Source organism: Rhodococcus sp. MS16, assembly GCF_013277795.1.
Classification (GTDB): domain Bacteria; phylum Actinomycetota; class Actinomycetes; order Mycobacteriales; family Mycobacteriaceae; genus Rhodococcus_F; species Rhodococcus_F globerula.
Window position 1 is genome coordinate 19,721 of record NZ_VBTM01000011.1, and the last position, 57,671, is coordinate 77,391.

Annotated in this window: 56 protein-coding genes (2 of these 56 running past the window's edge); 28 read left to right on the top strand and 28 right to left on the bottom strand. The window is 61.5% G+C overall.

All coding sequences use genetic code 11. From position 1 onward, the window contains the following. Positions 1 to 43, bottom strand: partial view of a 2OG-Fe(II) oxygenase gene (locus FEZ60_RS22685; protein ID WP_172937229.1) — the start only. 668 nt of this gene lie to the left of the window's left edge; the window shows 43 of its 711 coding nt (coding positions 1–43); the start codon lies at positions 41 to 43; the stop codon falls past the left edge of the window. Between the two features lie 134 nt (positions 44 to 177). Between FEZ60_RS22685 and FEZ60_RS22690 the strand changes: the two genes are divergently transcribed. The 3 genes from FEZ60_RS22690 (at position 178) to FEZ60_RS22700 (ending at position 4,600) form a co-directional block, all read left to right on the top strand. Further along, complete coding sequence (locus tag FEZ60_RS22690) at positions 178 to 1,587, top strand: AarF/UbiB family protein (RefSeq protein WP_116102595.1); 1,410 nt, start codon at positions 178 to 180, stop codon at positions 1,585 to 1,587. Between the two features lie 77 nt (positions 1,588 to 1,664). Then, complete coding sequence (locus FEZ60_RS22695; RefSeq protein ID WP_336880880.1) at positions 1,665 to 3,380, top strand: helix-turn-helix domain-containing protein; 1,716 nt, start codon at positions 1,665 to 1,667, stop codon at positions 3,378 to 3,380. Between the two features lie 104 nt (positions 3,381 to 3,484). Next, entirely contained in the window at positions 3,485 to 4,600 is a 1,116-nt protein-coding gene (locus FEZ60_RS22700; protein ID WP_172937050.1) for an NDMA-dependent alcohol dehydrogenase, read from the top strand. Between the two features lie 59 nt (positions 4,601 to 4,659). On the opposite strand, the gene catC is transcribed toward FEZ60_RS22700, so the two are convergent. From catC to catA, 3 genes are read right to left on the bottom strand one after another with little or no spacing between them, the layout of a single operon-like run. After that, positions 4,660 to 4,941, bottom strand: a complete 282-nt coding sequence (gene catC / locus FEZ60_RS22705) for a muconolactone Delta-isomerase (RefSeq protein WP_045065374.1) — start codon at positions 4,939 to 4,941, stop codon at positions 4,660 to 4,662. Between the two features lie 14 nt (positions 4,942 to 4,955). After that, positions 4,956 to 6,077, bottom strand: a complete 1,122-nt coding sequence (locus FEZ60_RS22710; protein ID WP_045065377.1) for a muconate/chloromuconate family cycloisomerase — start codon at positions 6,075 to 6,077, stop codon at positions 4,956 to 4,958. Between the two features lie 29 nt (positions 6,078 to 6,106). Then, entirely contained in the window at positions 6,107 to 6,946 is an 840-nt protein-coding gene (gene catA / locus FEZ60_RS22715; protein WP_033233580.1) for a catechol 1,2-dioxygenase, read from the bottom strand. Positions 6,947 to 7,145: 199 nt separating this feature from the next. On the opposite strand from catA, the gene FEZ60_RS22720 reads away from it, so the two are divergent. Next, entirely contained in the window at positions 7,146 to 7,916 is a 771-nt protein-coding gene (locus tag FEZ60_RS22720) for an IclR family transcriptional regulator C-terminal domain-containing protein (protein WP_172937051.1), read from the top strand. Here FEZ60_RS22720 and FEZ60_RS22725 read toward each other — a convergent pair. Next, a complete protein-coding gene (locus tag FEZ60_RS22725; RefSeq protein WP_172937052.1) occupies positions 7,913 to 8,851 on the bottom strand; it encodes an AraC family transcriptional regulator in 939 nt (312 codons plus the stop codon). The genes FEZ60_RS22720 and FEZ60_RS22725 overlap by 4 nt on opposite strands. 272 nt (positions 8,852 to 9,123) lie before the next feature. On the opposite strand from FEZ60_RS22725, the gene FEZ60_RS22730 reads away from it, so the two are divergent. The 11 genes from FEZ60_RS22730 (at position 9,124) to FEZ60_RS22780 (ending at position 23,328) form a co-directional block, all read left to right on the top strand. Continuing rightward, on the top strand, positions 9,124 to 9,693 hold the full coding sequence (locus tag FEZ60_RS22730) for a flavin reductase family protein (RefSeq protein ID WP_033233583.1): 570 nt from the start codon (positions 9,124 to 9,126) through the stop codon (positions 9,691 to 9,693). An 11-nt stretch (positions 9,694 to 9,704) separates the two neighbouring features. After that, positions 9,705 to 11,333, top strand: a complete 1,629-nt coding sequence (locus tag FEZ60_RS22735; protein ID WP_172937053.1) for a 4-hydroxyphenylacetate 3-hydroxylase N-terminal domain-containing protein — start codon at positions 9,705 to 9,707, stop codon at positions 11,331 to 11,333. Positions 11,334 to 11,567: 234 nt separating this feature from the next. Continuing rightward, complete coding sequence (gene benA / locus FEZ60_RS22740) at positions 11,568 to 12,965, top strand: benzoate 1,2-dioxygenase large subunit (protein ID WP_095887312.1); 1,398 nt, start codon at positions 11,568 to 11,570, stop codon at positions 12,963 to 12,965. 14 nt (positions 12,966 to 12,979) lie between these two features. After that, positions 12,980 to 13,489, top strand: coding sequence for a benzoate 1,2-dioxygenase small subunit (gene benB / locus FEZ60_RS22745; RefSeq protein ID WP_116102591.1), 510 nt, complete (start codon positions 12,980 to 12,982; stop codon positions 13,487 to 13,489). Positions 13,490 to 13,517: 28 nt separating this feature from the next. After that, complete coding sequence (benC, locus tag FEZ60_RS22750) at positions 13,518 to 15,053, top strand: benzoate 1,2-dioxygenase electron transfer component BenC (RefSeq protein WP_172937054.1); 1,536 nt, start codon at positions 13,518 to 13,520, stop codon at positions 15,051 to 15,053. After that, entirely contained in the window at positions 15,050 to 15,832 is a 783-nt protein-coding gene (locus FEZ60_RS22755) for a 1,6-dihydroxycyclohexa-2,4-diene-1-carboxylate dehydrogenase (RefSeq protein ID WP_172937055.1), read from the top strand. The genes benC and FEZ60_RS22755 overlap by 4 nt, the downstream gene beginning before the upstream one ends. Before the next feature lie 42 nt (positions 15,833 to 15,874). Beyond that, on the top strand, positions 15,875 to 17,260 hold the full coding sequence (locus tag FEZ60_RS22760) for an aromatic acid/H+ symport family MFS transporter (protein WP_172937056.1): 1,386 nt from the start codon (positions 15,875 to 15,877) through the stop codon (positions 17,258 to 17,260). Beyond that, complete coding sequence (locus FEZ60_RS22765) at positions 17,257 to 19,959, top strand: LuxR C-terminal-related transcriptional regulator (protein WP_172937057.1); 2,703 nt, start codon at positions 17,257 to 17,259, stop codon at positions 19,957 to 19,959. Before FEZ60_RS22760 ends, FEZ60_RS22765 begins: the two co-directional genes overlap by 4 nt. Positions 19,960 to 19,962: 3 nt before the next feature. Further along, on the top strand, positions 19,963 to 21,207 hold the full coding sequence (locus FEZ60_RS22770) for a benzoate/H(+) symporter BenE family transporter (protein WP_172937058.1): 1,245 nt from the start codon (positions 19,963 to 19,965) through the stop codon (positions 21,205 to 21,207). 74 nt (positions 21,208 to 21,281) lie between these two features. Next, the gene (gene aztD / locus FEZ60_RS22775; protein WP_172937059.1) at positions 21,282 to 22,526 is read left to right on the top strand and encodes a zinc metallochaperone AztD; all 1,245 of its coding nucleotides are present in this window, start codon (positions 21,282 to 21,284) and stop codon (positions 22,524 to 22,526) included. A 262-nt stretch (positions 22,527 to 22,788) separates the two neighbouring features. Then, positions 22,789 to 23,328, top strand: coding sequence for a hypothetical protein (locus tag FEZ60_RS22780; RefSeq protein ID WP_033233855.1), 540 nt, complete (start codon positions 22,789 to 22,791; stop codon positions 23,326 to 23,328). A 14-nt stretch (positions 23,329 to 23,342) separates the two neighbouring features. Here the strand turns inward: FEZ60_RS22780 and FEZ60_RS22785 are convergent, their stop codons facing one another. After that, positions 23,343 to 23,810 (bottom strand): VOC family protein, encoded by a 468-nt coding sequence (locus tag FEZ60_RS22785; protein ID WP_033233592.1) that lies wholly within the window; start codon positions 23,808 to 23,810, stop codon positions 23,343 to 23,345. A 103-nt stretch (positions 23,811 to 23,913) separates the two neighbouring features. Between FEZ60_RS22785 and FEZ60_RS22790 the strand changes: the two genes are divergently transcribed. Beyond that, positions 23,914 to 24,906, top strand: coding sequence for a WYL domain-containing protein (locus FEZ60_RS22790; protein ID WP_172937060.1), 993 nt, complete (start codon positions 23,914 to 23,916; stop codon positions 24,904 to 24,906). Positions 24,907 to 24,931: 25 nt separating this feature from the next. Here FEZ60_RS22790 and FEZ60_RS32615 read toward each other — a convergent pair whose 3' ends face one another. Then, positions 24,932 to 25,537 (bottom strand): pentapeptide repeat-containing protein, encoded by a 606-nt coding sequence (locus FEZ60_RS32615; RefSeq protein ID WP_317818955.1) that lies wholly within the window; start codon positions 25,535 to 25,537, stop codon positions 24,932 to 24,934. A 496-nt stretch (positions 25,538 to 26,033) separates the two neighbouring features. On the opposite strand from FEZ60_RS32615, the gene FEZ60_RS22800 reads away from it, so the two are divergent. Continuing rightward, positions 26,034 to 26,738, top strand: coding sequence for a TetR/AcrR family transcriptional regulator (locus FEZ60_RS22800; protein ID WP_172937062.1), 705 nt, complete (start codon positions 26,034 to 26,036; stop codon positions 26,736 to 26,738). After that, positions 26,735 to 27,472, top strand: coding sequence for an SDR family oxidoreductase (locus tag FEZ60_RS22805; RefSeq protein WP_045065408.1), 738 nt, complete (start codon positions 26,735 to 26,737; stop codon positions 27,470 to 27,472). The genes FEZ60_RS22800 and FEZ60_RS22805 overlap by 4 nt, the downstream gene beginning before the upstream one ends. On the opposite strand, the gene FEZ60_RS22810 is transcribed toward FEZ60_RS22805, so the two are convergent. From FEZ60_RS22810 to FEZ60_RS22820, 3 genes are all read right to left on the bottom strand, one after another. Continuing rightward, a complete protein-coding gene (locus FEZ60_RS22810) occupies positions 27,469 to 28,659 on the bottom strand; it encodes an FAD-binding oxidoreductase (RefSeq protein WP_095887322.1) in 1,191 nt (396 codons plus the stop codon). The genes FEZ60_RS22805 and FEZ60_RS22810 overlap by 4 nt on opposite strands. Before the next feature lie 89 nt (positions 28,660 to 28,748). Then, the gene (locus tag FEZ60_RS22815; protein WP_033233856.1) at positions 28,749 to 29,132 is read right to left on the bottom strand and encodes a hypothetical protein; all 384 of its coding nucleotides are present in this window, start codon (positions 29,130 to 29,132) and stop codon (positions 28,749 to 28,751) included. 29 nt (positions 29,133 to 29,161) lie between these two features. Next, positions 29,162 to 30,139 carry a serine/threonine dehydratase gene (locus FEZ60_RS22820; protein WP_172937063.1) on the bottom strand — a complete coding sequence of 326 codons (978 nt, stop codon included), beginning with the start codon at positions 30,137 to 30,139 and terminating at the stop codon, positions 29,162 to 29,164. Between the two features lie 197 nt (positions 30,140 to 30,336). On the opposite strand from FEZ60_RS22820, the gene FEZ60_RS22825 reads away from it, so the two are divergent. Then, complete coding sequence (locus FEZ60_RS22825) at positions 30,337 to 30,798, top strand: Hsp20 family protein (RefSeq protein WP_172937064.1); 462 nt, start codon at positions 30,337 to 30,339, stop codon at positions 30,796 to 30,798. 281 nt (positions 30,799 to 31,079) lie between these two features. Beyond that, positions 31,080 to 32,441, top strand: coding sequence for an ammonium transporter (locus FEZ60_RS22830; protein WP_033233600.1), 1,362 nt, complete (start codon positions 31,080 to 31,082; stop codon positions 32,439 to 32,441). 62 nt (positions 32,442 to 32,503) lie between these two features. On the opposite strand, the gene FEZ60_RS22835 is transcribed toward FEZ60_RS22830, so the two are convergent. The 5 genes from FEZ60_RS22835 to glnT all read right to left on the bottom strand — a co-directional run bounded on the left by FEZ60_RS22835 (position 32,504) and on the right by glnT (position 37,551). Then, a complete protein-coding gene (locus FEZ60_RS22835; RefSeq protein WP_095887324.1) occupies positions 32,504 to 33,166 on the bottom strand; it encodes an XRE family transcriptional regulator in 663 nt (220 codons plus the stop codon). 70 nt (positions 33,167 to 33,236) lie between these two features. Beyond that, the gene (locus tag FEZ60_RS22840; RefSeq protein ID WP_033233602.1) at positions 33,237 to 34,577 is read right to left on the bottom strand and encodes an FMN-binding glutamate synthase family protein; all 1,341 of its coding nucleotides are present in this window, start codon (positions 34,575 to 34,577) and stop codon (positions 33,237 to 33,239) included. A 25-nt stretch (positions 34,578 to 34,602) separates the two neighbouring features. Next, entirely contained in the window at positions 34,603 to 35,328 is a 726-nt protein-coding gene (locus FEZ60_RS22845) for a protein glxC (protein WP_033233603.1), read from the bottom strand. Continuing rightward, the gene (locus FEZ60_RS22850) at positions 35,316 to 36,212 is read right to left on the bottom strand and encodes a glutamine amidotransferase family protein (RefSeq protein ID WP_172937065.1); all 897 of its coding nucleotides are present in this window, start codon (positions 36,210 to 36,212) and stop codon (positions 35,316 to 35,318) included. The genes FEZ60_RS22845 and FEZ60_RS22850 overlap by 13 nt, the downstream gene beginning before the upstream one ends. Before the next feature lie 37 nt (positions 36,213 to 36,249). After that, the gene (gene glnT / locus FEZ60_RS22855; RefSeq protein WP_239654687.1) at positions 36,250 to 37,551 is read right to left on the bottom strand and encodes a type III glutamate--ammonia ligase; all 1,302 of its coding nucleotides are present in this window, start codon (positions 37,549 to 37,551) and stop codon (positions 36,250 to 36,252) included. 411 nt (positions 37,552 to 37,962) lie between these two features. On the opposite strand from glnT, the gene FEZ60_RS22860 reads away from it, so the two are divergent. From FEZ60_RS22860 to FEZ60_RS22890, 7 genes are all read left to right on the top strand, one after another. After that, the gene (locus FEZ60_RS22860) at positions 37,963 to 38,349 is read left to right on the top strand and encodes an ethanolamine utilization protein (RefSeq protein ID WP_172937066.1); all 387 of its coding nucleotides are present in this window, start codon (positions 37,963 to 37,965) and stop codon (positions 38,347 to 38,349) included. A 10-nt stretch (positions 38,350 to 38,359) separates the two neighbouring features. Then, positions 38,360 to 38,875 carry a dimethylamine monooxygenase subunit DmmA family protein gene (locus tag FEZ60_RS22865; RefSeq protein WP_172937067.1) on the top strand — a complete coding sequence of 172 codons (516 nt, stop codon included), beginning with the start codon at positions 38,360 to 38,362 and terminating at the stop codon, positions 38,873 to 38,875. Then, positions 38,875 to 39,864, top strand: coding sequence for a PDR/VanB family oxidoreductase (locus FEZ60_RS22870; protein WP_172937068.1), 990 nt, complete (start codon positions 38,875 to 38,877; stop codon positions 39,862 to 39,864). Before FEZ60_RS22865 ends, FEZ60_RS22870 begins: the two co-directional genes overlap by 1 nt. Positions 39,865 to 39,926: 62 nt before the next feature. Further along, positions 39,927 to 40,868, top strand: coding sequence for a DUF3445 domain-containing protein (locus tag FEZ60_RS22875; RefSeq protein WP_172937231.1), 942 nt, complete (start codon positions 39,927 to 39,929; stop codon positions 40,866 to 40,868). Further along, on the top strand, positions 40,865 to 41,329 hold the full coding sequence (locus FEZ60_RS22880) for a dimethylamine monooxygenase subunit DmmA family protein (protein WP_172937069.1): 465 nt from the start codon (positions 40,865 to 40,867) through the stop codon (positions 41,327 to 41,329). Before FEZ60_RS22875 ends, FEZ60_RS22880 begins: the two co-directional genes overlap by 4 nt. 29 nt (positions 41,330 to 41,358) lie before the next feature. Beyond that, a complete protein-coding gene (locus FEZ60_RS22885; protein WP_346343400.1) occupies positions 41,359 to 42,348 on the top strand; it encodes a DUF3445 domain-containing protein in 990 nt (329 codons plus the stop codon). Positions 42,349 to 42,369: 21 nt separating this feature from the next. Further along, positions 42,370 to 43,056 carry a dienelactone hydrolase family protein gene (locus FEZ60_RS22890; protein ID WP_172937071.1) on the top strand — a complete coding sequence of 229 codons (687 nt, stop codon included), beginning with the start codon at positions 42,370 to 42,372 and terminating at the stop codon, positions 43,054 to 43,056. A gap of 80 nt (positions 43,057 to 43,136) precedes the next feature. Here the strand turns inward: FEZ60_RS22890 and FEZ60_RS22895 are convergent, their stop codons facing one another. From FEZ60_RS22895 to FEZ60_RS22920, 6 genes are all read right to left on the bottom strand, one after another. Beyond that, positions 43,137 to 43,763: an MBL fold metallo-hydrolase gene (locus tag FEZ60_RS22895; protein WP_092804491.1), complete on the bottom strand. Its 627-nt coding sequence runs from the start codon at positions 43,761 to 43,763 to the stop codon at positions 43,137 to 43,139. Beyond that, positions 43,760 to 44,848: an S-(hydroxymethyl)mycothiol dehydrogenase gene (locus FEZ60_RS22900; protein WP_033233613.1), complete on the bottom strand. Its 1,089-nt coding sequence runs from the start codon at positions 44,846 to 44,848 to the stop codon at positions 43,760 to 43,762. The genes FEZ60_RS22895 and FEZ60_RS22900 overlap by 4 nt, the downstream gene beginning before the upstream one ends. Before the next feature lie 128 nt (positions 44,849 to 44,976). Then, on the bottom strand, positions 44,977 to 46,242 hold the full coding sequence (locus FEZ60_RS22905; RefSeq protein ID WP_172937072.1) for a LuxR C-terminal-related transcriptional regulator: 1,266 nt from the start codon (positions 46,240 to 46,242) through the stop codon (positions 44,977 to 44,979). 23 nt (positions 46,243 to 46,265) lie between these two features. Next, entirely contained in the window at positions 46,266 to 47,426 is a 1,161-nt protein-coding gene (locus FEZ60_RS22910; RefSeq protein ID WP_033233615.1) for a DUF4185 domain-containing protein, read from the bottom strand. A 54-nt stretch (positions 47,427 to 47,480) separates the two neighbouring features. Next, on the bottom strand, positions 47,481 to 48,455 hold the full coding sequence (locus FEZ60_RS22915; protein WP_092804499.1) for a TIGR00341 family protein: 975 nt from the start codon (positions 48,453 to 48,455) through the stop codon (positions 47,481 to 47,483). Positions 48,456 to 48,522: 67 nt separating this feature from the next. Then, positions 48,523 to 49,167: a type 1 glutamine amidotransferase gene (locus FEZ60_RS22920; RefSeq protein WP_239654639.1), complete on the bottom strand. Its 645-nt coding sequence runs from the start codon at positions 49,165 to 49,167 to the stop codon at positions 48,523 to 48,525. A gap of 244 nt (positions 49,168 to 49,411) precedes the next feature. Between FEZ60_RS22920 and FEZ60_RS22925 the strand changes: the two genes are divergently transcribed. Next, positions 49,412 to 51,436: a YhgE/Pip domain-containing protein gene (locus FEZ60_RS22925; protein WP_172937073.1), complete on the top strand. Its 2,025-nt coding sequence runs from the start codon at positions 49,412 to 49,414 to the stop codon at positions 51,434 to 51,436. Between the two features lie 14 nt (positions 51,437 to 51,450). Here the strand turns inward: FEZ60_RS22925 and FEZ60_RS22930 are convergent, their stop codons facing one another. The 7 genes in view from FEZ60_RS22930 to FEZ60_RS22960 are tightly spaced (at most 46 nt apart) and all read right to left on the bottom strand, a layout consistent with a single transcriptional unit that may run on beyond the window. Further along, positions 51,451 to 52,236 carry a RhlG family 3-oxoacyl-ACP reductase gene (locus FEZ60_RS22930; RefSeq protein ID WP_116102564.1) on the bottom strand — a complete coding sequence of 262 codons (786 nt, stop codon included), beginning with the start codon at positions 52,234 to 52,236 and terminating at the stop codon, positions 51,451 to 51,453. Then, positions 52,233 to 53,432, bottom strand: coding sequence for an acetyl-CoA C-acyltransferase (locus FEZ60_RS22935; protein ID WP_045065451.1), 1,200 nt, complete (start codon positions 53,430 to 53,432; stop codon positions 52,233 to 52,235). The genes FEZ60_RS22930 and FEZ60_RS22935 overlap by 4 nt, the downstream gene beginning before the upstream one ends. A 25-nt stretch (positions 53,433 to 53,457) precedes the next feature. Then, a complete protein-coding gene (locus tag FEZ60_RS22940) occupies positions 53,458 to 54,441 on the bottom strand; it encodes an NADPH:quinone oxidoreductase family protein (protein WP_045065454.1) in 984 nt (327 codons plus the stop codon). Positions 54,442 to 54,474: 33 nt separating this feature from the next. Beyond that, complete coding sequence (locus tag FEZ60_RS22945; RefSeq protein WP_045065456.1) at positions 54,475 to 55,572, bottom strand: acyl-CoA dehydrogenase family protein; 1,098 nt, start codon at positions 55,570 to 55,572, stop codon at positions 54,475 to 54,477. Next, on the bottom strand, positions 55,569 to 56,762 hold the full coding sequence (locus tag FEZ60_RS22950) for an acyl-CoA dehydrogenase family protein (RefSeq protein WP_172937074.1): 1,194 nt from the start codon (positions 56,760 to 56,762) through the stop codon (positions 55,569 to 55,571). Before FEZ60_RS22950 ends, FEZ60_RS22945 begins: the two co-directional genes overlap by 4 nt. A gap of 34 nt (positions 56,763 to 56,796) precedes the next feature. Then, on the bottom strand, positions 56,797 to 57,555 hold the full coding sequence (gene fabG, locus FEZ60_RS22955; RefSeq protein WP_033233624.1) for a 3-oxoacyl-ACP reductase FabG: 759 nt from the start codon (positions 57,553 to 57,555) through the stop codon (positions 56,797 to 56,799). Positions 57,556 to 57,601: 46 nt separating this feature from the next. After that, a protein-coding gene (locus FEZ60_RS22960; RefSeq protein WP_172937075.1) for a phosphotransferase crosses the window boundary here: on the bottom strand, positions 57,602 to 57,671 show its 3' portion. It continues 965 nt past the right edge of the window; only the last 70 of its 1,035 coding nucleotides appear in the window; its start codon lies beyond the right edge, outside the window; its stop codon occupies positions 57,602 to 57,604.

Consider the following 57,671-nt stretch of genomic DNA (forward strand, 5'->3'; position numbering starts at 1 on the left):
CGAGGGAATCAACACGAGCGGGCAAATCGGTGAACTGGTCCATACGAAGTAGACGATGCTGCGCGCAGAAACGTGAGAACGGCCCCTGCTGTACGTAGGCTGAGGCATTGCCCGCATTCGACAAGTTAGTGTGACTCGGCATACTGACTAAAGTCGAACGTTGAACAAGGGAGAGCCGTGCCGGACCACACACGACGTCCAGTCGGTCCCTACTCTTCAGGGGTGCCCGTAGGCGCTCTCGACGTACGTATGCCTGACCTGGAACGATTCGGCCTCCCTCAGCTGTGGCGATCGGCAGTCATCGCGGTGGTGCTGTCCACGTCGATCATGCTTGCCCTGATCGTGTGGCCGTTCCGCAGACGCGGGCGCACCATCGCGGACGCGGCTTCCGACGGCTTGGTGGACGGCTTCATCACCCTCGGCCCGACGTTCGTGAAGCTCGGTCAACTGGTTGCGTCGTCGTCGGGTATTTTCCCGGCACCACTGGCCAATGCGTGCCTTCGGTGCCTTGACGACGTGCCACCTTTCCCAGCGCAGCAGGCTCGCAGCGTCGTGGAAGCCGACCTCGGATACTCGATCTCCGAACTGTTCGCGACGTTCGACGATCATCCGCTGGCGGCTGCATCGGTGGCGCAAGTGCATGCGTGCGTCCTGCACGACGGACGTGAAGCCGTCATCAAGATTCAGCGGCCGGGTATTTACGCCCGCATGCTCATCGATCTCCGGGCCGCATATCGAGGCGCGAGAATTCTGGAGAAGTTCGTCGAATTCCTACGGATAGCCAACGCCACGGCCATTATCCGCGACCTGCACAGTGCCACGATGACGGAACTGAACAGTGCCGTCGAAGCCGATCGGCAAACAACGTTCCGGAACAACATCGGCACCTTCGGCGACAACAAGGGCGTGACGACACCCGAGGTGTACTGGGATTACTGCGGGCCGCGGGTGATATGCATGGAGCGAATGCGCGGTGTTCCTCTCGATCGCTTTGTCGCGAGTCCGGACGGCGTCGACGAAGCCCGCATGCTTATTCGACGCGGCGTGAAAGTATGGCTCGAATCCGTCATTGTTCACGGACCATTCCACGGCGATGTTCACGCCGGAAATCTCTGGGTCCTCGATGACGGTCGGATCGCGATGCTCGATTTCGGAATTGTCGGAGTTCTCCCCGAAACGTGGCGAACAATTCTCACCGACATGTTTCGTGCAACATTGATCGACGGAGATTTCGCCCGTGTCGCCCGCGGTATCCGCGCCTTGGGATACGCCACCGACTACGAGGTGGACGACGACCAACTCGGCTTGCAGGTTGCCACCGCTTTGGCGCCGATTCTGGGCCGCGACCTGGGAGAACTCAAATTGAGTGAACTCATCATGGCGTTGATCCAGTTGGGCAGACAGTGGGGTGTGGCCAGCCCCGAGGAATTGGTTCTGTTCGGCAAGCAACTCGGATATTTCGAGCGATATGCCACCGCGCTCGCACCGGGCTGGGTTATCGGTCAGGATCTTTACCTTTTCAAGAATGTCTTTCCCGACGACGTCACGGCCAAGGCGCACAATTTGGGAATCACCCTTCCGGAATAAATCTGTCGAACTTAACTACTACGACAATCCAGGCGTGGGGATTAATCTGTTACAACCCCCTGCGCAAGGAGCACGCCGTGCAAACAGCACCCGCCACCATTGCCGAGAAGAAGTCCGCAGAGAACCGAATCAGCGGATCGACCCCTGCCACCACTATCGGCACGCTCATCTCGTCATTCGACAGTTCCATCATCGAATTACTCGTCAGTCCGGGTGGGCTGGACGTCGAAATTCGATCAATGGCACTCCTCGAAGACTCCGATATCGACGGCACGGAACCCGCGGGCGCACTGTCCGACGTATATCTGCCGGTCGGAGTCCTGATTGATTCGGTGATCGACTGGCTGGTCGCGTCGGAGCACAAGCCGAAGCTGATGCTCGTCAAGAATGCCGTCAACGAAAGCGCATTGCGGGCGGCTGCGGAAAAGTCGGGAATCGCGCTCGCGTCCGTTCACCCGCAAGCCAGCTCCGGTCATATCTACTCGCTGATACAGCAGTTGCTCATCAAGAACACCTACCGCCGTCGTACAACTGCTCAGGGTTCTGGGCTTGACCCCACTGGCGATTCCGATTTGTTCGCGCTCTCCGAGACAGTCGCAGAACTGACCGGCGGCTTGGTCACGATCAACGACAATGCCCAGCACATCCTTGCCCATTCCATCGGACACGAGAATGAGGACGAATTACACCAGCGGTCGGTGCTCGGCCGCGAATGGCCGAGCGGTTACAGCGAATGGCTACAGAAGCGAGGCACATTCGAACATCTACGACGCTCGGACGAGATCATCGACATCCCGGCCGCACCGGAGTTCGGCGCCGCGCACCGGTTGGCCGTCAGCATTCGGCGCCGCGGCACAAGCGTCGCTACCTCCGGCGTGCACCAGCAGCATCTCGGAACCATCTGGGTCCAGACTGCGGGAACACCACTTCACGACGGTTCCGACGAGGTGCTTCGCGGCGCAGCAGAAGTGGCCTCGCGCATCGTGATCCGGATCCTCGACGCGTCCCGCCGAGAGAGCGCCCAGATCCAGCGACTGTTCGGCGCCCTTGGCGGCGGAGTCGATATCACTTCCTTGGCGGATTCACTCTCACTATCCCTCGACGGACCGGCCGCGGTGGTGGGATTTGCGACCACCGAGCAGACGCCGGCCGAGTTGCGGCGGATGACGAACTCACTGCGCCTGCACGCCAGCGCTTTCCGACGTGACGCCGTCACCACGGCGATAGTCGACCGGATATACGTGCTCTTCCCTCTTGCAGAAGGCGAATCGCTGATCAGCGATTGGGCCTCCGACACAGTTCACTACCTGGAGAGTTCGACGGATATCGTCGCGCGGGCTGCGGTCGCAGTGATGATTCCCCGACTGTCCGGGGTGCCAGAGGCCCGCAGAGAAGTCGACCGGGTGCTCGACGCTCCCGGCGACACGCCCTCCCGCGTCACAACGCTGGCTGCCTCCCGCACCGCAGTGCTACTCGGCGAAATCCTCGACCTGATCGGGGATCACGACCGACTGCGTGATCCCCGGGTTGATCGATTGTTGTCTTACGACGACAAGAACTCATCGGACATGCAATTCACACTCACGAGCTACCTCGCTGCGTTCGGTGATGTGAAAAAAGCTGCGGCCCTGCTGAAAGTGCACCCCAACACGTTGCGGTACCGCGTCCGTCGCGCTGAGCAGATCATGGGAATCTCGCTCGACGAACCGGACACACGACTACTGACAGAGCTTCAACTAGCACTTGTCAGCCGGGAACCGTCCGAACCCGAACGGCTGACACCCACCCTCTGACGCCCACCGCTCCGTCCGATCAACGAGACACGTCACGTACCGCGCACCACTTGCGCGGTACATAACACTCGTCAATGAATCGAACGTCTAACTCAGGAGCACCCTTGAGAACTCGCGGAGCCGTCATCCGTCAAGCGCCCGGCAAGTACGAGGTCGTCGACCTCGAACTCGATTCACCTCGCACCAATGAACTGACCGTCAAAATGGTTGCCTCCGGCCTGTGCCATTCCGACGACCACATCGCCAGCGGCGATCACGCAGTGGGCCGCTACCCCATCTGCGGTGGCCACGAAGGTGCAGGCGTTGTGGTGGAGGTCGGCCCGAACACCGAGGGATGGACAGAAGGCGACCACGTCATCTTCTCCTTCCTTGCCGCCTGTGGCCGATGCCGTTGGTGTGCAAGCGGAATTCAGAACCTGTGCGACAACGGCGCAGCCATCATGACGGGTGGTCGTCCCGGCGACGCCGAAAGCTACCGCATGTCGTTGGACGGCGAACCGGTTTCACAGACCTGCGGCCTCTCCACCTTCAGCGAATACACCACGGTCAGCACACTCTCCGCAGTCAAGGTGGACAAGCACCTTCCGCTCGAGACGCTGTGCCTGCTGGGCTGCGGCGTCGGCACCGGTTGGGGTGCAGCCGTCAACTCCGCCCAGGTGTACCCGGGCCAGACCGTGATCGTCATGGGCGTCGGCGGCATCGGAATCAATGCAGTTCAAGGCGCCGCGCACGCCGGCGCCGCGCACATCATTGCGGTGGACCCCGCCGAATTCAAGCGCACGAGCTCCCTGAAATTCGGTGCCACACACGCAGTGTCCACGATGGAAGAAGCAACCGATATCGCTCGGTCCTTCACCAACGGCCAGGGCGCCGACTCCGCGATCGTCACGGTCGGCGTGACCACTGGAGACCATGTGGCACAGGCTTTCTCGTCGATTCGCAAGGCCGGTACCTGCGTGGTCACCGGACTGGGCAAGATGACGGACATCGGAATTCCGGTGAGCCTGATGGAACTCACGCTGTACCAGAAGAGAATTCAGGGATCGCTCTTCGGCGCCTCCAACCCGACTGCCGACATCCCGTGGATGATCGATCTCTACACGAGCGGAAAGCTCAACCTCGACGGGTTGATCACCAACCGCTACTCCCTCGATCAGATCAACGACGGCTTTGCCGACATGCATTCCGGCCGGAACCTCCGCGGCGTTATCAACTTCTAGCACACGCTGTCTGGACTCGACCTCAGGTCGAGTCCAGACAGAACTCGCAGCATGACCGGCTACTTGATCGAGGATCCGTGTTGCGTCAACGGCATGACTTCGATGCTCATGTACGGGAACAAGGGGAGATTCCAGAGAATCTCGTGCAGTTCGTCAGCCGACTCGACGTCGAAGATACTGATGTTGCTGAACTGACCCACGATTCGCCACAAATGCACCCACTTGCCCTGGCGCTGAAGGTCTTGCGAGTACGCCTTCTCCGTGGCTACGGTCTCCGCGCGCACCACCGGGTCCAGATCGCGTGGAATGTCGACGTCCATCCGTACGTGAAACAGTGCCATGTTCTTCTTGTCCTCTAGTTCCTGGTCCAGGTTTTGACGGCGTCCATGTTCAGTTCGACTCCCAGGCCAGGCCCGGAGGGAAGGTGCAACTGACCTTCGGAATACTTCAGGGGTTCCTGGAGCAATTCCTCACTGAAAAGCAACGGTCCGAAAAGCTCTGTTCCGAAGTTGATTCCGGGCTCGGCGCAGGCGAAGTGCAATGAAGCCGCTGTACCGATCGGCCCTTCGATGGACGTCGCACCGTGGCACGCGATACCCGCAGCTTTGGCAATCGCGACGACCTCGCGGCTACGCTGCAACCCACCGCACTTGGTGGTCTTGAGCGCGATGACGTCGGCAGCGCTGCGACGTGCGATTTCCAGAGCGTCGTGCGGCGTCTGCACGCTCTCGTCGGCCATGATCGGAATCGGTAACAACCTACTGAGTTCTGCGAGGACCTCGATTTGGTCTGCTGGAGTGGGCTGTTCGATCAACTCGACGCCGCCCTCGGCGAGTTGCGGCAGGTACCGCAGCGCAGTGAAGCGATCCCACCGCGCGTTGACGTCGACGCGGACACCGGCATGACCGTCGAGCGCCTGCGCGATCTCGACGATGCGCGCAACATCGACGGCAGGATCAAGTGCGCCCATCTTGAGTTTGAAGCTGAAATTGAGTCGGGCTTCGAGCTTTTCGTGAGCTTCCTCGATGATTTCTGCTGCCGGCGCCGCACCCAGTGCCCATGTGACGTCGACGCTTTCGCGGAAGGCCCCGCCGAGCAGCGTGTGCACCGGCACACCCAGGCTGCGAGCCCAGGCATCGTGCAACGCCACGTCGACGGCAGCCTTCGCGAATCGCGCATTGGCAACAACCTTCTCGATGTCGGCCATGATCGCAGTGATCTGATCGACGCGCCGGCCGACAACTACGGGCGCTATGTACTTCTCGATGATGACCTGCATCGTCTCCACCGATTCGCCGCCCCACCACGGACCGCCCGGAACGACACCTTCGCCGTAACCGATCACTCCGTCGGACGTGCGGATCGCGACCAGCAGCAACGGCTGCGCCGTCATCGACGTCGTGGCGAACTTGTGGGGGCGTACGAGGGGAACGTCGAGGATGGTCGTCTCGATGGAGACGATCGACAGGTCTGTCATCAAATCACTTTCTTTCGAACAGTTGTGGATCAGGCCGGGTCGAGCACGAAGTCGTACGTGACCCGGTTGATTCCATCGGCACCCGGCTTCGGATCGAGAATCAGTTCCGGCTTCGTGGCCGTTGCGACATCGTTCTCGATCCACTCACCACCGGAGAAGTAGAGCTGAGTGGTGATCGTGCGCTTGCCGGGAGCCTTCACCATGAGGTGCAGGTGCGCCGGACGCCACGGGTGCCAGCCGGCCTTCTCGATGAACCAGCCGGTGGGTCCGTCGGTCGGAATCTGGTACGGCGCAGGCTGAATCGTGGTGATCTCGAACCGCCCCTCTCCGTCGGTCACGATCGTTCCGCGGAGGTTCCCGTCGGGGATGTGCGGCGCGAAATGGGAGTAGTAGCCCTCGTCGTCCGCATGCCACAGCTCGACAGTGGCCCCGTCCAACCCGTTGCCGTCGAGGTCACGGACCTGCCCCTCGAAGACCAGCTTCGATCCAACCTCGTTGTCACGCATGGGAAGTTCGCACTTAGCCGCCAATGTCTTGGCGTCGGCCACGTAGTACGGCCCCTCGATGCTGCCCTTCGTACCGCTCTGGCCGCGGTACGCAACCTCTTCGACGTTGTGCTCGAGGAAGACGTCCAGCCAGAGCGGCCATTCACCGAACTGGCCGATGTCGATCAGCCACTGCTTGAGAACCCGATACTCGGGGTAGGTGACACCATGCTTGTCGATGACGCCGGCAAGTGCTTCGAGGACGTCCTTGGCGATGGCCGAGACACGCTCGGGCGGGGTGTCCGCACTGACTCGTTCCTGGAGGAACTTGTCGGTGGCGGCGGTGCCCGAACCTACTGCGGTGGGGCTCTCGGAAGTGGTCATGTGGTCCTCCTCGGGGCCGTGTATGGCTGTTACCGGGTGGGCGCCGTACTGCTGGGCTGAGTCGGCTTCCCAAGTCTGGTTGTACGCTCTGCGTACATCTGTTACGCTGTGCGTACGCTTGTACTGTGCGCCCAATCACAGACCTTTGTCAACCTTCGGGCGTACTACGTCGACATAACCGCAGCTGAAGGGCTATCCCGTGACCGAGAACGATCGCGATTACATCCAGAGCATCGAGCGTGGATTTGCGGTACTGACGGCATTCGACGAGAAGAATCCCAATCCGTCGCTCGCCGATCTTGCCGCTGAAACAGGGCTCTCCCGCCCTGCCGTGCGGCGCATCCTCCTCACCCTTCAAAAGCTCGGGTACGTCACCGGCAACAACAGTCGGTGGTCGCTCACCCCTCGCGTTCTGAGCATCGGGCAGCACTATTCGGCGTCACACGCCCTGACGGAGGCGGCACTCCCCCGCCTGCTGGAGATCGCAGAACACACTCACGAGTCGGCGTCACTGGGCGTGCTCGACGGCGTCGACGTGGTCTACGCCGCCCGTGTACCCGTACGCCGGATCATGAGCATCAACGTCAGCGTCGGTACCAGAGTGCCTGCATATGCGACCTCCATGGGCCGCGCCCTGCTAGCTTGGGCGCCAACCGAAATCGTCGACAACGTCATCGCGAACTCCACGTTCGACGCCCTCACACCCACCACGATCACCGACGAAGGCGCATTCCACACCGCACTTCGAGTGGTGCGTGAGCAGGGTTACGCACTCACGTCCGAGGAACTGGAAGACGGCCTGATTTCCCTCGCCGCCCCCGTCCGCGATGCCGGCGGAAGCGTCGTCGGCGTGACAGCGTGTTCAACGTCGGCGGGACGAACTACCCCGGAAGCCTTCCGCACCGACGTCGCACCTTTCCTCGTGGAGAAGGCAAATCAACTCAGCGCAGACATGGGATACCGGAGCTAACTTCTCAATACTTCAGACGGCAACAGACCGTACTTACGCCGGAATGACGACGCAAACCGTCCGGTGTGCGTAAAACCCCATCTCACAGCAACATCGGTGACCGTCGTCGAGTCGTCGGCATCGCGCAGATCTGCGTGGACCCGTTCGAGACGGATGTCGAGCAGGCATTCCGACGGGCTCCGGCCCACGTACTGCCGAAATCCTTCCTGCAATCTCCGTACGCTGACGCCCGCCACCTCGGCCATCTCCGCTGCGGTCCACACTCTGGCCGGGTCGTCGTGCATCTCGTCGAGTACGCGCTTGACGATGCGCGGCCTGGCGTGTCGCACCGCATCCTCACTTTCGGGCATCGCGGCAAGGACAAACGCCGAGATCACAGCGCCGGAGAGCTGGCCTGCCACCAGTTCGTTGTGCAGCACTCCAACCGGGCCGAGTATCTGATCCGACAGTGAGCGAACAAATTTCAGCCACCTGGCTCCGTCGTCCCCGCGGAGATCCACTTGATCGGGTAGGCGCATTCCGGGTCGGCCGAGTACCTTCTCCATCTCGCGGTCGAGGTATTCGCGGTCCATCCGGACTCCGACAATTTCGCAGTCCGCGCTCCACCGCGTGATTCTTGTGGTGATATCGGGTGGACACACCGTCGCCACGCCCTCCGTCGAGAGCACGTGCGATCCCGCGAACACCGACTCGAGCTCGCCTGAGAGCGGGATGTTCACCCCGTAGGCACCGGGATGATCGGATTCGACTGCGACGTCTGCGCCCCATCGAATATGAGCGATCCGCAGCGGACCCAACTCAGCGGTGCACACCCCGACTCCACTGGCCGCGTGCCGTGACAACGGCGTCAGCGTGTGCGGGAAGTAGGCATCCGACACCGCATGACATGCCTCGTCCCAGTCCCGCGGAGCTGTACCGATCATGGAATCGACCATCGTCCTTCACCTTCCCAACCCGTGACCAGCCACATTGCCGAGCATGGGCGCTGAACATCATTGAACACTGTGTCCCCGGTCACCTCCAAGGAAAAACGGGTACCGGCCGTGATCGGGTGCGCAATCCGGATAGACACCGCGCTGTACGGATCGACCGAAGGCCGCTCTCGCCGTACGTTCGTCTTCACTCCCGGCGCGAGTCGTCTGCCACTTCCGCCTCCCGCACTTCGCGGCACTCTCACTCACCAGCCATCCGACAAGGAGGTCCGGTCATGGAACAAAATCAGCTTCGAGGCATCTTCGGCCAATTCGCCAGCGGTGTCACCGTCATCACCTGCACCAACGCCGACGGTCAGCCACACGGGGCCACGGTCACCGCATTCACGGCAATCTCCCTTGAACCACGCCTGTGCCAGATAACGATGACGCGAAAGTCCAAGGCGTGCGGCTACCTCGGCAACGCGCCGTTTGCCGTGAACATCCTTGCCTCCGACCAAGTAGACACGGCCATGCATTTTGCGGGCCGGCCACAGCGCACCGAGCCGCGATGGATCGACGGACCGACCGCTCCCCTGCTCGACGGCGCCGCAGCAACCATCTCGTGCATCCCGTGGAAGGAGTACGACGGCGGTGATCACATCATCTTCATCGGCGAGATCGTGGACGCACAGTCCAGCGGCAAGGATCCACTCCTCTTCTACCGAAGCACTTTTCACGATCTAGGCGCTACCTCGTCGACCACCGTCTGGAACGGCAGTCAGGACGACCCGCACAGCGGGTGGTTCGACGCCACCACTTCCTTCACTCCAATTCATCTTCAGCCCGCACCTCAAACGATCTGAAAGGCTTTGCCATGACGACCACCGAAATTCCTCCCACCGGCGTCGACCCCGCAGGTTCCGGAGCGCCACAGGCCAATCCGGCCGCCGATTGCGAAGCCAACCGCACGAAGAACTTCACCACCCGGCCGATGACCGGCGACGAGTACATCTCGAGCCTGCAGGACGGTCGCGAGATCTGGCTCCACGGAGATCGTGTCAAGGACGTCACGACGCATCCCGCTTTCCGGAATCCGATCCGTATGACCGCAAGGCTGTACGACGCACTGCACACCGGCGAGCACGTGGACGCCCTGACTGTTCCGACCGACACGGGCAACGGCGGTGTCACCATGCCGTTCTTCCGCACCCCGACGTCGTCGGCTGATCTGCTCAAAGAGCGCGACGCCATCGCGACGTGGGCTCGTATGACCTACGGCTGGATGGGCCGCTCCCCCGACTACAAGGCAAGTTTCCTGGGAACCCTCCACGCCAACAAGGAGTTGTACGCACCGTTCCAGGACAACGCCGAGCGCTGGTACCGCGAATCGCAGGAGAAGGTTCTGTACTGGAACCACGCGATCATCAATCCCCCGGTGGATCGCCAACTTCCACCGGACGAGGTCGGCGACGTCTTCATGAAGGTGGAGAAGGAAACCGACGCCGGTTTGATCGTCAGCGGCGCCAAGGTTGTTGCCACCGGGTCGGCGATCACCAACTACAACTTCATTGCTCACTACGGTCTGCCGATCAAGAAGAAGCAGTTCGCCCTGATCTGCACGGTACCGATGGACGCGCCGGGCGTGAAACTGATCTGCCGCACCTCGTACACCGAACATGCCGCGGTGATGGGCAGTCCGTTCGACTACCCGCTGTCGAGCCGCATGGATGAGAACGACACCATCTTCGTCTTCGACAAGGTGCTGGTGCCGTGGGAGAACGTCTTCATGTACGGCGACGTCGACCGGATCAACGCATTCTTCCCTCAGTCGGGGTTCCTGCCGCGCTTCACCTTTCAGGGCTGCACTCGGCTGGCCGTCAAGCTCGACTTCATCGCCGGCCTGTTGATGAAGGCACTCGAAGCCACCGGCGCCGGTGGCTTCCGCGGAGTCCAGACCCGTGTCGGCGAAGTGATCGGCTGGCGAAACCTCTTCTGGTCGTTGACCGAATCGATGGCACGCGATCCCGAACAGTGGGTCGGCGATTCGGTGATCCCGAAGCTCGAATACGGCCTCACCTATCGAATGTTCATGATCCAGGGGTACCCGCGGATCAAGGAGATCATCGAACAGGACGTCGCGTCGGGTCTGATCTACCTGCCGTCGAGTTCACTCGACTTCAAGAGCCCGGACGTGCGCCCCTACCTCGACAAGTACGTTCGCGGTTCCGACGGGATCACCGCCGTCGACCGCGTCAAAGTCATGAAGGCTCTGTGGGATTCGATCGGTACCGAGTTCGGCGGCCGGCACGAGCTGTACGAGCGGAATTACTCGGGTAACCACGAGAACGTCAAGGCGGAACTCCTCTTCGCCGCGCAGAATCGTGGGCACGCCAGTTCCATGAAAGGCCTGGCGGAACAGTGCCTGAGTGAATACGACCTCGACGGCTGGACGGTTCCGGACCTTATCGGCAACGACGACGTCTCGTTCTTCAAGAACCGGTAACTCCCGCCACCGTCAGGGTGGACTCGCGGTGCCGAGTCCGCCCTGACGGCAGGACCACGTTCACGAACACCACGCCCTGGGTCAGGACTAGGCATATACCTAGTGTGACCTGCAACACAGAATGTCAAGGTGAATCCAGTACCGGACGCAGCCCCGTCCGGAAAGCAGGCCCCAAGCAGATACCGACAGCCCTCGGTAATCGCAGCTGGTCGCCTACTCGAGCTGGAGGACCCCATGACAGATATGTTGGACGCTGCTCAGAGCACAGACAAATACGCGAAAATGCGCGCTGCCCTCGACGACGCTCTCGTCGAGGACCCGGAGACCGGCCGCTACCAGGTACGGCGCAGCGTCTTCACGGACGAGCAACTGTTCGACCTCGAGATGACCCACATTTTCGAGGGCAATTGGATCTACCTCGCGCACGAGAGTCAGATCCCCAACGTCGGCGACTACTTCACCACCTACATGGGCCGTCAGCCCATCGTCATCACCCGAAACAAGGATGGCGAACTCGGCGCACTGATCAATGCCTGCAGCCACCGCGGCGCGATGCTCTGCCGCCGCAAGACAGATAACCGAACCACCTTCACCTGCCCGTTCCACGGATGGACGTTCAACAACAGTGGAAAGCTCCTCAAGGCCAAGGATGCTCGGACCGGCGGCTACCCGGAACAGTTCAACAAGGACGGCTCACACGACCTGACCAAGGTCGCACGATTCGAAAATTATCGAGGGTTCCTCTTCGGCAGCCTCAATCCGGATGTCCTGCCCCTCGAAGAACATCTCGGTGACACCACGAAGGTGATCGACATGATCGTCGACCAGTCACCCGACGGACTCGAAGTGCTGCGCGGCGCCTCCACCTACACGTACGACGGCAACTGGAAGTTGCAGACCGAGAACGGCGCTGACGGCTACCACGTGTCCTCGACGCACTGGAACTACGCCGCCACCACAGCCCGCCGCACCGCCGGAGAATCGGCCAACGAAACCAAGGCGATGGACGCCGGCACCTGGGGTAAGCAGGGCGGCGGATACTTCTCCTACGACTACGGACACCTCCTTCTGTGGATGTGGTGGGGCAATCCCGAAGACCGGCCACTGTTCGAGCGTAAAGCGGAGCTGGAGGCTCAGTTCGGTTCCAAGAAGGCCGAATTCATGGTTGGTGCGTCAAGGAACCTCTGCCTCTATCCGAACGTCTACCTCATGGATCAGTTCAGCAGTCAGATCCGGCACTTCCGCCCGATCTCTGTTGACCAGACCGAAGTCACGATCTACTGCATCGCGCCCAAGGGCGAAAGTGCCGCAGCCCGAAGCAACCGCATCCGTCAGTACGAGGACTTCTTCAATGCAAGCGGCATGGCCACCCCGGACGACCTCGAAGAGTTCCGGTCTTGCCAGAAGACCTATCAGGCCGCCGGTGCGCCGTGGAATGATCTGAGCCGTGGTGTGACACACCAAATTTCCGGACCCAATGACGTTGCCAAGGATCTAGGCATGGACCGCGTTCTCTCCAGCGGATCCAAGACCGAGGACGAAGGCCTGTACCCGATTCAGCACGGCTACTGGCGCGACGCCATGATCGCCGCGGTCGATGCCGAACAAGCCGCTTCTGCCCGGACCAACTGAGGATCTCGATCACCATGACACTAGCAACCGCCAATGCCGTCACACTCGAATCCGTGCGGCAGTTCCTCTACCGCGAAGCCCGCTATCTCGACGATCGTGAATTCGAGAAGTGGATCGAGTGCTACCACCCCGATTCCGAGTACTGGATGCCCGCCTGGGCCGACGACGGTGAACTGACTACCGATCCGCAGGCGGAAATCTCATTGATCTACTACCCCAACCGGGGCGGCATCGAAGATCGCGTATTTCGCATCCGCACCGATCGTTCCAGCGCGACAAGCCTTCCCGAACCGCGCACCGGCCACAACATCACCAACGTCGAAATCCTCGAGGCACGCGGTTCGGTAGTAGACGTGCGCTTCAACTGGTTCACGCTGTACTTCCGCTACAACACCGTCGACACCTATTTCGGCACCTCGCATTACACGATCGATTTCGCGGGCGAGCAGCCGTTGATCCTGAAGAAGAAGGTAGTCCTCAAGAACGACTACATCCATCATGTTGTCGACATCTATCACTTCTGACGTTTACGATCGAATCGAGCTGTTCCCCATGACCTTTCAAATAGCACTGAGTTTCGAGGATGGCATCACCCGCTTCGTCGAATGCAACACCGACGAAACTGTCGCCGACGCCTCCTACCGCGCCCGGATCAACATCCCCCTCGACTGCCGCGACGGAGCCTGCGGCACTTGCAAGTCACTGTGCGAGTCAGGCACTTTCGACGCCGGCGACTACATCGAGGAGGCACTCACGGACGACGAGGCCGAGCAGGGATACTGCCTGCCGTGCCAGATGGTGCCGGAATCCGACCTCGTACTGCAGATCCCCACCACCTCCGCCGTGGCCAAGACTGCTGCCGGTTCGTACACGTCCACCATCACCGAGATCGTTCGCCACTCGGATTCGACTGTCGGCTTCACCGTCGCGGTCGACAATCGCGCAGATCTGGTCTTCCTTCCCGGTCAGTACGTGAACATCCTCGTTCCGGGAACCGAAGCAACACGCTCGTACTCGTTCAGCACCGGCCCCGACGTCGAGTCGGCGTCGTTTCTGGTCAAGATCACGCCGGGCGGGCTGATGTCCGATTATCTCAGTCTGCAAGCGCAGGTCGGTGACACACTGGAATTGACCGGCCCGATGGGCAGTTTCTTCCTGCGTAGCGGGCAGCGACGCGCACTCCTGCTCGCCGGGGGAACCGGTTTGGCGCCACTGCTCTCGATCCTGGAGAAAATGCAGACCGACGGTGTGACTCGACCCGTTCACTTGATTTACGGTGTGAACTCAGACCTCGATCTGGTCGAACTGGAGAAGCTGAGTGCGTACGCAGCATCGTTGCCGCAGTTCACCTTCGACTACTGCGTATCCGACCCCAACAGCACAGCACCCAACAAGGGGTACGTCACGAGCTTGATCGAACCGGGTCATCTCGACGGCGGAGACGTCGACGTCTACCTGTGCGGCCCGCCGCCGATGGTCGAAGCCGTTCGCCAGCACTTCAAGAACGTGTCGATCACACCCACGAACTTCTACTTCGAGAAGTTCAACAGCGCGGCGACCCCGGCTGATTCACCGGCAAGCTCGATCGAAGAAACGGCAGCCGACACGTACGAGATCGGTGAAGAACACCTGCCTGTCGCGGAATCGGACGCACAGTTCGACGCCCGGATGGCGCTCGAACTCGGCGCATTGGAACTCACGATCGGGCGCCTTACTCCGGCACAGTTGACGGAGTACCGCATTCTGGCGGAGAACTCGGCAACCTCCATCGACCGCGACCACTTCACGGACGCAGCGGCATTCACCGAAACCAACGCCCTCTTCCACGACTTCCTCTTCCGCTGCACCGGCAACGACATACTGCTGCAGGCCTACCAACGTCTCGAGGTCACGCAGCTGATGAACCGAGTACTCCGGACCGCGGACTGGGTGGACGAACATGTCGCAGAGGATCACTCACGCATTGTGCGCGCATTCGAGCAGAATGATCGCGCCGCGGCCCGTGAGCTGATCGTTCAGCACAGCAAACACGCGAAGTCGACGATGCGACGTGCCATCACCGACGCTCGGGTCAGTGTGGCGTCGTGAACGCACGTTACTTCTCCGGCCGGTTCGACGATCGGGTCGTTGTCGTCACCGGAGCGGCCCAGGGGATCGGGCGCAGCGTAGCCGAAAGAATCTCCGCCGAAGGCGGTTCCGTTGTTCTCGTGGACCGAGCAGAGCTCGTCCACGAGATTGCGGCACCGTTGGATCGTTCCCATTCGGTGACCGCAGATCTCGAGACCTTCGAAGGTGCCCAGCACGCAATAGATTCCGCGCTGAGACACTTCGGACGCGTCGACGTACTGGTCAACAATGTCGGCGGCACAATCTGGGCAAAACCATACGAGCATTACACCCCGGAGCAGATCCATGCCGAAGTCACGCGTTCGTTGTTCCCCACCCTGTGGACGTGCCGAGCATTGCTACCCCACTTGATCGAACGGGCGAGCGGAACCATCGTCAACGTCTCCTCAGTCGCTACCCGGGGCGTCAACCGTGTTCCATACGCTGCGGCCAAGGGCGGAGTCAGCGCCATCACCGCGGCACTGGCGATGGAAGTCGCGCAGTACGGAATACGAGTCGTGGCAACAGCTCCCGGTGGAACGGAAGCGCCACCTCGCGTCGTGGCCCGCGGCCCCGGTTCACAGACCGACGAAGAGAAACTCTGGTACCAACAGATCGTCGACCAGACCGTCGACTCGTCACTACTCAAGCGTTACGGCACCCTCGACGAACAAACTGCCGCCATAACCTTCCTTGCCTCCGATGAGGCGTCGTACGTCACCGGAACGGTCCTTCCCGTTGCCGGCGGCGACCTCGGCTGAGCGAGTCACCCCAATTCCTGATCTCTCGAACGGAGATTTGTCATGTCCTCGATCGAACGCGGTTCCTGGGCCAGCGCCCGCCATCGCTCTTCAGTGCTGTGGGTAGTCACCATCGCAGCCATCGCCATCTTGTTCGACGGATACGACCTCGTCGTATACGGCACGATTCTGCCCGTCCTGATGGACGATCCCGGCCACATCGGAGTGCTTTCTGCCTCTCAAGCTGGAGCATTGGGCTCGTACGCCCTTGTCGGAGTCATGGTGGGTGCGTTGACGTGCGGCGCAATCGGTGACTACTTCGGACGCCGAAAGATGATGCTGATCAACATCGTCTGGTTCTCGGTCGGCATGGCGCTGGCGGCGTTTGCGACCAGCATCACCACCTTCGGGCTCCTGCGATTCTTCACCGGCATCGGCGTCGGCGGACTGGTTGCCACTGCCGGAGCAATGATCGCCGAGTTCGCCCCGCCAGGGCGTCGAAATCTGTTCAACGCCATCGTGTACAGCGGCGTCCCGGCCGGCGGCGTCATGGCGTCGATCCTGGCAATCATTCTTCGTGATTCCATTGGATGGCGGGGACTCTTTCTCATCGGCGCACTTCCGTTGATCATCCTGTTTCCGCTTGCGTGGTTCAAACTTCCCGAATCTCCCGCGTGGCTCGTCGCCCGCGGTCGGAGTGACGAAGCTCGGGCAATTTCCTCGAAAACCGGAATTCCCCTGCCCGTTATCGCCACTAGCCCCGCCGATTCGCCCGCAGAGCGAGTCGGCTTCCGAGCCTTGGCCAGCAAGCAATATGTTTGGGGCACAGCGCTACTGGGCCTCATGAGTTTTGCCGGTCTTCTTCTGACCTACGGACTGAACACCTGGCTGCCCAAAATCATGGAGAACGCCGGATACAACGCCAAGGGTTCACTCTCGTTCCTGCTGGTCCTCAACGGCGGCGCGATCATCGGCGGACTACTGGCGTCGCGGATCGCCGACATCACCGGGCCCCAGCGGGTTGTCGCAACCACTTTCGGTTTGGCCGCATTAGCACTCCTGCTGTTCACGTTCGGCTTCCCGCTACCCGTCCTTCTCGCATCTGTTGCGATCGCCGGGGTCGGCACAATCGGAACTCAGGTGCTCATCTACGGATTTGTCTCCAACTACTATTCGACGGCGGCCCGAGCGGCCGGCGTCGCGTGGTGCGCAGGCTTCGGCCGTCTCGGCGGCATCTTCGGCCCGCTGATCGGTGGAAGCTTGATCAGTGCCGGTATCAGTTCCGAGTCCGCGTTCTACGTGTTTGCCGGTATCGCCGTGCTTGGCTCCATCGTGACCTTCTTCGTACCTAAGCAGGCCCCAGATCTCGATACTGCCGCAGCTCCTGCCGCAGAGGTCCGATCGGAAAACGAATCTCGCGGTGAGCCCGGCGTTACGGTAGTCAGGTGACACTTCGGGACGTGCTGGTGGGCCGAGAACGCGAACTGAGCGTTCTGGGCCAGGCATTGGCTGCGGCGAAGGCAGGCACTCCGTCCCTCGTTCTCGTAGAGGGCGATGCGGGCAGTGGCAAGTCCACTCTGGTCAGCCGGTTCTCCGAAATATCGGCGCAGCACACTCTTCGATCCGCTCGCGGATTGGCGTGGGAGTCTCAGACGCCGTTCGGGGTCGTCACACAACTACTCGACCATCCGGTGTCGGTCCACGATCCCGTCGTCATTGCCCAAGAGATTCTCGACAGCACTGACCAGTTGACCATGGTTGTCGTCGACGACGCCCACCACAGCGATGTCGGCTCACTTCAGGCGATTACTTCAGCGCTCCATCGGGGTCGGGGCGCGCAACTCTTGGTTGTGCTCGTCGTCGAGGATTCACCGCACATCAACGCCGAGGTCCGGCGCATTCTCGAACTTCACTGGTCGCAGCGACTGCACATCAGCGCCCTCGGCGCCGCTGCAGTCATCGACATCGCCCGGGTTCGCAACGGAATTGATCTCAGTTCCGGCGTCGCGCTCCAACTTCAAGAGTTCACAGCGGGCAACACACTCGACGTCGTCTCGCTACTCGACGAATTGCCGCCGACGTACTGGACTCAGTGGCACCGCACCTTGCCTGTTCCCCGCTATCGCGCAGCGTCGATCGCAGGCACACTTGCGCTGTGCTCCGAGGGTGCACGCACTTTGGTCGAAGCCGCCGCGATCCTCGGGCGCAGCACGACGTTGTCGCACCTCGCTCGACTAGCCGAAGTCGACGACATCGTCAGCGCGCTGGACAACGCCTTTGGTTGCGGTCTTCTCATCGTGCACGAGCAGCGCGGCAGCACCGAAGTATCCGTTCGAGGAAAGATGGTTGCCGCTGCCGTGAGCGCCACCTTAGGACCTACCCGACTGCACCAACTGCATTGTCGCGCAGCCGAGATCGCCTGGGGAGACGGCGAGCGGTTGTTCCATCTGGCTGCCGCCGCTACGACGCACGACGAAGCACTGGCCTCAGAACTGGTGACCTACGCCGAACTCCGGGCAACCGACGGCGCGTGGTCCGAGGTGGCCGACGCAATGGTCACCGCCAGCCGTCTCACCACCAGCAGAAGCGACCACGAGACTCGACTACTGAGGGGAATTGACGCGCTGACCGGTGCTGGCGACATTCCACACGCCATGGACTTCGTTCCCGAAATCGAGAGTATTACGCGCGGACCGCTGCGCGACGCCGTCCTCGGATACCTCGCGATTCACCGGGGACGCCCAACCGAAGCTGCCGACCTACTGACTCGCGCTTGGAGCAGTTGCCCTGCGGATCTCGATCCCGCAGTCGCGGCAATGATCGCCCAGCGAATGGTCCTGCATTCTCTGGCCAGACTCGACGGCGCTGCTTTGGTCCAGTGGGTCGACCGCGCAGTCGAACTGGTCGGTCCGTCAGATCCTGCCGCAGTGGAGTCCGAAGCGATAAAGGGCCTCGGACTGGGTGCCACCGGACACACCGAACAGGCGCTCGCGGCCTACGAAGAACTGTCGGACCGCATCCGGCCCGGCGCTCAAGCTCAGCGATTCCAGATGGGCCGCGGTTGGCTCGAGCTGGCAGTGGATCATCCCGAGGCGGCCCGTCGCGATCTCGAAAGCGCAGTGTCCACTGAATTTTCCAGCGGCTCGGCGCGTATCTCGCTGTGGGCGCAGGCCTGGCTTGCCCGCACACAGTTCGCCTTGGGGGCGTGGGACGACGCACTGTCGACGATCGACAGTGCCGCCGCGCAAGTCGATCGTTTCGAAATCGACATCGTCCGACCGTTGGTGCATTGGTCCGGGGCACAAATTCACGCGCTTCGCGGAAACTGGGACCTGGCCCGCAATCACGTGCGCCGCGCGCATGTTGGTGCACATTCCTACGAAATCATGTACGTTCCTTCGCTTCTCGCCCGGGCACAATTCTCCGAAGCTGCGGCCGACTACGCCGATGTACTGGCAGCGCTGACGCCCCTGACCTCGAGCACGTCACAACAGTGGCTCGACGAACCCGGGTTCTGGCCGTGGGTCGATCTCTATGCGAATGCTCTCGTGATGGTCGGTCGGGTCGACGACGCCGATGCCTTCCTCCAACCACACGAGAAGACCGCACGCATTCGCGGGCACCGTTCTGCCACAGCACGTCTTGGATATGTTCGTGGCAGAATCCATGGAGCCCGAAGCGAACTCGACGCCGCCAGAAACTGTTTCGACGACGCGCTTCTCAGCCTCGAGGACCTGCCACTCCCCTACGACCGTGCCCGAATCAATTTTGCCTACGGCCAAACTCTCCGGAGAGCCGGCAAACGCGCAGAGGCAGACGTCGTACTGAGGGACGCACGCGAGCTCTACTACGCGCTGGGCGCAGCGACATACGTCGAGCGTTGTGAGCGTGAGCTGCGCGCCGGCGGGTTGAACCTTTCACGTATGGACAAGGGAATCACCGATCTGACCCCACAAGAGCGAGCCGTTGCGGATCTTGTCGCTGCCGGCAAGTCCAACAAGGAAGCTGCGGGCGAATTGTTTCTCTCTGTCAAGACAATCCAGTATCACCTCACTCGTGCGTACGCAAAGCTCGGACTGCGCTCTCGTAGCGAACTTGCGGCGCTCTTTCGTGAACGCGAACTTGGCGATCCACACCAGGAGACCTGAAACATGTCGAATACCTCGACACTTGCACCCACTCGTGTCATCACCGAGCCGCTACCCCAACCTCTCTACAGTCCTCGGCGCGTTTTGCGAGACTTCGGCGGAACATACGGCGCAAACGCAGTTATCGGGATTGTCTTCTCTGCCACCGGCCCAGTAGCGGTCATCCTTGCTGCCGGCTTGGCCGGCGGGCTGAGCCAATCACAATTGGCCTCTTGGATTTTCGGCGCCTTCTTCGTCAACGGAATCTTGACGATCACCGCGTCCTGGCTGTACCGGCAACCACTGGCGTTTTTCTGGACGATTCCCGGAACCGTCGTCGTCGGCGCGTCCCTGCATCATCTTCCGTGGGAGCAGGCGATCGGAGCATTCTTTGCAACGGGCGTTCTGATCTTGCTGCTGGGATTGACGGGGTGGATCACACCGATCATGAATGCACTCCCCATGCCCATCGTCATGGCAATGGTGGCAGGCGTTTTCCTTCACTTCGGTACCGACCTGGTAGAGGCGCCCGCCCACGACGCCGCCATTGCACTGCCGATGATCGTCACCTTTGTTGCACTCAGCGCCTTCGCGAAACTGGGAAGGTATATCCCTCCCGTTCTCGGTGCCTTGATTGTCGGGGTGGTGGTCGTTCTCGCGACCGGACGGTTCGCACCTACCGGCGGCGATCACGAATGGTTTGCGCACCCAGTGCTGTCCACACCGGCATGGTCGTGGCAGGCAATGATCGAACTTGTTGTGCCGCTGGCGATCACCGTGGTCGTTGTGCAGAACGGCCAAGGGATCGCAGTCCTGCGAGCGGCCGGACATCAACCGCCGATCGGCAGCGCAACGATTGCGTGTGGCGTGTTCTCACTCGTGAACGCGGCGGTGGGGTGCGTGTCAACCTGCCTGACCGGGCCAACCAATGCTCTCCTGTCAGCATCCGGGGAACGAACACGGCAGTACACCGCCGGCATCTTCTGTGGGGTACTCGCGGTTGTCTTCGGCCTTTTTGCCCCGACCTTCGTGTCGATGATGCTGGGCACGCCCGCTGCGTTCATCGTGACACTTGGCGGATTGGCAATGCTGAAGGCATTGCAAGGAGCTTTCGTCACCGCATTCGGGTCGCGATTCACCTTCGGTGCGTTGATCGCATTCCTCGTGACGATCTCCGACGTCGAACTGTTCAATATTGGCGGCGCATTCTGGGGACTCGTGGTGGGAGTGATCGCCTCACGCATCCTCGAGCGCTCCGACTACTCCTGAAGACTGCCCTGACATGCGAATATTCGCATGTACGACTTTGACAATCATTTACATTAAGCAGTAGATCTATACCCATGCACCTCACTACCCGCGTATCGCGGCGCCTCACTCTGGCCACATCAGTGGGCCTCTCACTTGCCCTTGTCACAGGATGTTCCTCCGACACCACGGACGCGGCGGAGGCAACAACCACCGCCGCGTCGCCAGCACCGAATGAACAAGCTTCGGCAACACCACGTCTCGCAATCTCCTACGACGGCGGCGTCCAGATACTGGACGCAACCTCGCTCGACGTAGTCGGCGAAACCGCGATCGAGGGCTTCACGCGACTCAACCCGGCCGGCGACGGTCGGCATGTCATGATCTCCGCCGGCGAAGCGTTCAAGGTGCTCGACACCGGCACGTGGTCGTCGGCACATGGTGACCATTCCCATTACTACACAGCCGATCCCGCGATGTCGGACGTCGAGTTCGCAGCCAACGAGCCCGGACACGTTGTACGACATGCCGGAAAAACTGTCCTCTTCAACGATGGATCCGGCCTGGTCGAAATCTTCGATCCCGTCCAATTGGCCAAGCGTCAGCCACGCGTCGAGACCTACACAACCCCGGAACCCCATCACGGGGTGGCTGTCGCACTCGTCGACGGAAGCCTGTTGACCACCATTGGAAACTCCGAGTCCCGCAACGGAATTGCAGTGCTCGATACCAACCGCACGGAAGTCATGCGCAACGAGCAGTGCCCCGGCGTCCACGGTGAAGCCGTTGCAGCAGACGAGACGATCGTGCTGGGCTGCCAGGACGGCCTGCTCGTGTACAAGAACGGCGCGATCACCAAGGTCCAGAGCCCCGATGTGTACGGCCGCATCGGCAACCAGGCCGGTTCCGAAGAGTCGGACATCGTGCTCGGTGACTACAAGACCGATCCTGACGCCGAACTCGAACGACCACAACGAATCTCACTCACCAATACCACCACGTCGGAACTGAAGCTCGTTGATCTCGGCACCAGCTACACCTTCCGATCACTCGGTCGCGGACCGCACGGCGAGGCCCTTGTTCTCGGGACCGACGGCGCTATCCACGTCATCGACCCGAACACCGGCGCAGTGACCAAGAAGATTGCCGTCATCGGCGAGTGGACCGAACCCGCTGAATGGCAGGAGCCCAGGCCCACCCTGTTCACACTGGACCACACCGCCTACGTCACCGACCCCGCGTCGAAGAAGCTGATCGCCGTCGACCTCGAAGACGGCAGCATCCTGACCGAAACCACACTCGATCACACCCCGAACGAATTGACCGGCGTCACTGGCTGATTCGGATTTCGCTTCTGCCCCCGTCTCACACCGAGGTGGGGGCCGAAGCCGTCTTCCGAGCACGGATTCCGAGCGGCATGTCGACCACCAGCCACATTTACACCGAAGCCACCGGCGAATGCAGCGGTCGGCAGGTTATTCAGATTTCAGCACCCGAAGATGAACAGTCCAGATCCATTTGATTCCTCTTCTTCAGAAAGTTACCGACGACGAGACCGCAGGGGAAGCCTCGAATCGCGACGGGATTGTTAGTGTCGAGGACGTGCTCACACATGGATTGACGGTGGACGGCCAACCAACGCTCGAACACATTGATTTCGCCGTTTTGGATTCCTTTCGATTCCCGGATGGGGACGGCTTCCCCGCTTCATATCGTGCATTTATCCGGCATGCAGGTTGGGCGCGGTCCTTCGGACTCTGGCTCATCTACCCGCCCGTGCATCCCGGATTTGCCGATGGCTGGCAAGGGCGCGCAGGGTATCTCACCGCGAACCTCCATTCCGCCTACCGAGAGGGCCACAGCGAGGAGTTCGATTGGATGGTCGAACCCGACGGCGATTGGTCGCTCCCCGCCTCGCTGCACGTATTCGGATTGAGCGAGAACGGCGACGCTCTGCTGTGGGATACAACATCGCGCGGCACCGACGGGGAGTTCCCAGTCTGGGAATCACGCTCACTCAACTCTCTCCACCGACTCGGCGACAGTCTCTCAGAAGCACTTCCGTCCATCCGCGATCGAGCTTTGAGCTTGTTCGGACCGCGCACCTACGACATCGAACCACTCCCTCCGATCCCACTCTGAAGCACGAGGAGTGACTACGCCGGGCTTTCCGCGGCGGACACGTCGAGGATCCAGGTCACCCCGAACGCATCGGTGAGCATGCCGAAACCGGGGCTCCACGCTGCCGCGGCGAGGCCCTCGACGATGGATGCGCCGGCCGAGAGCTTGGCCCAGTAATTCTGCACCTCTTCGAGGGTCTCCCCGCGAACGGAGACGAAAAACGGTTGGTTGGTGATCGTGGTGCCGTTCTCGCGGTGCGTCGAACCGGCATTGCCTGCCGAACCGCCCGACTGCCCTGGGATGTCGTACGCCATCACGCGAAAGCCGTCCTCAGTCTCGATCCGGCCGAATACGACGCCCTGCGCGCCGGGCACGTCTTTGGGCATCCCGAAGTCGCCGTAGGTTGCAATTGTGACCTGGCCACCGAAGACGGACTGGTAGAACTCCAGGGCTGCTCGGGCGTCGCCGCGAAAGTTGAGGTGGGTCGTTGTCTTGATGCTCATGCCTGCTCCTAGTAAGAACGCTGTCCGGCTTTCTTCTTGACGACTGCCACTCTCACAGGCGTCTAGGACGGTTTTTGTCCTAGACTCGAACTAATCTCGTGAGATGGCGACCACGTCCCGGCTCTTGAATCTGCTGTCCCTGTTGCAGACCAGGCGTGACTGGCCAGGCGCCCTACTCTCCGAGCGGCTCGACGTCAGTCATCGCACGGTCCGCCGCGACATCGACCGGCTGCGGGAAATGGGCTACAACATTGCGGCGACCATGGGCCCGGACGGCGGATACCGACTCGATGCGGGCAGTGAGCTGCCTCCCCTGCTGTTCGACGACGATCAAGTCATCGCGTTGGCTGTTGCCCTGCAGGCGGCGACCATGACCGGCGCCGGAATCGAAGAGGGTGCAGTTCGTGCTCTGACTACCGTGCGGCAAGTGATGCCGTCGCGTCTGCGCCATCGGCTCGACGCTCTCACCTTCACTGCGATTTCGGCCGGCCCCGGTGACACGGCGTCCGACTCCGTGTCACCGGAGGTACTCGTTGCGATGTCCACAGCGATCCGCGCTCTCGAAGTGCTCCGTTTCGATTATGCGAGCGACCGCCCGGCCGACAGTTCAACCGATAACGGCGAACCAGCGCCCCCACGCCGGGTGGAGCCGCATCATCTCGTGACCTCCAATCGTCGCTGGTACCTCGTCGCGTGGGATCTCGAGAGAGACGAATGGCGAATCTTCCGCGCCGATCGAATCGCCCCGCGCACCCCGAACGGCCCCCGTTTCACGCCGAGGGAGATCCCCGGCGGCGACGTAACCGAATACGTGTCCGGGCGCTTCAAAGGCTCGGAAAAAACCAACAAGTGGCCTTGCCATGGCAAGGTCATTCTCCATCGGCCGGCCAGTTACGTTCTCCCCTTTGCCGGGGACGGCATCGTCGAAGATCTTGGCCCCGACCGGTGCAGTCTCGAAGCCGGATCATGGTCCTGGGTGGCTCTCGCAGCATCTCTCAACCGATTCGACACCGACATCGATGTCGTCGGACCAGCAGAACTGACCGGCGCCTTTGCGCAACTCGCCGCCCGCAACGCTGCGACCGCTGCGAATTAGATGCTCTCCCCGGCGACAGGTCCCGCTAGCGAACAAGCCAATGTGGCGGGGCTGCAACACCGGCGGGCAAACATGTGTCACCGTTACCTCTGGCTGCGTTCACCTGGGGCTGTGTGACGAACAACGCGGCCGAGAGATCCGCGCCATCCAACCTGGCATCACGCAGATCCGCCCCGAGCAGATCTACCGCTGTGAGGTCACTTCCCCTCAGATCCGCGGCGATCAAGCAAGCTCCGCGCAGATCGGCCCCACACAATCTGTGTGCGCGCAGGTCCGATCCAGCAAGGTCGGCTTCGGCGGCGATGCTCGAGTCCAACTGATCAACTTCGGCAAAGTAGGAAGCCCGAACTTCCGCACTGATCTCCATCAGCACTGCCCTGACCACAGAATGTAATGCGCCGATGTCAGTCGAGAACAGTTCGGCCTGTCCGCCGCGGATCAGTGCGGCAATGGTGGATGCGAGTTCGCGAGCTTCGTGCGCAGCGTCCGGGTCATAGGTGCGTTCCTGCGCCTCGAACAGGTACCACAGCATCTCGTGCAACTGTTTGACGATCTTGAAGGCGGAGAACATGTGTTGCTGCGCATCAGGACGCTCGCGCCAGCTGACGCCGGAGAACAACTGCTGCGACACAACCTGTCCCGCGCCGAAGCAGTCGAAGACCGTGCAGCCGCGGAACCCCCGGGATCGAAGTCCTTCATGGACAGTGCAGGAGAAATTCGAGCCGAGGTGCCGGCACGGAGAACCCGCGGGCTTGTCCTCGGCAAAATCTACCGATCGCGAGAACCCGAAGGCCGTGCAGCACAAGGAAAAACAGTTACTGCAGTCGGCGCGCAGATCCTCGCGCCGAACAGATGAGTGTGTCGATGACATGATGAATGAGCTCCAAAGTGGGGATTCCAATGCAGGACAGGAGGCGGGAACCCGAGGTCGGGTTCCCTCTCGGGACACACGGAATCACCACCGCGCGCAGGCGCGGCACACAATCATCGCGACGGGTCTGGATCACAGACAAGTTTTGTTTATCACTGCAAACAAAGTACCAGTTCGGGCACGACGAGTCCGCGACAGGTCGAGCAACCGAACGACAACGTACCACTGCTAACTATATTCTGTTATCGTTGATTTCATGAGCTCGAGAGCGAAGATACTGGCAGCGGCAACCGAGTTACTCAACTCCTCTCCGGACGGCGACATCTCCACCCGCGCCGTCTGCGAGAGAGCCGGCGTCGGCGCGCCCGCGCTCTACCGCCAGTTCGGCGACAAAGACGGCCTGCTCGCAGCCGTCGTCGAAGCCGGGTTCTCCGAGTACCTCGCAGGCAAACGCGCTGCGATCCCCTCCGCAGATCCGGTAGCCGATCTACGTGCAGGCTGGGACGCGCACACGGCGTTCGCGCTCGCGCATCCTGCGCACTACCGGTTGTTGCATTCACCATCCACACAGAGCGCTGACACCGCCATGCAAGCCCAGGCGCTACTTCGATCCGTTCTCGAACGCTGCGCTGCCGCAGGTCTTCTGACCGTATCCGTCGACGTGGCAACACAGATGGTGATGTCCGCCAATGCGGGCGTCGCACTGATGCTCGTCGTGAGACCGCAGCAGTATCCCGACCCGACACTGTCGGGGCGTGTTCGCGACGGAATCCTCGCATCCATCATCGACGAATCCGGCACCCCGCAGGACGCCTCGCTCAACACCGTCGCATCCACCCTGGAGACCCAACTCGCTACGGCAGATTCAACTTCCCTCTCCACCAACGAGGTTGGACTGCTGCGCGAGTGGCTCCGCAAGCTGTCCGACGCCCCCGAACCCACTTCAGGAGTTACATCATGACTGACACCACCACCCGCGTCGCCATCGTCACCGGAGCGTCCGGCGGCATCGGCCGAGCGACTGCAGAGAAGCTCGCGGCCGATGGAATGGCTGTCGCCGTTCACTATTCGGGAAATCTTCAACGCGCCCAGGAAACAGTCGACACCATCGTCGCAGCGGGCGGGCACGCCATCGCGGTGCACGCCGATGTCGCAGACGAAGGTGAAGTAGCCGCACTGTTCGACACGGTCGAGCAGGAGTTCGGAGGCATCGACGTTGTTGTCCACGCAGCCGGAATCATGATTCTCTCGACCGTCGCCGAATTGAACTTCGACGACTTCGACCGGATGCACCGCACCAATGTTCGGGGCACGTTTGTTGTCGATCAACAAGCCGCGAGGCGGGTGCGCAGCGGCGGTGCCATCATCAACTTCTCCACCTCCGTGAAGAAGCTGGCCTTCCCGACCTACGCTGCGTACGCGGCCACCAAAGGCGCAGTGGACGCGATCACGCTAGTTCTTGCGAAAGAGCTACGGGGACGCGACATCACAGTCAACGCCGTGGCACCAGGCCCCACCGCCACCGACCTGTTTCTGGACGGGAAAGACGAAGCGACAGTGGAGAACCTGTCGAAGATGGCGCCCCTCGAACGGCTCGGAACTCCGCTCGATATCGCGGAGGCTGTCGCGTTTCTCGCCGGCCCGGCGCGGTGGGTCAACGGCCAGGTGATCTACGTCAACGGCGGCGTCGTCTAGCGCATCTCCCCCGCTCCCACGTATGGATTAAGGCTGACGAGAGGCTTTCCCTCGGCAAATCTGCTGAATCGGAAATCGTTGCCGTCCACGGCCGAATCGCTACTGATGCCATCGAGAATCAGATCGGCAACCAGCCGTCCGACAGCCGGGGAAATCTTGTATCCGTGTCCGCTGAAACCGACTGCGAGGAAAAGTCCGTCGACAGGTGACGGGCCGATGATCGGGTTGTAGTCCGGAGTGATGTCGTAACAACCCGCATACGACGACGCCAAACGTGGATCCGGCATCGACGGCAGCAGACGCTCGAGCTTGCCGATCGCGGTCTCCACAAATGCATCCCCTGCCCGATTCAGGTAGTTGTCCGGGTCGGCAAACTCAGGCGCAGAGTGATCACTGTTGCCTACCAACAGGTCTGCGTTGGGTTCGCGCCGGATGTACTGCAGGTTCACCAGATCCGAGAAGGTGGGCACGTGCGGGGTAGGTTCCCCCTGATCAACGAGCAGCAATTGCTCCCACTGCACCTTGATCGGGATGTCGACTCCGACTGTCGCGGCCAACGCGGGTGACCATACGCCGGTAGCAAGAACAACAGTATCCGCATGGATCTCGGCGCCGTCGGCAAGTGTGACGCCGTAGACGGATCCATCCTCTCGCGTCAGAAGTGTTGTCACTTCGGTCGATTGACGAACTGTCACGCCGAGTTCGCGCGCTTTCGTGCCGTATGCCATCCCCGTCATGTACGCATCGCCGTGCCCACCCAAAGGTTCGTAGGCAAAGGCCGCGAAGTCGTCCAGGTTGATGCCCGGCCAGAATGCTCGAACGGCGTCGGCGTCGATGAGGTCGACGGGCACACCCAGAGCACGATGCATCTCGACATTTGCCAACAAGGGTTCTGTGTTGTTGCCGCCAACCCCGACTATGTAACCGGTCTGACGGAAGCCGATATCGGTGCCGAGTACCTGTTCTGCATCCGAAAAGACCTGGACCCCATGCCAGGCCATCGCCGCCAGCGACGGGACCCCGTAGTGGCAGCGAACAATTCCACTCGATTTGCCCGTCATCCCCGAGCACATCGTATTACGCTCGAGCACAACTACATCCGACTCGCCCCGCAGCGCAAGCGACCACGCAATCGCAAGGCCCTCGAGGCCACCTCCCACGATCACTATCCGCGCATGCTCCGCCATAACTTACTCCTGTCTCGAGTTTCTCAACAAGAGACAGTGTTTCATAAAATGAAACCAAGAGTGTGACGGCGAAGTAAAACTTCGCAGACTCACTCGTTCTTCGGTTGTGGCTTCTCCGGGTTCGGCGTGGCCGGATCGATGGTGTCCGCCTGATCCCGCTTCTCGTTCAACTCATCCTTCGAGCTTGCTACGTCCCGCCGATGCTGCGCCGCATGCTGTTGCAGGGCAGATGCTTCCGCAGCTTTGGCATCGGCCTCGGCTTGCACCATGCGAGCCTTCGCCTCACTTTCCTTGGCCTTGGCCTCACGCTGGCCTACTTCGAACGACGACTCCGCCACGTCCTTGCGAATCGCCTCGGCCTCGAGGTGGCGCCGCTCGTTACGTTTGTTGCGAGCCGTCCACACCAGAAGCGCAACGACCACAATCACAACGACCACAACTACAATTGTCCAGATAACACTGCTGGTACTCATACTGAAAGCAGTACCCACCAGCAGATTTCTCACACGCCCATGTCCCCCAGACTTACGTTGGCGCCACACAGAACGACACACAGCTCACCGTCTCGCTGCGGTGAAACCGTGCCGTCCAACACCGGAACCAGCGCTGCGGCGGTACCCAACTCCACGAGTATCCGAAACTCGCGCCACAGAAAAGATCTAGCCCGAACGATCGAATCGTCATCTACGACAACACTGTCTACCGCGTTGTCGGTGACAGTCGCCCAGGCTATTGCGCCTACGCGCGACGCTCCGAGGGAATCGGATGCAATGCTGTCCAACTCGATATCGACAGGATGTCCGGCTTCCAGCGCAGCATGCAACGTGGCGGCACCGATCGGCTCTACCGCAACTACTCGATCCTCTGGCCGCGCTGCGGCAGCGATCCCCGAGACCAGTCCACCGCCGCCCACAGCGATGCAGTACGTTATCGGCCCGCTCGCTTCCTCCGCGACCTCGAGCGCGATGGTTCCGGCACCAGCCACAATGTCGGGAAGATCGTAGGCGTGTAGCTCCAAAGCTCCGCTCGACAAGGCAATCTCGGACGCTGCTGCTGCCGCGAGAACATACCGATCGCCCACCTTTTCGACCGTTGCCCCCAACGCGCCGAGCGCCGCAACTTTTGCATCGGGCGCAGTTTCCGGCACGACCACGGTGCACCCCAACCCCCGGCGACGCGACGCCCATGCAGCTCCGATAGCCGCGTTTCCACCCGACGCGATCACCACCCCCGCACTGGGCATCGTGCCGTCAGCAGCTGCCCGCTCGATCGCGTTGAAACTGCCGCGCACCTTGAACGACCCACCGTATTGGAGGTACTCGAGCTTGAACAGGACCGCAACGTCTCCGTGCGGTGTCGGGACCGTGGTGCGAAAGATCGGAGTCCGTCGAGCCAACCCGTCGATCCGCTCGCGGGCGGCCTCGACGTCAGCGCTCGTCAGGGCTACTGGTCCCGTGATGTTCTCGGTGCGAGGAGTCATAAGGCAACCTTACGGATCGGCACCCGCTTTACCGACCACCTGCCACATGGACCACGCTGGGTCACACACGTCACTGGAGTAGCCGACCTCACGTGTCTGGCACTCGACTACTTCGAGTGCTAATCTTGCTGGTGCACAGTGATTTCGGTTGCTGTCACAGGGACTGCGACCATGGGAAACATGGGAGGTGAGTTGCTGTGCTTCGCTTCGATCCGTTCAGTGATATCGATTCGATCGCGAAGTCGCTGCTCGGCGCAGACGTAGGCGCCGGCCGAGTTCCTCGTTTCATGCCGATGGACCTCTACCGGGTCAACGATCACTACGTACTCAACGCCGATCTTCCCGGAGTAGATCCAGGAACCGTCGACGTGAGTGTCGATCACGGAATGCTGACGCTCTCTGCCACGCGTACTGCATCGTCGGACGAAAACATGCAGTGGCTCGCTTCGGAGAGGTTCGCCGGGAGCTACCGGCGGCAACTGGCACTCGGAGAGAACATCGATGCCGACCGAATTTCCGCGACGTACAACAACGGCGTTCTGTCCGTCACGATTCCGATTGCCGAGCAGGCAAAGCCTCGACGCATCGAAATCAGCCGAGCGGGAGATTCCGAACAGACGATGTTCAACCCGACGCGTGAGCACGACTCCAATCGTTGATCAACTACCCGCACGTCGTACACGGTAGAAGGAGGCGAGGTCCAGGGTCCGAATACGATGTCTTTGATGGTGATCGCCATTCGGTGGTCACCATCTCTTTGTGCAGCACCGATACCGATGCCCCTTCGCACCGGCATTTACACAGTGTTCACCTGCCCCACTTGCAGGCCTTACACAACCAGTCCACTCTCGGGTGACGGTGATTCACCGCATAAGACACATCGCCGAACACACGTCGCAATCGAACGGCGATCACTCCGGACTCAACAAGGTGGACACATATGGATCAGGCAATCATTGCCGCAGATACCGCGTGGATCTTGGCTGCATTCACTGCCGTATCTCTCATGGTTCCCGGACTGGCCCTGTTCTACGGCGGAATGGTCAGTGTCCGAAGCACTCTCAATATGGTCATGATGACCTTCGGCGGCTTTGCCGTTGTCGGCGTTCTCTGGATCATCTTCGGATACTCCGCAGTCCTCGGCAATTCACTGGGCGGACTCGGATTACTCGGCGACCCACTCGAATACATCGGTTTGGGGCAGCTTCTGGAAGCACCCGCCGAACCCGCACTGCCGCCCGCATTGGTGGCAGGATTCCAGCTTCTGTTCGCCGGCATCACCGTCGCACTGATCTCAGGAGCGTTTGCCGACCGCCTCAAGTTCGGCGCCTGGATGATCTTTGCCGGGATCTGGGCCACTCTCGTGTACTTCCCGGTTGCGCATTGGGTATTTGCCTTCGACTCCGCCGACGGCAGCGTCGTCGGCGGCTGGATCGCCAATAAACTTGCCGCAGTGGACTTCGCGGGTGGAACCGCTGTGCACATCAATGCCGGTATCGCCGCACTCGCGGTGATCCTGGTACTCGGTAAGCGTCGTACATTCCCGAACGCGCCACGGCCGCACAGCGTTCCACTGACCATCCTCGGCGCCGGCATCCTGTTCTTCGGCTGGTTCGGGTTCAACGGCGGTTCTGCACTGGCTGCCAACAACAATGCGTCGGTAGTCATCTTGAATACCGTCGCCGCCGCGTGTGCCGGCATCTGTGCCTGGCTCGTCGTCGAAAAGTTCCGCGAGGGTCATGCTACGACGCTCGGCGCTGCTTCCGGGCTGATCGCGGCTCTGGTCGCCATCACCCCTGCGTGTGGTGCAGTCTCACCGATGGGTGCGTTGATCGTCGGTGCAGCAGCAGGCGCGTTGTGCTGCTTCGCCATTTCGTTCAAGTTCAAGCTCGGCTACGACGACGCACTCGACGTGGTCGGGATCCACCTCGTCGGTGGCATCCTCGGCACTCTGCTTGTCGGTTTGCTCGCCGTACCCGAGGCGCCCAGCGGCGCTCAGGGACTGTTCTACGGGGGTGGCCTCGAGCTACTGGGCAAGCAGAGCGTGGCAGTGGCCGCTGTGGTCGCCTACTCGTTTATCGTCACGTTCATCATCGCAAAGGGCATCGACCTCGCGATGGGCCTGCGTGTCAACCCGGAAACCGAGTACGAGGGCCTCGACGTGGCTGTTCACGGCGAAACCGCGTACGTCATGGATTCCGTCTCGATGACCAGTTCCACGAAGCACCAGCCCGACGCGGTATCTGTTGCCGCCGAATCCATGACCACCAAAGCTGCAACCGCAGTAGAAAGCAGTTCGTAGTCTCGCAGACGTCCCGAAGTGTGCCCCTGCTCTCGACATCGAGCGCAGGGGCACACTGCTGTTCAGCCCTGGTGATTGTCAGGGTACGCAGTCACTGCCAGGAATCGAATAGGTAACTCCACCAACTCGTTCGGTCCGTGCAGCCCCTCACCGTCGAGCAGGAGCGAGTCTCCTGGACGCAAGCGATACTCCGAGTCGCCATGGCCGTAGATCATTTCACCTTCGAGCATGTACAGCAGTTCGGTACCGGGGTGCTGAAAGAGCGGAAACACTTCACTGGCGTCGGTCAACGTGACAAGAACGGGTTCGAGTCGTTTGTTCTGCCCGCGCAACGCACCGAGCAGTTCGTAATGGTGCCCGACCCGGGTGCCGCGGCCGACGATCTCCGCACCGTGGCCGGCTTCGACGAAGACCGCGTCCCGCTTGGCATCGGCTCCGCGGAAGAGAGAGGTGACCGGCACGTCGAGACCGGCCGCGAGGCGGGCCAGCGTGGAGAGGCTGCAAGACGTCTGGGCATTCTCGATCTTGGACAGCATCGCCTTCGAGATCCCGACTCTCGTAGCCATGTCCCCGACCGACAGACCACTGGCCAACCGGAGCTTGCGCACCTGGGCTGCGATCACCTTCTCGAGGTCGAGGCCGGTCGGAGTGTCCGCAGGAACTTCGCGCTGCTCCGGTGCCGGGTCTCCCGTGTCTCGGTGGACACTGCGCTTCGACGTCGTCATAGGCACAAGCCTAACGGCGCGTCTACTGGGAGTAGACGCGCCGTCACTGATTGTGTGGCTTACATTCGTGTTACATCGCCCCGGGGATCCAGGTGGTGCCGGCTAGCGGCACCCGAGCCATTGCCGAGGCCTCCACTGTCAACGCAACCAGATCCTGCGGTTCGAGATTGCGGAGGTGCGATTTGCCGCAGGCCCGCGCCAGGGTCTGTGCTTCCATCGTCAGAACCCGCAAGTAGTTCGCGAGGCGTCGACCGGCGTCAACCGGATCGAGGTTCTTTGCCAACTCTGGATCCTGAGTGGTGATTCCGGCCGGATCACGCCCCGCCTGAAAATCATCGTAGAACCCGGGAGCAGATCCGATCTCCGCGTACTGCTCCGCAAACCGGGGGTGGTTGTCGCCCAGCGCAATGAGTGCCGCTGTCCCGATGGCAACAGCGTCTGCGCCCAACGCCATCGCCTTGGCAACATCTGCGCCGCTTCGGATTCCGCCGGAGACGATCAACTGCACCGAACCGTCACCGCTCCCACGATGAACGCCCATCTCCTGCAACGCCTGTACTGCTTGTGGAATCGCGGCCAGCGTGGGAATTCCGACGTGTTCGATGAACACGTCCTGAGTGGCAGCCGTCCCACCCTGCATACCGTCCACCACCACGACATCGGCGCCGGCTTTCACGGCAAGTTTCACGTCGTAATAGGTGCGTGTTGCGCCCACCTTGACGTAGATCGGCTTCTCCCAACCCGTGATCTCACGCAATTCGATGATCTTGATCGCCAAGTCGTCAGGGCCAGTCCAGTCCGGATGGCGGCAGGCGCTTCGCTGGTCCACCCCCATCGGCAGCGTTCGCATTCCGGCAACACGCTCGGTGATCTTCTGGCCCAACAGCATTCCGCCGCCACCAGGCTTGGCGCCCTGACCGAGCACGATCTCGATGGCATCCGCCTTCCGAAGATCGTCCGGGTTCATGCCGTAACGCGACGGTAGGTACTGGTACACCAGATTCTTGGACTGCCCCCTCTCCTCCGGCGTCATTCCGCCGTCGCCGGTGGTTGTGGATGTGCCCACTTCACTGGCCCCGCGCCCCAGAGCTTCCTTGGCCTGACCGGACAATGCGCCGAAGCTCATCCCCGCAATCGTGATCGGAATATCCAGGTGCAGCGGAAACTTCGCATGACGGCCACCGAGCACCACATCGGTGTCGCACTTCTCGCGATACCCTTCCAACGGGTACCGCGACATCGACGCGCCGAGGAACAGCAGATCGTCGAAATGCGGCAGCTTTCGCTTTGCGCCCCAGCCGCGGATGTCGTAGATCCCGGTGTCTGCGGCCCTCTGGATCTCGTGGATGACCCCGCGGTCGAAGGTCGCGGATTCACGAAGCCATGGTGCGGTTGTGCTCGGAGTGGTCATGGAAGGCTCCTTCGGAGAAAAAGATTCAGTACGCCGAAGCGTTGTCGACGTGGAAGTTGTACAGCGACCGGGCGGAGCCGTAACGGGTGAACTCACGTGGATCTGCGTCGAATCCGGCTGCGCCCAGCAGTTCCTGAAGCTCGACGAGATGCTCGGGGCGCATCTCCTTCTTGATGCAGTCGGCGCCGAGAGACGCCACGGTTCCGCGAACGTAGATCCGAGCTTCGTACAGCGAATCTCCCAACGCTTCACCGGCATCTCCGAGAACAACCAGCCGACCGGCCTGCCCCATGAACGCGCTCATGTGTCCGATGTTTCCACCGACCACGATGTCGACGCCCTTCATCGAAATACCGCAGCGCGCAGCAGCATTGCCTTCCACCACCAACAGTCCGCCGTGGGCCGTCGCACCCGCGGACTGCGACGCGTCGCCGCGTACCCGCACTGTCCCCGACATCATGTTCTCGGCAACTCCGACACCGGCGTTTCCGTTGACGGTCACCGAGGCCTGCTGATTCATCCCGGCGCAGTAGTAGCCGACGTGCCCGTCGATTGTGACGTCTATCGGCTGATTCAATCCGCACGCGAGTGCATGCTTACCGGCCGGATGACTCACGCTCACGCTGCTCGGAGCCTCGGTGGACTGAAGTGCGGCGTTGAAATCTCGGGTTTCGGTGATATCGAGATCAAAAGATTTGGTAGAGAGCGTGACCGGTGCGGAATCTACCGGAACTGCTGTCATCGGTGCCATACGTAAACCTCTTCCGGCTCTGGTTCGAAAATGTGTGCCTGGTCGATTCCGGGCAATCCCGCAAGTGCGCGGTATTCGGAGGCCATCGCGACGTACTGATCCGTCTCGGCGACGATCGCAGGCTTGCAGGCAATCGGATCACGCACTACCGCAAAGGAATCACTGGTCGAGACCAGCAGGGTGTAAAACCCGTCGAATCGCTCACCCAACAGTCGGAGCGCCTTCTCGAGGTCGACACCTACGGAGAGTTGCTTGGCCACGAACCTCGCACCTACCTCCGTGTCGTTCTCACTGTCGAAGACCACACCTTCCGATTCGAGTTCACGTTTCATCGTCAGGTGATTGGAGAACGACCCGTTATGTACGAGGCATTGGTCCGGGCCGACGGCGAAGGGATGTGAACCTGCCGCCGTCACAGCCGATTCCGTTGCCATACGGGTATGCGCAACACCTTGCCACCCCGATGCCGACGGCAAGCCGAATCCACGCGCCAACTCGAGCGGGTTGCCCATTCCCTTCAGAACGGTGACATCCTCACCGAATCCGATGATCACCGCTGCGGGGAGCGTCTCACGGACTGCCGCCAGAAGAACGTCAGTCGGAACGGCGGCGTGGATGACGGTGGTGGGATCCGCCTCGAGTACAGTCACCGCAGCACCCACCGACTCGGTGAGACTGTCCGCCAAGAACACAGCGTCTGATCCCGCACCGAGTACCGACACCGAACTGTGCCCGGCCGGTGACCACGTCGGGTCTCCGTAGATCGCCATACCGGCAGAATCCGGTCCACGATCCACCATTTCGCCCAGCATTCCGGTGAGCAGTTCACCGAGGCGGGGATACAGCGAGGGCTCTCTCAGATGAAGCCCGACAATGCCACACATGGGCAGTCTCCTTGTCTCTTGCGAAGGAATACGAGAATCAGAACGCGGTGAGGTAGTTGTCCACTTCCCAGGGAGTTACCGTGTTGTGCCACTGGAAGAACTCTTCACGCTTGAGGGTCGTGAAGTACCCAGCCACGTCGGCGCCCGCAGAATTCAGCGCCCCGGTCACCACGGGGTCTGCGGCCAAGGCATCCATGGCGTGCAGCAACGTCATCGGCAGCGAATCCGACGTCGATGCGCCTCCCGGTTCGCCTGGGTCCAGTTCGCGCCGAATACCGTCCAGACCGGCTGCGATCGTCGCGGCGGCGGCAAGATACGGGTTGGCAGAGCCGTCACCACCACGCAGTTCGACGCGGTTGCGATCGGGAACCCGGAGATAGTGTGTGCGGTCGTTGCCGCCGTACGTCGCATGCCGCGGTGACCACGTTGCGCCACTGGTCGTTGCGGTGGCTCCGGTTCTCTTGTACGAGTTGACCGTCGGGGCAATCACTCCTTGGAGTGCACACGCATGGTCGAGAATTCCGGCGATGAAGGAGTACGCGGTCGACGACAATCCGAGGCCTCGCTCGTCCGTCGAATCCGGGAATGCCGATTCTCCGTCTCGCCAGAGCGAGAGATGCATATGCATGCCGCTCCCCGTACGGTCGGCGAAGGGCTTCGGCATGAATGTTGCAGTCATACCGCGTTCTTCGGCAAGGACGGAGATCAGGTAACGCAAGGTGATCACTCGGTCGGCGGTGGTCATCGCATCCGAGTAGTTGAAATTCTGTTCGAACTGCCCGTTTCCGTCCTCGTGGTCGTTGGCGTAGTTTCCCCACCCCAGCTTGTTCATGGCAGTAGAAATCGACGTCAGGTGCTCGTACATGCGGGTGACATCGCGGGCGTCGTAGCACGGTTGGCGTGAGGTATCGAGAGTGTCTGCGGTGCGCAGGGCTCCGCTCTCGTCCTTGTCCACGAGGAAGTACTCGATCTCCGCTCCTACGTTCACGTCCAAGCCCATCTCCGCTGCCTCCGCGAGCACGGATCGCAGCATCACTCTCGGTGCGTAGGGCCAAGGCTTGCCCTCGACATGCGGATCGCAGTGCACCAGCGCAAGGCCGGGCCGGATAAATGGAATAGGGGTGTAGGAGGTTGGGTCGGGGATCGCCACGAGATCGGGATCCTTCGGCTCCTGCCCCATCGCGCCGGCTGCGTAACCCGCAAATCCGACGCCCTCTGTCTGCAGTTCTTCCACCGATTCGATCGGCACCAACTTCGCGCACGGTTTACCGGCGAGATTGACGAATACCGCGAGGATGAATCGTGTTCCGTCGGCCCGCGCTCGCGTTGCCAGGTCCATCGGGCGCTCACCTGTCACTGCATCCGGGATTGCCTGGGGCACTGCATGCAACTCTGCCGCTGTTTCATTCAGTTCGGCGGTGTCGATCGCCATCGAGACTCCTAGTTTCACGCAGGGCCCTAGTTCCACCCAACGTGGTCGGCTATTCCGGTTTCACTGGGTGAATCACTGTCATCTAACAGGAAACAAGGTTGATATGTCCATCTCGTTACGCCCAAGTGAGGTTGTGATGACGGCACCGTCGGCACTGGTGAATTTCTAATCAAGTTGCAGCAAAACAGATTACGGAGATTTTGTTTACCGCCACGTAACCGAAAATCAGTTTCCTCTCATTACAGTAAGTTTCACGTCAGCGATCACATCCCTGCGATCGGACGCTCTTTCAACCATCCCATTCCCTCAGGAGCACCGATGAGCATTTCTACGACGTCCACCACACCGGCAGAGTTCCGCGTCACCGCAGACTTCTGGGCAGACCTCCCCCAGATGCCCGAATCCGAGTACCCCGGCACCAAGGGATTCATCAACGACGTCTACTCCAATCCAGACGGTTCAGCGATGTCCGCGGGCTACTTCGAATTGATCCAGACCGACGCTCCACTCGACTACCTCTACGAATACGACGAAATGAAGGTGGTCCTCGAAGGCGAGTTCGTTCTCGAAAACCTTGATACCGGCCAAGTGAGTGTCGCGAAGGCCAAAGATGCGATCTTCTTCCCCAAGGGTTCGCGCATCAGGTTCACCACCCCCGATCGCGCGCTGGCCTACTACGTCGGCCACCGCTCGTTCGCACCGTAAGCCAACCGTCGTGAGTGTCTGTGCCCGGTCGACCAGCGTTCCGCGCTGGGACGCCGAGCGGCTTCTCAGCGATCCGGACGGACGCTACTTCACCGTCGTCTCCTTCGGCGACCGCGCGCACACCGATGCTGCTCAGGTGGTCGGAGAGCACTCCGGCCACCGGGTCAGCTGGTTGAAACTCGGCTCGCAGTGGAGCGCCGTGACATCGGCGGTGTTGCAGCGGGAGTTCGCTGCCGCGAGAGTGGGTTGGCGATTGATCGTGATCGGCGCCGAAATCGAAGTACTACAGGCACGTTCGGTGGCAATCGCCGCCGGCGCCATACCCGCAGAGATCCTGACGTACGTCACAGGCGACGCGCAACGCCGGGTCTACTGCGTGCATTGCCGGCACGTTCACCAAACAGATACACCTGTCGGAGCACTCAGCCTCTGTCCGCGATGCCGTACCGACTTGTTTGTCTACCACCATGTATCCCGTAGGTACGGAGCCTATCTCGGGTTCATGGCCGATGCCGAGGAGCAATGATGACCGCAACAACGGACGCACCTGGCGTCACAGACACCAAGTCGTTGACCTTGGTGCTGACAGAGGCCACCATGCTCTGCGGCGGTGTCCGATCTCTCCGCCTCGAAAGGGCCGACGGCTCAACACTTCCGTCCTTCACGCCCGGGAGTCACCTTGTTCTCGACTGCGGTACAACACCCCAGGGAATGCCGCGGCGCAATTCGTATTCGATGACCGGGCCGGAACTCGAACCGGATCACTATTGCGTTTCGGTCCAGCTGGATCGAGGCGGTAGAGGTGGATCACGCTGGATTCACGACTTGGAGATCGGCACGAGTATCCGCACGTCGCGCCCGCGCAGTGTGTTCGCTCCGGTACTCACGGCACGGCATCACTTGCTGGTTGCCGGCGGAATCGGTGTGACGCCGATACTGTCGCACGCGCGGGCCGCCGCACAATGGGGTCGATCCTTCACCGTCCTGTACGTGTGGCGGGGAACCGACGCAGCGCACCTGGCCGAACTACGCGAACTGTGCGGATCACGTCTGCACGTCTTCTCCTCACGCCAGGAGTTGTGGGCCCACCTGGGGCCGGCTCTGCTGAAACAACCACTGGGCACCCACCTGTACACGTGCGGCCCCAGCGCGATGATCGACGCCGTCGAGGGTGCCGCCAAAGCCGCGGGATGGCCGAGTGCCCGCATTCACTACGAACGTTTCGGCGGCGTGGGGCTGGACCCCGGACAACCGTTTACCGTCGCATTGCGCGGCAGCGGACAAGAATTCGACGTACCTTCCGGAACAAGTGTCCTCGAGACTCTCGAACAGCACGGCATCACCATCCCCAATCTCTGCCGTCAAGGAGTATGCGGCGAGTGCCGAATACCGGTGGCAGACGGGAGCGTTGCACATCGCGATCTATATCTGACCGACGAGGAGAAATCCCATGGCACATCGATGATGGCCTGTGTATCGCGGGCCGAGGGGTCACGATTGGAGTTGAACTTGTGAACGCATCGGCAGAACTACTCGACGTGCCCACTCGAATTGCGAACTTCCCGTTCCCTTTTGCCATGGACTCGTACCGCTACAGCACCAACGTCGAACCTGCCGGGACACCTGCAAGAACGGCCGCCGGCGAGTGGGGCAAACACACGATCGAGATCGACGAGAACTACCATCACGAATTGGCCGAGCGAACAAGGATATTGGCTTCGGACGCCAGTCGATATCAGAGTCTGCCCCACATGATGCCGGCGCAGTGGGACGCCATGATCTCGATCATGCGCATGCTCGCCGAGAGCTATCCGGACTCCATGAGTCTCGAACGCGACGGCACGGCCTGGATCTGGCGAAACGGATTGCTCGATACCGAGCAGCGGTTTGTCGTCGGCGATCTCGGTACACTTCCGATCGACCCACTTCGGTTTGCCACCAACCAGATTCAGGAGGACGTTGTCCTCCTCGATCAGCGAGAAGGACAGCTCTGGGGCGACGCCGGTGTGGTTACCTTCGCAGCTGATTGGTCATTGCGATTCGACGTCGGTATGAGCTTTCTGCAGATCCACGGCCCGGTACCTCGCGTACATGCCGAGGGTGTTGTCTCCCGCGCCCAGAGTTTTCTCATGCGCCTCGAACCCGGTGAGCGATACCGCCGAACCAACTGGACCTTGACCGTCGACGGCAAACTCGATACCTCCACCGAGACGTATCCGCAGTGGGGACCCGACCGAACCAGCCTGGCCCAGGGACCACTCGAGGATGTCGGCGACCGACTGTTCCTCCGCGTCGAGGTACAGCACCTGATTCGCTTGGCAACCTCCGGATCGATCATGTTTCTCATCCGGAGTTACCTTCTGCCACTGCGAGATATCGCATCGGTTCCCGTCTGGGCTCAGCGTCTACACGCAGTGCTCGACGACCTGCCGGAAGACATGGCCGACTACAAAGGGATTACCAAAACCCGCGGACCGGCAATGGAGTGGCTACGCACGCACGCTGGAGTGGACTCGTGACCGCAATCCCGGAACTGGATATAACCGGACGCGAGTTTCTCCTCATCGCACTCGGTGGTTGTCCCGACGGTCGAAACACCGTGATCGACTGGGCAACCGAGGCAATCGCCGCCGGGCGATCGGTGACTGTTCACGTTCAGGATCAACTCGATCTCTCGCGCATCGAGCAGTCGGTGGCAGGTTCCCACACCGGTGCCCGCATTGCCGTTGCCGGTCCAGAGTACGACGTGATGCAAGCACTGGCCGCCATACGTGCCTGCGGCGCACTGCCATGCGAAGTGCGATCCAGCGTCACGAGCACGGGAACAATTTCGCTCTTCTGCCCACATTGCGCACACACCCATCGGGTCGAGACCCGTCCCGGCTCGGCACACGAATGCCCTTCGTGCCGACTACTACTCGATATCCGGGTACACAGAAATTCACATCACGGGAGCTACCTCGGCTCCGTCGCCGCGTAACACCGCCTTTCCACTCGAGGAGTGCAGTTGTGAGTGATCTGAAAACCTTGCCCTGGCCGTTTCCCGACGACGACCGAACCTTTCGCTACGGCGTCAACGTTCAACCGGCACCGCGGTTGACGACAACTCTGGCAGGCGAATGGGGTGAACACGTCGTTGATCTCGGCGACGACTACCTCTACATGATGCAGCTACGACGCGACATCCTCGATCGGGATCCAGGCCGGGCACAGATGCTGCCGCACATGATGCCGGCGTGCTGGGACGTCATGCTGTTTCTCATGCGTCAACTCGCCGCGTCCTATCCGGCTTCGATGTTGTTGGAAGGCAAAGGCAATCACTATCGCTGGACCAATCGGCTACTGGGGATCGAACAGAGCTTCACACTCGGAGATCTGTTCACCCTTCCCGAAGACCCACTGACATTCATCGGTTGCCAGGTACCCGACGATATTCTGCTGCTCACCGAACGCGACGACCAATTGTGGTTCGACGCCGCACTGGTCACCTCGTCTGCCGACTGGTCCGTGAAATTCGATATCGGAATGAGTTTCGACGAGATTCACGTACCGGTACCTGGGTTGACCGCAGGCGGTGTGACCGGCAGAGCCCAGAGTTTCATGCGGATGCTGACAACAGACCAGATCTATCGCCGGGTGAACTGGACGTTCTCCGCCGTCGGTTCCCGGTTGCGTGACACCAGCCTCGAAACGATGCCACAGTGGATGCACGACATGCCGGAGTTGATCTCCCAGAAAGACTGGGGCCGAATCCAACTCCGCATCGAACTCGAACACCTGATCCGACTTCCCTTGACCGGAGCACTGGTCTTCAATATCCGCACGTACCTGGCCCCGCTGTCGGACATCGCCGCAATCCCACAATGGGCGGAGCAATTGGCGGCCATAGTGACCGAACTACCTCAGGAAATAGCCGAATACAAAGGTATCGACGGTTACCGCATGGAAGCAATGGCGTGGCTACGTACACAATCCGAGGTGCTCGCTGCGACGGGCTGAGCGTTCGCTTACAGTCGGAGAATGGACATTCTCTCGAGCACGGTGAACGACGTACCGCTGAGCATCGCCCGACCCGAATCGCCTGCCACGCAGAAACCTGCGGTGATCGTGCTGCAGGAGGCCTGGGGCGTCAACGCTCATATCGAGAGCATCCTGTTACGCCTCGCCGACGCCGGATACCTTGCGGTCGCTCCGCACCTCTACCACCGTGGATCACGGTCGTTCTTCACCGATTTTCCATCGGCCAAGAATTCTCTCATGGCGCTGAACAGCGAGGGGATCGGTCACGACGTACGTGCCGCCGTCGCGTACTGCAAGTCCGAGGGAGCCGGCAAGGTCGGCTCCCTCGGATTCTGCATGGGTGGCACCGCGTCACTGTGGTGCGCCACTGTTCCTCTTGTCGATGCCGCGGTCACCTACTACGGCGGCGCGGTTGCCGAAGCACGATGGTCAGGAATCGCTGCCGGGACGGAACTTGCTGCCCAACTGAAGGTTCCGTGGCTCGGCCATTACGGCGACCTCGACACCGGTATCCCGCCGGAGAGCGTCGAACAATTACGCGAGGCCGCCTACGAACTCGCCCGGGTGTACCGGTATGCCGACGCGGGCCACGCGTTCAACAACGACACCGCCGGCGACCACTACAACCCCGACGCTGCAACACTCGCCTGGTCACGCACTATGGAGTTTTTCGGCGAGACTCTGTGACGCCGAGTTCCGGTCAGGGAACGCGCCCTGAAGGTCGGTGCGAACACACGTCGTGCTCGCACCGACCGTTTCTGCCGCAGTCAGGATCCGGCGCGGATCCATTCCTCGAGGTGCGGCGCCTCGGTACCGATTGTGGTGCCGTCACCGTGACCGGTGTGAACCGTGGTCTCGGCAGGTAAGGCAAACAGCTTGTCGCGGATCGATCCGATGATGGTCGGGAAATCGGAGTACGAGCGCCCCGTTGCACCGGGTCCACCGGAGAACAAGGTGTCGCCGCTGAACAGTTCCCCCGCCTCGGGCAGGTAGAGGCAGGTCGATCCCGGCGAATGGCCCGGCGTGTGCATGGCCAGAATATCGGTGCCTGCCACCGAGATTCGCTGCCCGTCTTCCAAACTCAGGTGCTTGACGCCTGGATGTGTCATCTCCCAGAGGACGTCGTCAGCCGGATTCAGGTAGATCGGAGCGTCGAGCTTCTCGGACAGTTCCGGCGCAACGGTGACGTGATCGTTGTGTCCGTGAGTACACACGATTCCGACAACCTTGCGGCCGGCAACGGCGTCGATGATGGGCTGCGCGGTGTGCGCGGCGTCCACGACAACCACCTCGTTGTCGTCACCGATCAGCCAGATGTTGTTGTCCACGTCCCACGTACCGCCGTCGAGGCTGAACGAACCTGATGTGACGACGCGATCGACTCGCAAGGTCACAGGACCACCACCGAGCGCAGGACCTCGCCGCGGTGCATCGTCTCGAAGGCCTTCTCGACCTCGTCGAGCTTGATGCGCTCGCTGACGAACTTCTCGAGCGGCAGACGCCCCTGCTGGTACAGATCGACCAGGACCGGGAAGTCGCGCTCGGGCAGGCAGTCTCCGTACCATGACGACTTGAGTGCGCCACCACGGGAGAAGAAGTCGACAAGTGGCATCTCGAGAGTCATGTCCGGCGTCGGAACACCTACCAGCACTACGGTTCCCGCGAGGTCACGCGCGTAGAAGGCCTGCTTCCACGTCTCCGGGCGTCCAACTGCGTCAACGACGACATCTGCGCCGAAACCACCGGTCAGCTCCTGAACAGCTTCGACAACGTCGTCGACCTCGGTGGCGTTGATCGTGTGGGTTGCACCAAGTTCTGTGGCCCACTCCAGCTTTCGCGGATCACGGTCGATGGCGATGATGGTGTTGGCGCCGGCCAGACGCGAACCCATGATGGCGGCGTCGCCGACACCACCGCAGCCGATGACAGCCACCGAGTCGCCGCGGCCGACGTTGCCGGTGTTCATGGCGGCACCCATACCGGCCATGACACCGCAACCGAGCAGACCGACAACAGCGGGATCAGCCGACGCATCGACCTTGGTGCACTGGCCTTCGTGGACAAGGGTCTTGTCGGCAAACGCGCCAATCCCGAGGGCCGGCGTCAGTTCGGTTCCGTCTTCGAGGGTCATCTTCTGCTCGGCGTTGAAGGTGTCGAAGCAGTACTGGGGGCGTCCGCGCTTACATGCACGGCACTGCCCGCAGACGGCGCGCCAGTTCAGAACGACGAAGTCGCCGACCTCGACGTGCGTGACTCCCGCGCCGACGCTCTCGACGATGCCCGACGCCTCGTGCCCGAGAAGGAACGGGTATTCGTCGTTGATGCCGCCGTCGCGGTAGGTGAGGTCGGTGTGGCACACGCCGCACGCTGCGATGGCAACAACCACCTCGTTGGCACCGGGATCGGGAATCGTGATGGGAACGATTTCGACGGGGGCACCCTTGGATCGGGCGATAACGCCGCGTACCTGCTGTGGCATGGCTCTGCTCCTGGCTTGTGCGTTTTCGGACATGTCGTCACATAGCAATATATGAACGCACTACGAGGTTAACCCGAATACCCGAGCCGGAACCCTGGCCGAAATAACTGACCGACCTATCCGAAGAGCTAGGGAGCTGGTTTGACACCGGCTTCCGCGCCTACAGCTGCGGCAGCACCGCGGCTGTCGACGCCCAGTTTCTTGAGAACTCCCGCGACGTGAAATTTCACGGTGCTCTCACTGACACCGAGACGCTCGGAGATCGCCTTGTTCCGACGACCCGCGACCAGATGCTCGAGCACTTCGATTTCTCGCGGACCCAGATCGGACAGCGTGTGGTCGACGGGCGTCGCGGCAACCACGTCGAGCGGAATGGTGGCACTGATCCGGCTGCCCCAACCTGTAGTCGACTCCGAATCTATTGTTCCGCCCAACGTCTCTACCCGCGAACGCAATTGGCGTTCCAGATCGGCAACGTCGGCTTCGCCTCGCCCGTCGTCGCGGATGTCGATCAGCAGAGCGGAACCGTCGAGGCTCCACTCGACCCGAATCCGCGACAGCGTGTGTTGATCCGCAAGAGCAAGCGCCGCACCTCGCACCACCGCCCGCGCGCCGTGCGCAACTTCACCGGGAAGCCCACGCCCCTCGACCGGCGGTTCCACCAGTTCCAACTCGACGTTGCGGTGTTTGAGCAGTGATCGCAACTCCCCGCGCATCCGCGCAAAAGCCGTGGTGATTGCTTCTTCCGCCAGTTCCCGATGGACGTCGACAGCGGACCGCAACCGGATCAATGCCGACGACGTGGTCTCCCTGGCTGCTGTTCGCGCCCGAGTGTCGTCGAGATCATCCGAACGCAACGTGGCCAGGATTGTCTCCAGCGTCGCCGCGTGAACCTCGGTCATCTCGGCAACCGTGCGCGCGCGTTCCGACGACGCGGCCCGCGACTCCGCCAAATAAGCCGGGCTGGCATTGCGGACCTGCAGTTGAATGCCGGTCGCGACCACTCCGAACAGTGCTGCCGTCAACTCGAGCGCCGTTGCCCGAGTTGCCGTCGAGCGCGGCAACAGGACCAGTACCGTGTCTGTCCGATCGAGAACAGCAACCACTTCACGCTCCCGGCCGGCAACCGCCAGTTGTCCCCGAAAGATCTGTCCCACAGCAAGATCGGTACGGATGCGATCAAGTTCGGCGATGGTGACTCGATCGACGACTGCCGGATCTCCAGCCACCTTGCGTGGCCGGCCGGTGCATTCACGTGTGAAGATCACGAGCGCGGTGTGTGGCACCAGATCAGTGAGCAACACCGAGAATCTGCGGCCGATCTCGGGCAGCGGACCCACCAGTACGTCGCGCAGGTCGGAGATGAGAGTGGGGAGTTGTTCGGTGGTACTCACCGTTCAACGATAGCCACTCGCTTTTACAGCGTCGTTTTCATCAACATCACGTTGTAGTCCGACCACGTCGTAGCAAGGAAGTACAAATCCTGCCCCTGAGACCACGGATGCATGTACGCGCCGTAGAGGCCAGGGACGGCGCCCGGTTCGATCACGATGTCGGGGGCACTCCACGGGCCGGTCAGTTGGTCGGCGGTGCGCAACACCAGAGCACCCCATTCGTTCGAGTACATCGCAACGAACTTTCCGAGATAGTTGTTGTACTGCACCGACAGTTCGCTGACGTCGCCGTCGAGAACCGGCGTCGCTACATCGGGTTTGTTTGGCACCCAAGCCTTTCCGTCCCAGTATTCGTACGCCGCGACGTCTACGATCGACTCTTCCTTCACTCGCGAAAGTCGCGCTTCGCCGAACCTGCCCGACGGTGTCCCGAAGTTGTAGACATACCCACCGTCCTTGACGAAGGACCCCATCTGGAAGTTGGCGTTACCGGTCAACGGCAGGTTCGGGCGCGCCGACGCCGGTTCCACCTGCCACGTTTCGCCGTTGTCCCGGGAGGACGCGATCTGCGAGAAATTTGTCACCCATTCTCCTGATCCTCCCCACGACCGCACCGACATATAGTTGACGTACTGCACGCCACCCACCGCGATACCCGTCGTAGGAATGCTGCTGGTTTCGACTCCGGTGACTTTGAGGCTGTCGATGATTTCGCGGGAGCGATTGGGGCGATCGACCGGTGAGGAGTCGATATTCATGCCGTCACTGAGAATGCCGTCGGCGCTGCGAAAGAGGACGTTGCTTCGCCAGTCACCCACAACGCCGCCGCACGTCGGGTCCGAATTCAATCCGACCGTATCGCCGAAGACCGTCAGAACCTGGCCTGCGCCGTTGTCCCACATGATCCCGAGATCGGTGCCGAGCACATTGAAACGTTCGACCGTCTGATTGGGGCTGAGCGCTCCGGTGATGTATTCGACCGCAGACGTGCGGCCTTGCATGTCGGGGAGATTCCCGTCGGTTCCGTTGAGCCACGGAATCGGGTTGGTCGGCCCACCTGACTTGTCGAAGATCGCCGAGATATTGCAACCCCACGGCGAGGCCTGGGCTGTTGTTGTGACAACGCCGGCGGGCACAAAGGCACAGGCCAATGCGACTACCGGCAATTTCCATGACTGTTTCATCGCTCCCCTTTCGCGGGGAGGATGCCCCGAAGAGAGGCGAACGTAACTTCGCTTCTATTCCGCGGCCTCTACTCGGGCACCGACGGCGTGAAGTATCACGATGTGCGGACCCCAGGGCACCAACGCGTCGACCGCACGCTCGAGGTCGTCGACAGGCGGCAGATCCTGCGGTCCCAGTACTTCGATCACCGCGGTGTGCGCCTGCCACGTGACGGACCCGACTTGAACGCCCGGAACTCCAGCCAGCCACTCTTCGGCGGCATCATGGATCTGGCTCGCCCACAACGAAGCCAGAGAATTCACCACCATCGGGATGGCAACAACAACCAGGGCCGACGCCAACACCAGGTAGACCCGTCGATGTCCCGCGGCAGCTGCCCCTGATTCGCGCGCATAACCGGCGATCACCAGTACCACCGTCGCCGTGATCACCATGGCAACGACATTCGACGCAAAGAGGATCAGCGCCCCCAACGCAAGCGACGGTGCACCCGAACCGAGACAGACACCCACAACGGCAAGAGGCGGAACCAGTGAAATCGCGATCGCCACGCCGGGGAGCACGTCACCGACATCGCGCCGGGTAATCGCGATCGACCCGGCAAACCCTGTGGCGATGGCCGCCGCGAGATCCGTCAACGTCGGGGTGGTTCGTCCGGTCACCTGAGAGTTGGACAGCACACTCGTCGGGTTGAGCAGAACAAGGGAAAACAGAAAACCGAGAGCAACGACAACAACGAGCCCACCCGCGACGTACACAACACTGCGGGCAATGAGTGCGCCCCGACCGGTAACGATGCCGAGGCCGATCCCCAGAATCGGCGTGGACAACGGAGCGACGATCATCGCCCCGATCACGGTGGCCGTCGAGTCACCCACCACCCCGGCGCTCGCGATCATCCCGGAGAGAACGAGCATTATCCAGAACGCGGAACGTTTTGCCGCCTTGTCTCCGGTGGAGAGATCCAGCCGATCATCGAGTTCTTCGAGGCTGCGACGCTGGCTGTCCGGAATCAGAAATGAGCGCATAGCCGATCCTTTCGGTCAAGAACCCGGACATTCTCCACACCGTAAGCCTTGCGCGGCTACTCCGGGCCTACCTGGCCGAAATCGACTTCAGCCACCTGTCCATGACCGTCGCGGCAAACTCGAGTCCTTCGGTTTCCGCGGATGCCAACTGCTCGATGAAGATCCGAGGTCCGTCGGCGCCCAGCGAAGTCAGCAGCGACTCGCGATACTCGTCCAACTCCATCCAATCGCGTGCCACCTCACACGACGCTTCGAGGTGAAACTGCACGCCGTAGCTCTCCTTGTACCGGAAGAGCTGGTTCGGGTACTTGGAAGAACCTGCAAGATGCACGCCGCCCTCCGGGATCTCGAAAGTATCCGAATGCCATTGCATGGCAGGAAAAGTGGCGGGCAGACTCCCCCAGATCGGATCCAGTGTGCCGGCCTCGGTCAACGTGACGTCCTCGACGCCCACCTCCGGGACTGCCCCGGTGTACACGCGAGCTCCAAGCGCTGCCGCCAACAATTGCGAACCGAGGCACACTCCCCAGACCGGAACGTCTGCGTCGACGAGCGCACGAATGTACGCGATCTCGGAGGCCAACCACTCGATGTCGTCTTGATCGCCGACGCCCATCGGGCCACCCATGACGATCACCGCGTCGAACTCGACATGTGTGGGAAGCGGGTCGGTTCCCAACAGGACGGTCTGCACATCGCCATACGTATCCAAGACCGGACAGTACGCAGCCGGGGGCTCGCATTGTGCGTGTCGAAGTTCCAAGAATCGCATGTCGCTGATTATTCCTCGTATTCATCCCGGATCAGTTCCAGCGCCGATTTGTCGGCTGCGCACCAATTATGCGGAAAACCTCACGCCGAACTCGATTGCTTTGTAGTGTGACCGAGCTGGACGTATGTCCAGCGCATCCGGAGTGCCGCGCCGTCCACTCCGGTTCACGAGAAACGAGCCGTTCATGGTGTCCACATCCGCTCACGACGCTTCGCCCCGGCGTGCGCATGTCATTCGCACGATCCTCGCGGTGCTGGTGATCGCGCCGCTCTCGATTGCCGCCTTCTACATGTGGGCTTTGTGGGACCCGGGCGACACCGTGAACCGTCTGCCCGTGGCCATCGTCAACGCCGACAAGGGCACCGATCTCGACGGCACCCACATCGTTGCGGGAGACGACGTGGTGGCCGCACTGGTCGACAGTGGCGACGTCGCCTGGAAGGTCGTCACGGCTCAGGAAGCGCAGACGGGCGTCGACGACGGCACGTACTACTTCTCCGTCGTCATACCCGAGTCGTTCAGCGCCGATGTGGCAAGTGCGGCTTCCGGTTCAGGACGGAAAGCCCAATTGCAGGTGGTCTACAACGACTACAACAGCCTCGTCGCCGGCCCCGTGGGTGAGAGCATCATCGCGCAGGTACGTTCGGCCGTCTCCGAATCCATCGGCGAGCAGTCCATCGACCAGGTTCTGGTGGGACTCGGCGAACTCGGAACCGGCTTCGGAGAAGCAGCCGCTGGTGCACAACAGCTTTCCGACGGCTCCGCCGCCGCACTGGCCGGCACCAACCAGCTCTACGCCGGCAGTACGGAACTTGCGGCCGGTCTAGGCGAGGCGAACCAGGGCGGACAGGAACTTGCGGCGGGAGCGGGCGAACTCGCCGCGGGTACCGATGAGGCCGCAGCCGGGTCTCGAGAACTCGCGACCGGAATGCAGCAATTGGTGGGCGGCGCGGACGAACTGGGCGCCGGGGCGCGCCAGATCAGCGAAGTGGTCGACATGGTGACCACGCCCATCCTTGATGTCGCCGACTCGGCAAGTGCTGTGGTCGGTCAGATCGACGCGTTGACGAATTCGCTTCGGCTCGCGGGAGACCCCGTGTCCGCAGGACTTGTCGACGCGCTCGCCTCGTTACGAACCTCGCTCACCGCACAACCTGCAGATGACGATGTGATGGGCCAACTCAGCCAACTCCGGGACGGCGCCCGGGAAATCACACGCCAACTCACGGATCCGGCTAGTGACTATCGCGGCGGATTGAACGCCGCTGCCGCCGGCGCCGGCGAATTGAGCACCGGCCTCGGGCAACTGTCCGATGGTGCGCACCAACTTGATGCGGGAGCAAACGAACTGTCCTCCGGCATCGGCCAACTGGCAGCAGGCAGCGTCGAACTCCGCGACGGTCTTGGCGAGTTGAATGTCGGCATGGGTGAACTGAATGCAGGCTCGGGCGAGCTGGCCCAGGGACTCACCGACGGCGCCGCCCAGGTACCGCAGTTCACCGACGAGGAACGCGCCACCACCGCCAACCTGTTGTCGGCACCGGTCGCAGTTGACGCTCGAAACAACTACCCGGCGGCCGGATTCGGACCTGGCGCTGTGCCGGCAGTGATGTCCGTAGCCCTGTTCCTCTGCGGAATTCTCACCTGGTTCGTAGTTCGCCCACGTCGCGGACGCTCACAGCAGGTGCATGGCTCGATCCTGCGTGAAGGTCTGCGCCGCTACCGCATTCCGGCGCTCGTCACCCTCGTCACGGCTTTGATACTGTCCGTGATTGCGCTGACCGTCGCGGATGTGGACCCACCCAGCGTGGTGGCGATGGTCGCCGTGATGATCCTTGTCGGTGCAGCTGCAGTTGCCTGCGGACGCCTGTTCACCGTTGTATTCGGCGCCGTCAACGGAACGTTCATCGCACTGAGCGCCTTGATGATTCAGATCTTTGCATTCGGTGCGGTGTATCCCATCGAGCAGATGCCTGCCCCGCTGCGGTGGTTGCACGCCCTGATGCCACTGACCTGGGCGCGCAACGCGATGCGCATGGTCCTGGTCGGCTACTACGGGCCGAGGTTCTGGCTGGCCGTAGCTGCCTTGGCAGCTCTGGTGATCGGAGCCGTCGTGTTCACCATCTGGTGGCGGCGTCGACAAGAACCGCCAATTGACGACGCGCCGATCACAGAGGAGATCGCCTATCTGCAACCGGCGCAGACGTGACCGTCGTCAACCGATCAGCGAACTCCGCTCGTTCCACCATCGAGGGGAATTACCGTCCCCGTCAAGTAGGCGCCGCCGCGTGAGGACAAGAAGATTGCAAGACCGGCCGCATCCTGTGGCGTTCCGATCCGGCCCAGCGGAACCGAATCCGCCACCGCCCGTGCGCTCTCCTCGTTCTCGAGCAAAAAGGCCATCATCTTCGACGGAAATGGTCCAGGCGCAATGGCATTGACCGTGATCTGTTCCACGGCAAGCGTCGCCGCCAACTTGCGGGTCAACATGTGCACTGCGGCCTTACTCGCTCCGTACGAGAAGTTTTCCGAGCCTGACACCACAAGACCGTCGATCGATCCGATGTTGATCACTCGGGCGGGATCGTCTGCCGTCGCCGCAGAACGCAACTGTGGCAACAACTTCTGCGTCAGCAGGAAGATCGCCTTGACGTTGATGTCGAAGATCTTGTCGAAGCCGGCTGCCGGGAAATCGTCGACGGGGGCGCCCCACGTTGCGCCGGCATTGTTCACCAGCACGTCGAGTGTCGGCGAAATCTCGGCGACCTTCGCAGCGAGGCTCTCGATTCCCTCGTCCGTGGACAAGTCCGCCGGGTGCGAGATGCAGGTGCCGAACTCGGAAAGCTCTCGCGCTGCTTCATCGCACGCTTCCGCTTTCCGGGCCGAGATGACTACCGTCGCGCCGCCTTCGACAAATCCTCGAGCGATCATGTAGCCGATTCCGCGCGAACCACCCGTCACGACGACAGTCTTGCCACTGACGTCGAACAATCCCTCCAGCAAGCTCATGCGACCTCGAAAAGCCCGGCAGCACCCATGCCGCCGCCGATGCACATGGTGACAACAACCAGCTTGGCGCCGCGGCGCTTCCCTTCCAGGAGAGCATGGCCGACCAACCGCGCACCCGTCATCCCGTACGGATGTCCAACGGAAATTCCGCCACCGTCGACGTTGTACTTGTCGGGGTCGATGCCGAGCTTGTCGCGGCAGTACAGCGCCTGAGAAGCAAATGCCTCGTTCAATTCCCACAGATCGATGTCGTCGATCTTCAGTCCGTGCAGGTCGAGCAGACGCGGAATCGCGAATACCGGACCGATTCCCATCTCGTCCGGTGCGCAACCGGCAACAGCCATTCCGCGGTAGATGCCAAGAGGAGCCAGGCCGCGACGTTCCGCCTCACCAGCCTCCATCAACACCGATGCCGACGCGCCGTCGGACAGCTGTGACGAATTTCCGGCGGTGATGGACGAATGCGCGCTGACAGTACCGTCGGCCAGCACCGGACGCAGGCTCGCGAGGCCCTCCAACGTGGTGGACGCACGATTACCTTCGTCGCGAGTGAGTGTGACCGACTCGGTGCCGATTTCGCCGGTCTCCTTGTTCTGAACCTGCTTGACCGACGTCAGCGGCACGATCTCGAGATCGAAACGGCCTGCTTCCTGAGCTGCTGCAGTGCGCTGCTGAGACACCAGTGCAAACTCGTCCTGCTGCTCACGCGTGACGCCGTAGCGTTCGGCCACGATCTCGGCCGTATGCAGCATCGGCATGTAGATCGACGGCTTGTTCTCCTTCAGCCACGGATCTGCCGCACGGAAGTTGTTCATGTGATCGTTCTGGACCAACGAGATCGATTCGACGCCACCACCGATCGCGATCTGCATGCCGTCGTCGACGATCTGCTTTGCCGCCGTCGCAATGGCCATCAGTCCGGACGAGCACTGACGGTCGAGGGTCATACCGGACACCGAATCCGGCAGTCCTGCCCGCAGCACTGCCTGACGCGCGACGTTTCCACCCGTCGATCCCTGCTGCAACGCTGCGCCGAGGATGACATCCTCGACTTCGCCGCCCTCGAGCCCGGCGCGCGCAACGGCATTCGAAATAGCATGTGCAGCAAGCTCTTGAGCCTGTGTGTTGTTGAACGCGCCGCGGTACGCCTTGCCGATCGGGGTGCGGGCGGTGGACACGATGACAGCTTGTCTCATGAGGACCTTTCCAGTGTTGTGCGATTCAGGGTTGGAACACGACTCGGCCGACCGTGGTGCCGTCGCCGAGGCGACCGATACCGTCGGCAACGTCCGTCAACGACAACCGCTCACTGATCAGGGGTTTGACCAAGCCTGCGTCGGCGAGCCTGGTGAGCTCGACGTGGCAATCGTCGATGGCCTGCTGGTTGTACGCCTTGTAGAGGCCCCAGTGCAGACCGATGATCGAATAGTTCTTGATGAGAGCATGATTGAGAGCCGGTTGCGGAATCGTGCCACCGGCAAATCCGATGATGACGATCCGGCCTTCGAACGCGATGCACTTGGTCGACTTTGCGTACGCATCGCCGCCAACCGGGTCGAAGACCACGTCGGCGCCCTTGCCGCCGGTGAACTCCTTCACCGCGGCAACAAAGTCCTCACTGTGACGGTCCACCACGAGGTCCGCCCCGAGCTTGCGCGCGTACTCGGCCTTCTCCGGTCCGCCGACAACACCGATCACCTTGGCACCGGCAGCTTTCCCGAGTTGCACTGCGGCACTGCCCACGCCACCTGCGGCGGCATGAACCAGCAGGGTCTCACCTTCGAGCAGTTGGGTGCGACGGTGCAGCGCGAACCACGCCGTCTGATAGCCGATGCTCAGCGCGGAGGCTTCGGCGTCGTCCAGTGCCGATGGCGCCGGAAAGGTGTTGTTCTGATCCAGCACCGAGAATTCGGCAAAGCCACCCGACGGCAAGCTCGGGTTGCCGATCACGCGATCGCCTACCGCAAACTTCGTGACCGAATCACCCACGGACACAACTTCACCACACAATTCCACACCGGGAGTGAAGGGCAGCGGCGGCTTGATCTGGTACTCACCACGGCACATGAGTACGTCAGGGAAGTTCGCCGGCGCTGCGAGCACCTTCACCAGCATTTCCGTGGCGCCAGCTGTGGGCTCCGACACCTCCTCCAACGAGAGGACATCGCGGGGTTCACCGAGTTGATTGACGCGCCAAGCCTTCACAGTGTTTTCTCCAGTTTCGGTAGTGAGGGTGGTTCAGGACGAGATGGGGAGGTCGACGAGCTCGGCAAGCCGCGCCCGGTGCTCATATGCGGTTCCCAGCGTCAATTGGTCACTCTTGGCTCTCTTGAGATACAGGTGCGCCGGATACTCCCACGTCATACCGATCCCGCCGTGAAGCTGTACACATTCCTCCGCCGCATGAACCGCGACTCCGCTGCAGTACGCCTGAGCGAGCGTCGCAGCAACTGCCGCGTCGGAATCACCGCGTGCATAGGTATCAGCCGCATAACGCGCGGCCGCACCCGCAGAGCTGACTTCGAGCCACAGGTCCGCCAGACGATGCTTGATCGCCTGATACGAACCGATTGCGCGGCCGAACTGCTTGCGTTCCTTCACATAAGCCAGCGTGGTCTCGAGGCACCACTGCGCCACGGCGAACTGCTCCGAGGCCAGGAGTGCACTTCCGCAGAGCAATGCCTCCTCGACAGCCTCAGCGGCATTGCCACTGTCGACGCGGATCGATGGCGCCTCCGTGAACTCGACGTCCGCCAATCGGCGCGTCATGTCCAGGGACAGGATCGGTGTCACAGTAGCGTCAGCGATCCGCACGATGTGCAGCTCCACACCACTCTCACCGGCAACCGGAACAACAAGAACATCGGACTCGGCGACGCCGGCAACCGTGGTGACGCTGCCGACGAGTCCGCTTGCCGTCGCTCTGACCGTGGGCGCGAAAGTACCTGGTGCAGTGGATAACGGGACGATCAGAGCAGCCGTCGAATCCCCGGCTGACAATCGACCGAGCACCTCGGTTTCGCCGGCTTTCAACAGCGCCGTCGTCGCCAGCACCGCACTCGTGAAGAACGGAACGGGAGCGACCGCGCGGCCGATCTCCTCCATCACGACCGCGGCCTCACGCGTGGACGCACCCGCACCGCCCAGCTCCTCGGGTACCAGCAGTCCCGCCAAACCGAGTTCCGACGCCAGGGACTTCCACAGCCCGGTGAAGTCGGCGGACACGTCGTCGTAGGCAGTGACCACGGTGTCGGCACCTGAGCGCGCACTCAGCAAACGTCGAACACTGGCACGCAGGTCTTGTTCGGTCTCGGAGTACAGCAGATCGGCGCTCATCGGGGCAGGTCCTTCCAGGCGATGTCCTTGTCGACGCGATGCTCGGGCGGCAACCCGAGAACGCGCTCTGCGATGACGTTGCGCAGGATCTCGGACGTTCCGCCCTCGATCGAATTGCCCTTGGCTCGCAGATACCGGTAGCCGGGTTCACGCCCGGTGAAGTCGACAAAATCCGGACGACGCAGCGTCCAGTCGTCGTACCGCAGCCCGTCTTCGCCGTGCATTTCCAGCTCGAAACCTGAAATCTGCTGTGCCAAGCCTGCAAACGCCAGCTTCATTCCCGAACCTTCAGGCCCCGGTTGGCCGGCGGCAAGCTGTTGGCGCAGACGCTCACCCGTCAGACGCGCGACCTCCGATTCGGTCCAGAGCCGCATCAACTCGTCGTGCATCGCCGGGTTGCGCAGCTCAGGCTCGTCGCGCCAAGCCTGCGCGACCTTACCGATCATTCCGCCCTCACGCGGTGCACCGGAACCGATGGCCACCCGTTCGTTGTTCAGGGTGGTGGTTGCAACCTTCCATCCCTGGCCTTCGCCGCCCAGCCGGTTGGCATCCGGAATCCTGACGTCCGTGAGGAATACCTCGTTGAACTCAGCCTCACCGGTGATCTGGCGGAGCGGCCTGACATCAACTCCGGGATCGGTCATGTCGCAGATGAAGTAGCTCAATCCTGCGTGTTTGGACCGCTCCGGATCAGTCCGGGCAACAAGAATCGCCAGCTGCGCGTTCTGCGCCCCCGACGTCCAGACCTTCTGCCCGTTCACTATCCAGTCGTCGCCGTCGCGGACAGCCCGGGTGGCGACGGCAGCCAGGTCCGATCCTGCACCCGGCTCACTGAAGAGCTGGCAGTACACCGTTTCGGATGTCCACAACGGCCGCAGGAATTTTCTTTTCTGCTCTTCGGTGCCGAACGCTGCGATGGTGGGCGCAGCCATGCCGAGGCCGATACCGTTCTTGCCGGTGTCCGGCCCCGGGGCTCCCGCTGCCGCCAATTGCGCGTTGATCTGTCGCTGAAAGCTCTGTGGCAGATCAAGACCGCCGTGGCCTTCGGGAAAGTGAACCCACGCCAGTCCGGCGTCGAATCGTGCGGCGAGGAAATCCGATACCGATACATTGTTCGGATCATTTTCCGCGAGAAGCGTGTTCACCTTTTCGGTGAGGTCACGCGATACTGCCTCTTCGTCGAAAGCCATGCCCATTCCTTCGGTTCGAGCGGTGAGCGGACAGTCAGTCCTTGGGTCCACCGGCGACGTAGACGACCTGACCGGAAACGAAGCCTGCGCCTTCGCTGACGAAGAACGACGCGGTGTGCGCGATGTCCTCGGGCTGTCCGACGCGGTTGACCGGAATCTGCGAAGCGGCAGCGGTCTTGAAGTCCTCGAAGCCGACTCCCATGCGCTCGGCCGTTGCGGCGGTCATTTCGGTTTCGATGAATCCGGGGGCAATGGCGTTGGCGGTGACACCGAACTTGCCCAGTTCGAAGGCCAGTGTCTTGGTGAATCCCTGCATTCCGGCCTTCGCTGCGGAGTAGTTGACCTGTCCGCGGTTGCCGAGAGCCGACGTGCTCGAGAGGTTGACGATACGGCCGAACTTCGCTTCCACCATGTACTTCTGCACCGCGCGCGACATGAGGAACGCTCCGCGCAGGTGGACGTTCATCACCGAGTCCCACTCAGCAACGCTCATCTTGAACAGAAGGTTGTCGCGGGTGATGCCTGCATTGTTGATCAGTACGGTCGGCGAACCGAGTTCTGCTGCCACCCGCTCCACTGCTGCGGCGACCGACTCTTCGTCGGAAACGTCAGCGCCGACGGCCAGGGCTTGCCCGCCTGCGGCCTTGATCGCGTCGACGGTTCCGGCACACGCTGCTTCGTCGAGGTCGAGCACGGCAACGGCAAAGCCGTCTTCCGACAGTCGCTTGGCCACTGCCGCACCGATTCCGCGTGCTGCACCCGTGACAATTGCGGTTCTACGTTCCTGGCTCACTGGCCCTCCATAATTTTCGTGATTCGACGGACACCGGACGATCTCGTCAGATCCCGGCCTGATCTGCAATTTCCCTGGCCTTGGCCACCAAGGCGTCAATACGTTCCACGGTGGGA

What these genes read in the sequence shown, in the direction of transcription:
- catC (WP_045065374.1), bottom strand. Translation starts at nt 4,941, where the DNA reads ATGGCACTGTTTCACGTACGGATGGACGTCGACATTCCACGCGATCTG.
- FEZ60_RS22710 (WP_045065377.1), bottom strand. Translation starts at nt 6,077, where the DNA reads ATGACAGACCTGTCGATCGTCTCCATCGAGACGACCATCCTCGACGTT.
- catA (WP_033233580.1), bottom strand. Translation starts at nt 6,946, where the DNA reads ATGACCACTTCCGAGAGCCCCACCGCAGTAGGTTCGGGCACCGCCGCC.
- FEZ60_RS22725 (WP_172937052.1), bottom strand. Translation starts at nt 8,851, where the DNA reads ATGGTCGATTCCATGATCGGTACAGCTCCGCGGGACTGGGACGAGGCA.
- FEZ60_RS22730 (WP_033233583.1), top strand. Translation starts at nt 9,124, where the DNA reads ATGGAACAAAATCAGCTTCGAGGCATCTTCGGCCAATTCGCCAGCGGT.
- FEZ60_RS22735 (WP_172937053.1), top strand. Translation starts at nt 9,705, where the DNA reads ATGACGACCACCGAAATTCCTCCCACCGGCGTCGACCCCGCAGGTTCC.
- benA (WP_095887312.1), top strand. Translation starts at nt 11,568, where the DNA reads ATGACAGATATGTTGGACGCTGCTCAGAGCACAGACAAATACGCGAAA.
- benB (WP_116102591.1), top strand. Translation starts at nt 12,980, where the DNA reads ATGACACTAGCAACCGCCAATGCCGTCACACTCGAATCCGTGCGGCAG.
- benC (WP_172937054.1), top strand. Translation starts at nt 13,518, where the DNA reads ATGACCTTTCAAATAGCACTGAGTTTCGAGGATGGCATCACCCGCTTC.
- FEZ60_RS22760 (WP_172937056.1), top strand. Translation starts at nt 15,875, where the DNA reads ATGTCCTCGATCGAACGCGGTTCCTGGGCCAGCGCCCGCCATCGCTCT.
- FEZ60_RS22770 (WP_172937058.1), top strand. Translation starts at nt 19,963, where the DNA reads ATGTCGAATACCTCGACACTTGCACCCACTCGTGTCATCACCGAGCCG.
- aztD (WP_172937059.1), top strand. Translation starts at nt 21,282, where the DNA reads ATGCACCTCACTACCCGCGTATCGCGGCGCCTCACTCTGGCCACATCA.
- FEZ60_RS22785 (WP_033233592.1), bottom strand. Translation starts at nt 23,810, where the DNA reads ATGAGCATCAAGACAACGACCCACCTCAACTTTCGCGGCGACGCCCGA.
- FEZ60_RS22790 (WP_172937060.1), top strand. Translation starts at nt 23,914, where the DNA reads ATGGCGACCACGTCCCGGCTCTTGAATCTGCTGTCCCTGTTGCAGACC.
- FEZ60_RS22800 (WP_172937062.1), top strand. Translation starts at nt 26,034, where the DNA reads ATGAGCTCGAGAGCGAAGATACTGGCAGCGGCAACCGAGTTACTCAAC.
- FEZ60_RS22805 (WP_045065408.1), top strand. Translation starts at nt 26,735, where the DNA reads ATGACTGACACCACCACCCGCGTCGCCATCGTCACCGGAGCGTCCGGC.
- FEZ60_RS22810 (WP_095887322.1), bottom strand. Translation starts at nt 28,659, where the DNA reads ATGGCGGAGCATGCGCGGATAGTGATCGTGGGAGGTGGCCTCGAGGGC.
- FEZ60_RS22815 (WP_033233856.1), bottom strand. Translation starts at nt 29,132, where the DNA reads ATGAGTACCAGCAGTGTTATCTGGACAATTGTAGTTGTGGTCGTTGTG.
- FEZ60_RS22820 (WP_172937063.1), bottom strand. Translation starts at nt 30,139, where the DNA reads ATGACTCCTCGCACCGAGAACATCACGGGACCAGTAGCCCTGACGAGC.
- FEZ60_RS22830 (WP_033233600.1), top strand. Translation starts at nt 31,080, where the DNA reads ATGGATCAGGCAATCATTGCCGCAGATACCGCGTGGATCTTGGCTGCA.
- FEZ60_RS22835 (WP_095887324.1), bottom strand. Translation starts at nt 33,166, where the DNA reads ATGACGACGTCGAAGCGCAGTGTCCACCGAGACACGGGAGACCCGGCA.
- FEZ60_RS22840 (WP_033233602.1), bottom strand. Translation starts at nt 34,577, where the DNA reads ATGACCACTCCGAGCACAACCGCACCATGGCTTCGTGAATCCGCGACC.
- FEZ60_RS22845 (WP_033233603.1), bottom strand. Translation starts at nt 35,328, where the DNA reads ATGGCACCGATGACAGCAGTTCCGGTAGATTCCGCACCGGTCACGCTC.
- FEZ60_RS22850 (WP_172937065.1), bottom strand. Translation starts at nt 36,212, where the DNA reads ATGTGTGGCATTGTCGGGCTTCATCTGAGAGAGCCCTCGCTGTATCCC.
- glnT (WP_239654687.1), bottom strand. Translation starts at nt 37,551, where the DNA reads ATGGACCTGGCAACGCGAGCGCGGGCCGACGGAACACGATTCATCCTC.
- FEZ60_RS22860 (WP_172937066.1), top strand. Translation starts at nt 37,963, where the DNA reads ATGAGCATTTCTACGACGTCCACCACACCGGCAGAGTTCCGCGTCACC.
- FEZ60_RS22870 (WP_172937068.1), top strand. Translation starts at nt 38,875, where the DNA reads ATGACCGCAACAACGGACGCACCTGGCGTCACAGACACCAAGTCGTTG.
- FEZ60_RS22875 (WP_172937231.1), top strand. Translation starts at nt 39,927, where the DNA reads ATGGACTCGTACCGCTACAGCACCAACGTCGAACCTGCCGGGACACCT.
- FEZ60_RS22890 (WP_172937071.1), top strand. Translation starts at nt 42,370, where the DNA reads ATGGACATTCTCTCGAGCACGGTGAACGACGTACCGCTGAGCATCGCC.
- FEZ60_RS22900 (WP_033233613.1), bottom strand. Translation starts at nt 44,848, where the DNA reads ATGCCACAGCAGGTACGCGGCGTTATCGCCCGATCCAAGGGTGCCCCC.
- FEZ60_RS22910 (WP_033233615.1), bottom strand. Translation starts at nt 47,426, where the DNA reads ATGAAACAGTCATGGAAATTGCCGGTAGTCGCATTGGCCTGTGCCTTT.
- FEZ60_RS22915 (WP_092804499.1), bottom strand. Translation starts at nt 48,455, where the DNA reads ATGCGCTCATTTCTGATTCCGGACAGCCAGCGTCGCAGCCTCGAAGAA.
- FEZ60_RS22925 (WP_172937073.1), top strand. Translation starts at nt 49,412, where the DNA reads ATGGTGTCCACATCCGCTCACGACGCTTCGCCCCGGCGTGCGCATGTC.
- FEZ60_RS22930 (WP_116102564.1), bottom strand. Translation starts at nt 52,236, where the DNA reads ATGAGCTTGCTGGAGGGATTGTTCGACGTCAGTGGCAAGACTGTCGTC.
- FEZ60_RS22935 (WP_045065451.1), bottom strand. Translation starts at nt 53,432, where the DNA reads ATGAGACAAGCTGTCATCGTGTCCACCGCCCGCACCCCGATCGGCAAG.
- FEZ60_RS22945 (WP_045065456.1), bottom strand. Translation starts at nt 55,572, where the DNA reads ATGAGCGCCGATCTGCTGTACTCCGAGACCGAACAAGACCTGCGTGCC.
- FEZ60_RS22950 (WP_172937074.1), bottom strand. Translation starts at nt 56,762, where the DNA reads ATGGCTTTCGACGAAGAGGCAGTATCGCGTGACCTCACCGAAAAGGTG.